Origin of the sequence: Gordonia prachuapensis, assembly GCF_036350515.1 — a bacterium.
Classification (GTDB): domain Bacteria; phylum Actinomycetota; class Actinomycetes; order Mycobacteriales; family Mycobacteriaceae; genus Gordonia; species Gordonia prachuapensis.
Genome location: NZ_JAZDUE010000018.1, coordinates 55,561 through 113,018 on the forward strand (window position 1 = coordinate 55,561; position 57,458 = coordinate 113,018).

Consider the following 57,458-nt stretch of genomic DNA (forward strand, 5'->3'; position numbering starts at 1 on the left):
GTCAGGCCGGGCCGGTTGGTCGGCGCCGCGACGACGTTCGCGAAGTAGGGGCCGGGTACCACGAGTCCGCTGGTCGCCAGGGCTGTCGCGGGAATCTGAAAGACGGTGTGCGGTGGAGCCGCCTGGGCAGTCCCGGCCCCGACGGTCGCCGACGCTGCAGCGGCGGCCAATCCGAGTGATACAGCGCATCGTTTGAGGGCCTTGCGCATGGTGCTCCGATCTCATGTGGAGGGATGTCGGTGTCGTTCACATGTTGATAGATACATACCGCAGGGTGTGCTCTGCGTTACACATTTCGGTGAGTTGTCCGGTGAACGGGGGACGACGTCGATCGGCAGCACATCCCCTCGGACAGCTGCGGGGGGGGGGCCCCCCACCGGTGACACCCATCGGTGTCACCGCCCCGCAGGAGTCAGTCAGAACGATGCGTCGTCGGCATAGCCGGTGTCGGTCGGCCCTCCGGGGGCCTCGAGATTGTCCGGTCCACCGTAGACATAACTGATCTCGTCGGTGGTGCCGTCCCCGTCGTGGTCGGTCAGAACGGTGTCGGGAATGGTGTCCCCGTCGACGTCGAGGACCGTGGAGTCCAGGGTGCCGTCGTTGTCGGTGTCGATGAGAACCTCATCGGGGGTGCCGTCGAGGTCGACATCGGTGCTGACGCTGGTCACCTCGCCCTCTGCGTCCAGGGTCGCCACGCGGTGCAGGTCGCCGTCCTCGGTGTATTGGGCTGCGAGATCAGGGATCCCGTCGTCGTCGGTGTCGACCTCGGCGATCACCGTGCCGTTGTCGCCCGCGTACATCGCGGTCTCGAAGGTGCCGTTGTGGTCGGTGTCCGCCTCCACCAGGATGGCGTTGCCGTCGCTGTCGAGATATGCGGTGATCGGGGTGCCGTCCACGTCGCCGCGCGCAACATCGGCGTCGCCGTCACGATCGACGTCGACGGTCGAGTCGATCGTCACATCGCCCTCGGCGGCAGGGGCTCCGGGACCCGCGGGGTCGGTCGACTCGGGTCGGGCCGCACCGGCTGCCGCGGCCGGCTCACCGGGCGCGGCATCGGTGGTGCGCTCGTCGGTGTTCGGCGCGTGCGCCGATGCAGGCGGCGCCGACTCGGACTCGGTCGACAGTCCGGACTCTGGCGACGGTGCGGACTCGGCGGTCGGTGTCGGCGAGGACTCGGGCTCGGACTCTGGCGACGGTGCACTTTCCGGTCCGGGGGCACTGGCCTCCTCCGGCGCCGGCGCCGGCGCAGGATTTGCGCCCGGCCCGGTGACCGTGCCGTCGGGGCTGACCGTGACCGGTCCGTCGGGACCGCCCTCGACGGTCACCGAGCCGTCGTCGGCGACATGGCCGGTGTACTCGTTGCCGTGCTCATCGCGCATGTGCACGGTGTCCGGCTGCCCGTCGCCGTCGCTGTCGGTGACGGCTTCGGTGGTCAGGTCGGGGCTGGTGGGATCAGACATCGGGTCGGCCTTTCAGTTCGGTCCACGGACTATCCATCGGTGGCTCATTGCGCTGTCGGAGGTAGGACGGCCGGTGCGGGCCGGAATGTTCCCGCAATCCACAGATGAGTCCGAGTGAGAAACGGGCGGGCATCTGCCGGTTACTCGAGGCGTGTATTACCCTGCACAGCGACACAAGCATCGTGAATGTGCCCGGTCGGGGAACTTTCACGCGTTCCGCTGCAACCAATCTCTGACCAGGGAACGTCTGCCGCGGAAGCACACCAGGGGGTGCACGCGCCGCTGCGTGCAGTGAGAGGGAAACACAGCCATGTCTCGATCCGTCTTGTCTCTTTCGGCTCTTCGCGTCCTCGGAGTCGTGGTCGCCGCGACTGCCGTGGCGACCGGATGTACCACCAACGGCAGTCCCCAGCCCAGTCCGTCGGCGGCCGGTGAGGCGCAGGCAGCGGTCGATCTGGCCGCGTTGGACACCGGCAGCTACCCGACCGAACCGCGAGAACCGTTCGGCCGTGCCACCGACGCCGAGATCGTTCAGGTCGAGGCCCAACGAATGGCCCAGTTCATCGTGGTGCCGTTCGAGGTGGACGGGGACCTCACCAACCAGAAGATGCCCACCCAGACCATCGCCTCGCGCAAGAACCTCACGATGATCCTCGGTCCGGAGGCCGTCGACGTGCCCGCCAACGAGTTCTTGCTCGGTGGCTACACGACGACCGCCTCCACACCGGATTCCCACCTTCGCGCGGGCACCGCACGCAGTCTCAACAACATGGTGGTGCGCTATGCGGACGCGAATCACGCGCGTGCCGCCGCCCGCCAGATGGCCGATGCGCTCGCCACCCGTGACAAGACGGAGCTGACCGGGCTGCCCGGTGAGCCGACAGCGATCGTGAAGCGATCCAGTATCGGCGGCAACGAGCAGATGCTCGCGTTCACGCCGCACAACTCGTACGTCCTGTACCAGTGGGTGGAGACCACTCCCGAACAGCAAGATCTTCTCGACCCGACGCTGCGCACGGCGTTGGGCCTCCAACGTGCCTTGATCGACCAGTTCCCCGCCACGCCGACCAAGGCCGAGGCTGCCGAACGTGGGATCACCGACTCCGTCCGACCGTACGTCGACCAGGACCGCGTGTTGATCTACGCACTGCCGATGACCGACGAGGAGCTCGAGACCGGCGGCACCTTCGGCCCCGGTCACCAGCTGCGCGCGGTGTACGGTCCGCGGGGACGGGCCCACACGAGTACCGACCCGAAGACCACGTTCACGGTGCTCACCGAGACCGGGTCTACCGCCAACGCCGTCGAACGGTCGATCGTGTATCGCGCCGCCACCCCGGACGGGGCGACAGCCATCATGGAAGCCGACGGCGGAGCCGGGGATGCCAGTACTCCCATCGACCCACCGCCCGGACTCCCCGCCGCTGCATGCACCAAGAGCATCGGCCAAGGCACCTTGTACTCCTGCCACGTGCAGGAGGGCCGCTACGTCGGATACGTGCGGTCGGACGACGTCACCGATGCCTACCAGCAGATCTCGGCACAGTACGTCATCCTGACCAAGGCCGATCAGAACGCTTGATGACAGTGCCGGGAGTCGGCGCGGGTGACACCGTCGGCTAACGCCGGGGGGTGGAGTCCCGTGACGGCGGGGCCGAGCCACCCCGGGGTTCACCACTCACCAGACGGATGATCTCGTCGCGGTCCGCTGCCGAAGGCAGTCCCATCCCCGGTGTGTAGCCGTACACCTCGTGCAACGGGGTCGCCGTCGACCTGCCCGACAGAATGTCGATCGAGTCGGTGGAGATCAGGCCGGGGTGCTCCACACCGCACGCCTGCGCCACCTTCAGCAGATCTCGGCGCAGGGTCTTGATGTAGTTGGCTGCCCGTTCGGCCTTGACCTCGGGTACCAATCCCCGTGCGAGCCAATTGTTCTGTGTGGCGACCCCGGTGGGGCACGTGTCGGTGTGGCATTTCTGGGCTTGGATACATCCGATGGCCAGCATCGCCTCACGGGCGACATTGATCATGTCGCAGCCGAGGGCGAAGGCGACGACCGCATTGTCCGGCAGTCCGAGTTTGCCGCCGCCGATGAAGGTGACCTGCTCGTGCAGGTCGCGCTCGGCGAAGATCCGATAGACCTGGGTGAATCCGAGCAGCAGCGGCAACGACACCGTGTCGGTGAAGATCAGCGGTGCCGCCCCGGTTCCCCCTTCCCCACCGTCGATCGTGACGAAGTCCGGGCCACGTCCGGTTGTCTTCATGAGATCGGTCAGCTCGTACCAGAAGTCGAGATCTCCCACGGCAGCCTTGATTCCCACCGGCAGTCCGGTCTCGGCGGCGAGCAGTTCGATCCAGTCGAGAAGACCGTCGGTGTCGGTGAACTCGGCGTGCCGCGACGGACTGACACAGTCCTGACCTTGGGGCACTCCCCGTGCGGCAGCGATCTCCGCAGAGACCTTGGCGGCGGGCAGTAGTCCGCCGAGGCTCGGTTTGGCGCCCTGACTGAGTTTGATCTCCAGAGCGCGCACCGGCGCGTGGCCGACCACCTCTTTGAGAGCGGGGAGGCTGAACCGTCCCTGGGTGTCTCGGCAACCGAAGTAGGCGGTGCCGATCTGGAAGATCAGCTCGCCGCCGTGGCGGTGATAGCGCGAGATGCCACCCTCACCCGCATTGTGCAGACAGTCGGCCAGCGCGGCGCCCCGGTTGAGCGCCTCGACCGCGTTTCCCGACAGCGAACCGAAGCTCATCGCGGAGATGTTGACAACCGACGCCGGCCGGAAGGCATCCCGCCGATCGCGCGCCGCCCCGATGACCTTGGCGCTCGGCAGGTCGACATCGTGGCCGGCGCTCGGCGTCGATGCCGGCACCGCACGACTGAAGGTTCGGTGCTTGATCACCGGATACCCGGTGGTGAACTCCAGGTCGTTGTCGGTGCCGAATCCGAAGTAGTTGTTCTCCTTCTTCGCTGACGCATAGATCCATCGGCGTTGGTCCCGCGTGAAGGGTCGTTCCTCGTCGTTGGCGGCGACGATGTACTGGCGCAACTCCGGACCGACCGATTCGAGCCAGTACCTCGCGTGACCGACCAGCGGGAAGTTGCGCAGCAGGGCGTGGCGACGCTGCGTGAGGTCGCGGACCACGACCGCAGCAGCGGCGGTGGCGGCTCCGACAGCGACGGCAGAAACCGACCGGCTCATGCATGACGGATTGCCCGCGGACCGCGGTTCGAAACGTCCACCGAGAAGGTCAGCGCTCGCCGCCGGGGGTCGCGCTCGCAGCGAGTTCGCTCAACCGGGCGAGACCTGGTTGCGCGACTTCCGAAAGGCGTTGCTGCGCCGCCCGCACCGCGGGGCTGTCGCGGAGCGTGGGTCCGATCCGCGCAGGGTTGAGCGCACAGGCGTTCGCCCAGGCCGCGATATCGGGTTCGGCGCCGAACGTCCGGGTCGCGTGGGCACTACGCGCCTGCATGTGCAGCCAGTCGCGAGGTGTGTCCGACAGCCGGTTGGGCGGGCAGAGGCGATTGCGTTCACGGTCGTCGTCGCGGGTGGCTTCCACATATCCGGCCAGCGCTGCATTGAAGCAGGGAAAGCCCGCCCGGATGGTCTGCAGGCGGATGGGCCCGTCGCCCCAGATCGGCACGAGCGGTGGGTAGCGCAGCCCGGATGCGGCGCAGTGGACGACAAGCGCTCCCGGCGGTAGGGCGACCCTCCCCCGTTGCAGGACGATCTCGCGGCGGTCGATCCGTTCGATGTGGCCCAGGCGGACAACTCGGTCGATCGTCCGGAGATGTTCGAGTTCCCAAGCGCCGAGGGTCGGTGCCTTCGCCATCGTCGGGAGCGCGGCCGGGTCGATCCGCATCATCACCCCGGACTCCTCGAGGGATTCGAACACGTCATCGACGGTTCCGGCCTGTGCGGCCGATGCCATCGTGTCGGTGGCGAGCTGAAGGGCCACCAGCGGATCAGGTTGTACCACAGCCCGATTCAACATCCAGGGTTCGCGTGGCCGAACCCAGAGGATGCGGTCGGGGTGCACGTCGCGGGCCAGCAGCCAGATGATCGCGTCGGTGGCGGTCTTTCCGGCACCGACGATGACGAAATGGTCGGGTGCCTCACGCAGTGATGCGAGTTCGTGCACCGGAATCACCGGGACCTCGTCGGCGACCGCGAACGGAGCCGGGGTCGTCGCGGGGATGGTCGGCGACAGGTAGGTGGCGTCGACGACGTTGCGTCTCACCGTGACCGGTCGGATCCTACCGGACACCCGCGATTCAACCAGGTGGTTCTCGCCGTCGAACCGGTACTCGCTGGTGCCCAGAAAGGTGACACGTCCGGAGCCCACGAAGCGGCGCCAGAGGATGTCGTCGAAGTAGGCCGCGATCTCGGGCCGGCGAGCGCGCTCCCCGAATCCTTGCTCGGGACCGGTTCGCTGAACGGTCCCGTCGCCGAGCACCGTCGAGCCGACGCCGTAGAACACCGACGCCTGGTGTAGTTGGACGAATGGATACGCATCCAGCCAGTGACCACCCGCGGTTGGCCGACGGTCCACGAGCGTCACGTGGACGTCGGCGTGGTCGATCAGGGTGTCGGTGAATGCCATGCCCATCGCGCCCGCGCCCACGACGAGATAGTCGGTGGTCAGCGGGTCGGACGCCATGATTCGCTCTTCTGTCGAAAGAGCGGATGACATGGGTCGAATGGTATCCGCACCTCGCGCGCGTTGGGCCGCACTTGACCTTGTCATCGTGACAAGCTGTTCCATGGTCGGTGAGGAGGTGATCGTCATGACCGACAACGATCACAACAGGACACTGATCGATGCCCTCGGGGCCGACGATGCGTCGCAGCGGCTGCGGGCCGCGCTCGCCGCGGGAACCGCCGCGGACGAGCGGCTTGTCCCGGTGCTCATCGAGAGGTGTGGCACGGAACCGGATTTCTTCGTGCGCGACATGTTGACCTGGGCGTTGTGCCGGGCGTCTGCCGACATCACCGTGCCTGCCCTGCTCACCGAGCTGGAGTCGGCCCAGCCACAGGCCCGCAGCCAGGCGCTGCACACGCTGTCCAAGATCGGGGAACGACGAGCGTTCTCGCGCGTGGCGATGTCGATCCATGACCCCGACGACGATGTGGCACGTGCCGCATGGCGTGCTGCGGTGGCTCTCGTCGATCCCGCCGACGCATCGGATCTGGCGGCCGACCTCGCCGCGGAGTTCGGCCGCGGTGATGCGCAGGTGCAGCTCAGTCTGGCACGCGCGATGGTCGAGCTCGGTGAGTCGGCCCATCCGGTGGTGGACGCATATGTGCGCCACGCGGATCCCCGGGTCCGGGCACACGCGGCTGCCACCGAGAGGTTGTTGGGCGATCCGGATGCCGCGTTCGATCTCTCGGTCGAGATGGCGCGTCGTGCCTCGGTCGGTGTCGATGTGTGAGTGCGGCCGATGCTGATCGGTGAGGTGGCCCGACGGTGCGGCGTCAGTGCCCGCATGCTGCGGCACTACGACCGGCTCGGGTTGGTGACGCCCACCGGCCGGACATCCGGCGGATACCGGGAATATTCGGCGGACGACGTTCGGAGGCTCTTCCATGTGGAGAGTCTCCGAACGCTCGGGCTGTCCCTCGAGGAGGTCGCCGAAGCCCTCGCGCAACCACAGTTCTCGCCCGATGCGCTGGTGACCGAGGTGATCCGGCGGACGCGTGAGCGCATTGCATCCGAGCAGGAGCTGCTGCGCCGTCTCGAGTGGGTGGAGCATGCCGCGCCGGCGGACTGGACCGACGTCGTCCGGGTGGTCACGCAGGCCCGCGCGTTGGAATCCGAGTCGGGAGCGCGCCGGCAACAGGCGGTGCTCTCCCCGACCAGTGGCACCAGCCCGGCGATCGAGGAACTCGTGAGAGCGGTGCTGTCGGAGGATGATCCGAATGTCGCCGGCGCCTTGCGCTGGGCGATCACACGGGCCGGAGGTCAGGGATTGTCGGGTCTCGCACGGGGGCTCGTCGACGACGACGTCGCGATCCGCCGTCGCGCGCTTGCCGCGATCGTCGCCGTCGACCATCCGGATGTGGTGGCGCTGCTGCGGCGAGCGCTCGATGACCCCGATGACGAGGTGAGTGACCGATCGGCGGTGGCACTCGCGCACACCGCTGAGGTGGACGCGATCACCCGGCTGGTGGCGATGGTGGTCGACGGGCGCCGCGACGTCGAGGCCGCCGAGGCCCTCGGCCGGTTGGCCGAGCAGACCTCGGCGGACATCGTCGCGACGCTGCAGGAGCAGTACGACATGACCCCTGATCCCGCAGCACGACTACGCATCACCCAGGCGCTCGCCGAGATCCCGGTCCCGCGGGCCGACCCCATGCTGAGCCGGCTGCTCGCGGACACCGACCCGACTGTGGCCGCGACGGCCGGGGTCATCCTCGACGGGCGACCAACGTCGACCTGACGCGTCGTGCGCGGGTCAACGGGCCACCAGCCCGTCGATCTGGTTGATCGATTCGGACGCACCTTCCTCGACGCCCATCTCCAGCACCTTCTGCAGACCTTCGGCGGTCTCGTAGATGCTCACATAGGTCGCGATCGTGCGGCCGCCTTCCTCGCGGAAGCTGTAGGTGTTTGTTGACACCGGTAGCGACTCAACAGGTTTGAAGTCCTCGTCGGCGAAACCGTCACGGAAGGTGAACTCGTTCGGCTCGTCGACGGTGTCCACCTCCCAGTATCCGGCGTACTTCTCTCCCTCGGGTCCGGTCATGTAGTAGGTGACCCGGCCGCCGGGCTTGAGGCTGTGTTCGACCACGGTCGCGGGAAACGTCGGCGGGCCCCAGACCTTCTCGAGCTGGCGCGGATCCGCGTACACCTGCCAGATCCGGTCGACCGGGGCGGCGAACTCGGCGGCGATGGTGATGGTGCGGGCGTCGATGTCGTGGGAAACATTGGTGACAGGCATGGCTCAGTCCTCTGGTGACGGTTCGGTTGCTATAAGTTCGTCGATACGTGCGATGCGGCCGCGCCAGACCTGCTCGAACTCCGCCAGCAGATCCGATACCGCTTGCACCGCGGCCACGTCGCCCGAGGCCAACTGCTCACGGCCACTACGCCTCTTGATCAGCAGGCCGGCTCGTTCGAGCACGGCGACGTGCTTCTGCACCGCGGCAAAGCTCATCTCGTACTTCGCCGCGAGCACCGAGACCGAATGCTCACCGGCAAGCACACGACGCAGGATGTCGCGCCGCGTGCGGTCGGAGAGCGCGTGGAAGAGGGCGTCTGCTCTGTCCTCGTCCGCGTCGGCCACACCTTAAACATACAACCAATCGGTTGTATGTCAATACTTTCGTGTCGGTGGAGCGAAAAACGTCTGCCGGGCCGGAGGACGAATCCTCTGGCCCGGCAGACGGTGTGGTGTCAGGACCCCGGTATGCGGGGAGTTTTCCGAACGTCAGGACATGGCAGCCTGTGCCCCGCGGTCCGACCAGTTGGAGCTGCTCTCGATCGCGCCGATGATGCGGGGACGGAGTTCGGCGGCCTGGATCACCGCATCCACCGAGCCGACCTCGACCGCACGCCGGATGCTGTGCACCGAGTCGAACTCGGCGGCGATCTCACTGATCTTCTCGGCGCGGACGGACTGGCGGACGTCGGCCAGCTCGGCATTGAGCGCAGACCGGTCGGTGCCCGAGGCCCCCGCGGCGCGGGTCTCCAGTTCCCGGACCCTTGGGTCTCCGCCCACGCGCTTGGCGACCTCACCGGCGAAGACGACCGCCGCGGCCGGTGCACCACCGAGCACGGAGGCGAACGATCCGTCGATCGCGAGCACCGTCATGTTGGGGTTCAGCGCCTTGGAGAACACCACGAACGCCCCGCCGTGGTAGCGAGAGATCACGCAGAACACGATGGGCCCGCGGAAGTTGACGATGGCGCGGCCGATCTCCGCGCCGTACTCCAACTGCAGTTTGCGCATCGATTCGGGTGAACCGTCGAACCCGGACAGGTTCGCGAGCACCACCAGCGGGCGGTTGCCGCTGGCCACGTTGATCGCGCGCGCCGCCTTCTTCGACGACTGCGGGAAAAGCGTTCCCGCGGTGTAGGTGTCCGGACCGTCTGTCGGCTTGTAGCCACGACGCGCGACCTCGCGCGACTCGATACCCAGCAGGCAGACCGGGATACCGCCGAGATGGACGTCGCAGACGACGGCCGTCTCCGCGTCGGCCATGCCTGCCCACCGCTCGAGCACCGTGTGGTCCTGGTCGGCCAGCGCACGCATCACCGTGCGGATGTCGAAGGGCTTCTTTCGATCCGGGTTGCTCGCCGAGGAGAAGATGTCGCCCACGGTGCTGAAGTCGCTGCCCGCCAACACGTGCGGGAAATCGGAGACGTCTCGGTCGGAGGGATCGCTGGTCGCGGCCCGACGCGGGGACTGCTCCCCCGGCGCCACATACGTGTGGTCGTAGTGCGACATCAGGACATCACGCGCCGCGCCGAGATTCGGTGCCCAGTACTGCGCTTGGCCGTTGGGGCCCATCACGCGGTCGTAGCCGCCGATGCCGAAGTTGTCCTCGGCGGACACTCCGCCGGAGAAGTCCAGCGACTGCTTACCGGTCAGAACCATCGCGGAATCGGGCGTCATCACGAGGATGCCCTTGGTGTGCATCAGCATCGTTGCCTCGGCGTTCCAGTACGGCTGCGCGCCGACGTTGATGCCGGCCACGACGATGTTGATCTCACCACCTGCCTGCGTGTACTCGACCACGCGTTTCAGTGCCCTGGCCACCCAGTCCATGTTCTCCGTACCGGAGTCCATCGAGATCCGGGCACCCGACGAGAGCGCGTACCACTCGAGCGGCACCTGCATCTGCTCGGCGAGGTCGAGGGCGGCGATCACCCGCGCGCACTCGGGTTCCGACAGCGCACCGAGGGACTTGGTCGGGTCACCGAGCAGCACGACCCGCGTCAGGCCTTCCGGGTACTTCTCGGTCGGAGTGGTCACCACGCCGGCGACCATCGCCGCCGTGTTGCGGCCACGGGCTCGGTTCACCGGCACCAGACGCTGTTCCGCGTCGAGGTCGTACTCGGAGAACTCGCCGAGTAGCGCGGCCAGCTCGTACGGGTACACGGTGTTGCGGCGGGCGGCGCGGAGCACCTTCTGCCGGTACTCGTCGACGGGTTCGATGGGCTCGTCGGACGGTTCGCCCACGGCGACGTCGAAGCCGCCCGTGGCGTTGACCGAGAAGCGCACCGCGACCTTGGTCAGCTCGCGGCTGCCGGGTTCGCGTCGCCGCGCGATGAGCAGGACCTCCTCGAGGCCCACGCCGGTCGCTGCGCCCCGGAAGTAGTCGGCGATGGTGTTGAGGTCGTCGTCGAGGGCATCGATCGGTGGCCACACGTACATGACGATGCGGTTGGTCGACGACGTCCGGTTCGAGCTGCGCTGCGCGCGACGGATCGAATCGACACACGACGCCAGCGTTGTCTCCGCGGTCGGCAGGGTGAGCAGCCGGCCGTCGTGCTCACGCATCGCGCTGAGGTCGCGGACCTGTGCGAACGCGATGAGCCGCTCGTCGGACGGATTCTCCTTGGCGACACAACGGAAGAGGTAGACCTCCTCGTCGTCGGACGACGGCAGCTGGGTGAGGTCGAACTTGCGCAGTCGTTCCATCTGCATGCGCTGGGCGATGTAGGGATGCAATCCGCGGATCAGACGTTCCTCGGACATACCCGTCGCCGACGGTCGGAACGTGAAGTGATTGTGCATGCGCGCGTCACCGCTGCCGGCAACGGTCACGGTGATCCGGTGCACCTGTCCGGGCATCGACGTCGCGGTGATGATCTCGTGCAGTTTGCCGGCCATCGCATCGAAGTCCGCGGGCTGCTGCTCCCAGCTGAGGTAGATGTCCGCATCCACCGATGCGGTCTCCTGCGCGAGTTCGGCGAGTCCGCCCATGGTTGCGGGCAGATCGTCGAAGCTCACCGCGGCCGACACCAGGTTCGCGCCGCTGCGTTCGGCGACGACGAAGCTCGCGCCGCCGGCGGGCTGGATGCGGATGTCGCTGAGCCCCTTGTTCCCGTAGTAGCGGCGGGTCAGCACCTCCAGCATCACCGAGTTGTCGAGGTTGCCGCGCACGATGCGTTGACCGAGCAGACGCACCAGCGGTTCGGTACTGCGGACCATCTCCGCGATCCGGTCGGAACGGTCGGACGCGTCGGGAGTCTCGTCGAGGTAGCGCAGCTGCTTGCGAACGTTGTTGTAGACGCGGGCGCGGTCACGCCGCAACAGGGGCTGGCCGTACCAGGCGTAGATGACGCCGCGTGCGAGGTCGGCGATGGCCGGGAAACGGACCTGGGTCGCGGCCACCAGGCGGTCGAGGGAGCTGCCGACGATGTCGCGCAGCTCCTCCCGCGGTGTCGGCTCGCGCAACCACTCGCGCAGCAGCGTGCTGATCACGCTGACCGAGTCGACCGGATTCTGCAGGGCCAAGAAGATCCGGAAGACGGCCGCTTCCAGCTCGGGGCTGCGGTCCAGGTCGGCAACGCCGTAGTGGCCGAGCGCACGACCCAGCTGCGTGTGGAAGGTCTCGGGAAGACCGTCCCGCTCGACATCGAGGCTCTGCAGGTACGTGTGGAAGTTCTCGCGGGCACTGTGCACGTGCTCGACCCCGAGGACCTCCCCCGACGGCCGGTTCTGGCTGAGCTCGGCGATGTCGGCGAACACGGTGATCAATTCCAGCTCGTCGGCGAGCGGTCGGCGTCCACTCTCGAGAGCGGCGTGCCGCACGGCGAGGTAGTCGTCGAGCAGGCGGGTGCGGTCGTGCAGATCCACGTCATAGCCCAGGAGTTGGCTGCGCAGATCCTCCTGGGTCCGGGTGGTGCGCTCGTGCGCCTCCACATCGGTCCGCTCGGCAGGCAACTCGAGGTCGACGGTCTCCGCCACCTCCTCGGTGGCGTCGGCGTCCGCGTCGTCGGCGAGGGGTTCCAGCCGCAACAACGGTGCACCCGTCTCGACCTGCGTGCCGACCGATACCGAGCACTCCTTCAGACGAGAGCGGACCGGGGCTCGCAGCACCGTCTCCATCTTCATGCTCTCCAGGACGAGGACGGGTGCTCCGGCCTCGACCTCGGCGCCCACCTCGAGCGGTGTCGCGACGACCAGCGCGGGTGCCGGCGACCGCAGCACGCCGCCTTCGTCGCGGCTCACGCGATGCGTCACGCCGTCGACGTCGACGAGGTGGATCGGCCCGTGGGTGTCGGTGACCAGGCGGTAGCGGACGTGGTTGACCACCATCTGCGCGCTGTGGGTGTCGAACCGTTCGAGGTCGACGTCGGCGGTGTGGGTCTCGGCACCGGCTTCGATGGCTACGCGGAAGCGGTGCGCGCCGATACGGGCCACGCGGACCCGGTAGCCCGCACCGCGGAGCTTGAGATCGAGTGGGCGGCCACTCTGGTGCTGGACCTGCGGGCGACCACCGGATGCGGTGGACAGCAGCCGCTGCCGTTCGACGTGCTCCTCTTCCTCGTAGGCGTCGATGGCGGCGGCGGCCAGGGCGATCGCGGAATGCCGATTGGCGACGAGACCACCCTCGGCGCGGACGCGGTCGATCCAGCCGGTGTCGGCGCTGCCGTCGATGACCTCGGGCCTGCTCAGCAGTTCCAGGACGAAGCTCTTGTTGGTGGCGCCGCCGGCGATGATCACCCGCGTCTCACGCATCGCGCGGCGCAGTCGGCCGAGTGCCTCGTCGCGGTCGCGGCCGTAGGCGATGATCTTGGCGATCATCGAATCGAAGTCGGCCGGGATGGTGTCGCCCTCGCTGACACCCGTGTCGACCCGGATGCCGGGTCCGGCGGGCAGTTCCAGGAGCGCGATTCGGCCCGGTGCCGGGGCGAAGTCGCGGTCGGGGTCCTCGGCGTTGAGGCGGGCCTCGATGGCGTGGCCACGTTCCTGTGGCGGCTCACCTTCGAGTCGGCCGCCGGCTGCGACGTGCAGCTGCGCGCGTACCAGGTCGAATCCGGTCGTGGTCTCGGTGATGGGGTGCTCGACCTGCAGGCGGGTGTTGACCTCGAGGAAGGCCAAGAGGTTTTCACCGGGGTGGTACAGGAACTCCACGGTGGCCGCGCCCCGGTAACCCACCGCGACGGCAAGACGTTCGGCAGATGCCTTCAGGTTGGCGACCTGATCGGCCGGAAGAACCGGCGACGCCGACTCTTCGATGATCTTCTGGTTGCGGCGCTGCACCGAGCAATCGCGCACACCCAATGCCCACGCGGTGCCCTGACCGTCGGCGATCACCTGCACCTCGACGTGACGTGCCCCCGTGACCAGACGTTCCAGGAAGACCACGCCGCTGCCGAAGGCGCGCTCGGCCTCGTCGCGCGTGCGGGTGTAGGCGTCGCGCAGATCGGCGTCGCTCGCGACCTTCCGGATACCTCGACCACCACCGCCTGCGGTCGCCTTGAGCATCAGCGGGTAGCCGATCTCGGCCGCCGCGGCCACGGCCTCGTCGAGGGTGTCGACCCCGCCGCGGCTCCACGCGGCCACCGGGACCCCGACCTCCTCGGCGATCAGTTTCGCGCCGATCTTGTCACCGAGTTTGCGCATGGCCTCCGGCGACGGACCCACGAAGGTGACGCCGATGCGTTCACAGAGTTCGGCGAACAGCGGATCCTCGGCGACGAAGCCCCACCCCACCCAGGCGGCCTCGGCGCCGGTCTCGAGCAGTGCGCGCTCGAGGACCTTGAGGTTCAGGTAGGGACGGGACGCGGCCGGCCCCAGGTCGTAGGTGATGTCGGCCGCGCGGACGAACGTGGCGTTACGGTCGACGTCGGTGTGCAGCGCGATCACCTCGATCGGCCGTCCCGTCTCGGCGGACAGGTCCCGGACGGCGTGGATGAGTCGCATCGCGGACTCGCCTCGGTTCACGATGGCAATGCGTGTGAACATCACCGACTCCCTTCTCGTTGTCATGCTCGCCGGTGGGCGCATAGAGGTCGACTCGCATGATTGTTGCGAATCGATTCCCTACGCGCGAGTACGGTCGCGCTACTGGCGCGTAAGAGATATTTCCCACAGTGCACCCCGGAATCGCGCCGTCGCGGGATATCGGCCGGAGTCCGCGCCTTCTCCCAGATCGGTCTCGGCGGGTTCGACCCATGGGAAGACGACCCATAAGCTTGAGCCTATGAATGGGACGAGTACACCGCTGCCCGGGTGCGACAACCCGAACTGCACGTGCGGGGAGAACTGCACGTGCGGCGCGAATTGCACCTGCGGTTCTGAGGACAAGTAGCCGGAGCCGGCCGGCCCGGGGCGTGCCGGGTCGACCCACCGACGGGATCGCCCGATCGCCGATCGGGCGGATGACGCCGCCCGTCTATCCTGGCCACGACCCATCCTCGAGATCTGGAGAGAATGCATGACACAGCTGGGAGTGGTCGGCGGCGGCACCATGGGAGCCGGAATCGCCGAGGTAGCGATTCGCGCCGGTGACGACGTCCTCGTCCTCGAACGCGACGATGCCGCGGCCGACGCCGCACGTCAGCGGATCGAGAAGTCGCTGGCACGCGGCGTATCGAAGGCGAAGATCACCGAGGATGATGCGCAGCAGGCACTGTCCCGTCTTCACCTGACGACCGCGGTCAAGGACTTCGGTGAGCGCGAACTGGTCATCGAGGCGCTGCCCGAGATCGAATCGCTGAAGGTCGGGTTCTTCGCCGAGCTCGACAAGGTCACCGCACCGGACGCGATTCTGGCGACCAACACGTCGTCGATCCCGATCATCAGGGTCGCCAAGGATGTTGCCGACCCCTCCCGGGTGGTGGGTGTCCACTTCTTCAACCCGGTCCCGGTGATGCCGCTGGTCGAGATCATCGCCAGTCTCGCGAGTTCACCGCAGGCCATCGAGACCGTCACCACCTACGCCCGCGATCATCTCGGCAAGAAGACCATCCAGGCGGGTGACCGTGGCGGTTTCGTCGTCAACGCCCTGCTTGTCCCCTACCTGGTGAGCGCCATCCGCATGTACGAGAGCGGCTACGCATCCAAAGAGGACATCGACACCGGCATGATCAACGGCTGTGCCCACCCGATGGGACCGCTGACGCTGACCGACACCATCGGCCTCGACGTCATCCTCGACGTCACCGAGTCGCTGTATCAGGAATTTCGGGAGCCGCACCTGGCGCCGCCGCCCCTGTTGCAGCGGATGGTCGAGGCCGGATACCTCGGCAAGAAGGCCGGCAAGGGGTTCTACGACTACTGAGCCGGCACCCGACACGGCCGCCCGACACGGCCGCCGATCCTCAAGCCGCACAAGCGAGTTCGGGATTCGTCGTCCTGGTGTTCCGAACGGTGTTAGATTCACCGCGCATGGGGCATGGGACCGGGGGCGGCCACCGCCGGAAGTGGACACGACCGTTGGTGGTGTCCCTGGCGGTGGCGCTCGGGTTCGCGGGTCTCGACGTGGTCGCAGGAGCCGCACCGAACCGGACCGAACGTGCGGTGTCCTCATCGTCGCCGGTGACCGACGTCGTGGCGTCGGTGGTCTCGGTGTCCGCGCCGCTGCCGCCCGGCGCCAAAAGTCATCCGCCCGAGTGTGATCGGCTCTCGTATCTGCGGTACCGCGCGGCCGACGGACCGGCGGATTCGGTCGACGCGGACCGGATCCTGGTCGCGCAGCCGGGCATTTTCGAAGGCGCCTCCGCATTCGAATCCGTCGCCCGCAACACCGTTTCGGCTGCCGCCGGCAAAGGTCACCACATCGAATTCTGGGCCCTGGACCGACGGTCCAACTGCCTCGAGGACCACACCGGAACCCAGGCGGCGCTCCGCGCACGCGACCTCGACATCGCCACGGACTACTACTTCCACGGCGGCACCGCCGATGGTCGGCGTTTCGCCGGATTCGCCGACGGCGCGCGCACCGCATGGCTCGGTGACGTCCGCCTGACGCAGACACTGCGCGACCAGTACGACCTCCTCCGCCGTGAACTGCCGGATCAGCGCATGCGCCAGCGCAAGGTGCTGTGCGGCGGCCACTCGCTCGGCGGTTTCCTCACCGGATACTTCGCGAACTGGGACTTCGATGGCAACCGCGCGACGACCGACGACACCGGCTTCAATCAGTGCGCCGGCTGGTTCGCACTGGACACCGTCATCCGGGCCGGCTCGCCGAATCCGTTCCCGGGTGCTCCGACACCGGAGATACCGCCCCTGCTCGCCGAGCCCGTCGCCGCAGCCACAGGTGCGTTGACCGGGGTGTATCCGGTGTTGCAGCTGCCTGCGGTGATCAACCCCGAGACGACGAATCTGCTCGCGATGGCCGGACTCGCGGCCCGCCTCGACCCGACGGGGGTCAACGACATCGTCGAGAGGTTGCCCCGCAGCCTGAACTTCGATGCGACGTTGCGCGCGTTGCTGTCGAAGGACGCGGCGATGGCGGCCACCGGGACACCCGACATCCGTACCCTGTACGCGACCAACGACGCCGTCGTCGGCGCGTTGCTCGACGACAACTCCCAGCCGCTCGGCTTCCTGCAGACGAGCGTCGGATTCATCGGTCAGGGACCGGTGCAGGACAAGACCTTTCCGCTGCCCGGTGATGTGGTGCGGGCGGTCCCGGCATTGGGCGCGGCCTTCGGCGACGACCGCAAGGCCGCACCGACGAGCTACGGCGACCCCCGCGTCGTGTACACCTGGGCCGACTACGACGCCATGGCGGCGAACGAGTACACCGACCCCAGCGAGGAGGTGACATCGATCCGGCAACTCGTGCGCAGTCTGACCGAACCCCCGCTGGATTTCACCGAGTGGTACTTCCCCACGGCGATCACCGTCGACCTCGCCCAGCCCACGGCACCCTCGATCGCGCGCCACCACATCTATCGCGACGGCGCCGCCCGACGTCCGGTACTGACCGTGCAAGGGGTGAGCGGAACCAACACGGGTCTCGAGGGCTCGGGAATCCCGGGCGACGTCCCGATCCGGTTGCACGGATACAACCACCTCGACGTCCTCACGGCCGCGCAGCAGCAGAACAATGGACGGCCCGAACAGGTGTCGGCGCTGCTGGCGGACTTCGCGATCCGCACCCCCTGATCCGCACGCCTGACCCGACCCGACCATTGGTTGGCAACCACGTGGGCGACCGAGCCGGTGCGGGGATCGGTCAGTGCGCGAGCCCCGCGTCCTTGCTGCCGTAGGCGTCACGCAACTTGGGCTTGACCACCTTGCCGCCGGCGTTGCGGGGCAGTTCGTCGACGATGACGAGGTCCTTGGGCTGCTTGAACCGGGCGAGATTCTCGTTCAGATACTGCTCGAGGTCGGCCAGCGTCAAATCATCGACGCCTTCGGCGAGAACGACCACGGCGACCGGGATCTCGCCCCACTTGTCGTCGGCGCGGCCGATGACCGCGGCCTCGGTGATCTTGTCGTGCCCGAACAACACGTTCTCCACCTCGGCGCAATAGATGTTCTCACCGCCGGAGATGATCATGTCCTTGGCGCGATCCACCACATAGAGGAAACCCTCCTCGTCCTCGCGGACCAGGTCGCCGGAGTGGAACCACCCGCCGCGGAAGGCGTCCGCGGTGCCCTGCGGATTCTGCCAGTAGCCCTTCATCAGATTCGGCCCGCGGTAGACGATCTCGCCGACCTCTCCGCGCTTCACGTCGTTCATCATCGGGTCGACGATGCGGGCGGTCACGGCCGGAACCACCTTGCCGACCGACCCGATCTTGCGGATCGCGTCCTTGCCTTCGAGGATGCAGGTGACCGGCGACATCTCGGTCTGCCCGAACGCGGTCATGTTGAGGGCGGCGGGAAAGCTCTCGCTCATCGCATTGAGCACACTGTCCGAGGCCGGTGCCGCCCCCCAGCTGATCGTCCGCAGTTTCAGTTCGCGTTGCCGCGCCTTCTGCGCGGCGCACACTGCCTGCCATTGCGCCGGCACCATGAACACCGATGTGGTGCCCTCGCGTTCGAGGGTGTCGAGCATGTCGTCGGCGTCGAAGGCGCCGAGCGGATGGATCACCGACCGCACGCCGCGGTAGAAGACAGGCGCGAAGGCCGCGACACCCGCGATATGGAAGATCGGCGGCACGATCGAGGCGACGTCGTCCTCGCTGCTCTCCCCGGCGGTGGCGATCACGGTCATCGCCTGCGCCTGCAGGTTCTGATGGGTCAGCATGGCGCCCTTGGGCTTTCCGGTGGTGCCCGACGTGTACATGATGAGCGCCACGGTGTCCTCGGGGACATCGATCTCGGGAAGGTCGGACGGATCCTCGGCGAGGAGGGTTTCGTAGTCGAGGTGATGGGAGTCGTCGCCGGCGCGGTCGACCACGATCGTCGACTCCACCCCCGAGGTCGACGCCGCGGCCGCATCCACCAACGGAGCGAGCATCGACTCGGTGACGATCGCCGTGGCCCCGCTGTCATCGAGCAGGAAGGCGACCTCTGCCGGACTCATCCTGATGTTGACCGGAACCGGGATGGCCCCGATCAAGTTGGCGCCGAGGACTGCCTCGATGTACTCCGTACGGTTGAGCATTGCCATCAGGACTCGATCGCCGAAACGGACACCTCGGCGATACAGCGCGGCGGCGAACGCATGGGTTCGTTCGTCGAGTTCGCGCCAGGTCGTCGCCGTGTCCAGGTACTTCACCGCGACCGCGTCGGGCGTCATGAATGCGTGCCGACGGATCTGATTGTTCCAATGGTTGCGGCGAGAACGCATCGGCTCGGTGGTCAGCTCGGTGGTCGCTCCGTCCGCGGTCGTGGTCATCGCGTCTGCTCCCCTGTCGTCGTCAGAAATGTCCGGGCCGTCGGACGCCGGAGAATGTGGCCTCGACCACACAGTAGGTCGCGGTGCCTGTCCCCCGGAGACGAATCGCCTATTCGCGGCTTCCGACGGCCGGTCTCAGCCCTGGATGGATTTGACCTCGAGGAACTCTTCGAGGCCGAATTGTCCTGCTTCCCGGCCGATCCCGGATTGCTTGTAACCGCCGAACGGCGCATCGAGATTCATCCCGGCGTCATTGACGGCGATCTGGCCGGCCCGGATCCTGCGCGCGACCTGTTGCGCGCGCTCGGTCGAGCCCGACCACACGCCGCCCGCGAGGCCGTAGATGGTGTCGTTGGCGATCTCGATCGCCTCGTCCTCGGTGTCATAGGGCTCGATGGCGAGCACGGGACCGAAGATCTCCTCGCGGTGGATGGTCATCTCGCGCGTCACGTCGGAGAAGATCGTCGGCTGCACGAACGCGCCGTCACCCTCGCCGGGCTCGGTCTGTCCGCCGGTGACGACCCGCGCCCCTTCGTCGATGCCCTTGCGGATGTATCCGAGCACCCGCTCCTGCTGCGTGCGCGACGACAACGGTCCGAGCACGGTGGTCTCGTCGGTCGGGTCGCCGACGGGGATCGACTCGATGACCGCCTTGGCGATGTTCTCCACCTCGGTGAGCTTCGACCGCGGCACCAGCAGACGGGTCAGCGCCGAACAGGTCTGGCCGGAGTTGAGCATCGCGGCCTGGACCGCGGCGGGCACCGCGGCCGTCAGGTCGGCGTCGTCGAGCAGGACGTTGGGGCTCTTGCCCCCGAGTTCGAGACTGACGCGTTTGATCGTCCCGGAGGCGAGCTCACTCACCCGACGGCCGGCGCGGGTGGACCCGGTGAAGCTGACCAGATCGATGTCGGGATGGGATGCGATGGCCTCACCGACCTCGGGCCCGGTCCCGAACACCACGTTGAACACACCCGCCGGAAGGCCTGCGGCCTCGACGATCTCGGCCAACACGATGGCATTCAGCGGCGTGTTCTCGCTCGGCTTGACCACGACGGTGTTACCCGCCGCCATGCCGTACGCCGCCTTGAGGGCGATCTGGTGCAGTGGATAGTTCCACGGGGTGATCGCCCCGACGACGCCGTAGGGTTCCCGAACGATCCTCGAACCCCGGTACTCCTGTTCGAACTCGAACTCGGAAAGGATGGCCGAGGCCTTGGCGAAGCTGTTGATCGGCAGCGGGACCTGCGCCGCGCGGGCGAACGACAGCGGCGAGCCCATCTCACTGGAGATCAGTTCTGCCAGCTCCTCGGCGCGTTCGGTGAGGGCCTGTGCGATGGCGCCGAGGTAGCGTGCACGCTCGGAAACCGGTGTCGCCGACCAGTCGTCGAATGCGCCTCGCGCGGCGGCGACCGCTCGGTCGACGTCGTCGGGAGAGCCGGCGGCCACCTCGGCGATGACCTCGTCGGTGGCCGGATTGGTCACCGGCAGGAGCGAACTGCCGGTGGACGGCACCCACTGGCCGTTGATGTAGTGATCCTTGTGTGTGCGCATGATGAGCTCCTCAGCAGTCCTCGTGGGTCACGCGTGCTCAGAACACTCGGTGCCCGGCGACCCCGTGTGACCTCAACGATCCCGTTGGCCGTATGTGATACCTATCACTACGGTCATGAATGAGCGTAGGGTCGGTCGTCGGGACGGCGACATGCCATCCGGGGCCAGAAGCCAGACAATTGCGGCCACCGACGACTGGGTCGCCCGTCCCATATCTGCAGGTGAGCACGCCGGGTCATTGCCCTCGGGGTAGATCGTCGTGATACTGATCACACGGCAGGGCTAAGGTGGAGGAAGGGATCGCAGCGTGACGATGACCGTCGAGGCGGACGGGGGACGGTATGACTCCGAACCCGACGACATCGTGTTCGCGCGGATGCCGGACCCCTGGGACCACCCCCGGACGACTGCCGGCGTGGCCATCATCTGCGAATGGGCGCAGGAGGGCGGATGCGCGCCCGAGCAGTTGCTGCGCGGCAGCGGCTTGACCTCCGAGTCGCTGCGGGATTCGACGATTCTGATCGAGGCGCAGCAGGAGATCGTGGTCATCCGCAATCTGCTCGCCGCCTTCGCAGGCCATCCGGCGGCCGGCGCCGAGATCGGTCGTGAGTACCACCTGACGTCGTACGGCTACTACGGGTATCTGTTGCAGGCCTGCGAGGTGGTCTCCGACATGGTGCGGTGCGGCCTGAGGTATTCGCCGTTGACGTTCGCCTTCGCCACCATGACGGGAGAACTCGTCGGCGACGACCGCTGGTCGCTCGTCGCCCGCACCGACGGCGTCCCCGACGATCTCGCGCCCTTCGTCATCGAGCGGGACCTGGCCGCAAGTGTGCAGATGCAGCGCGAACTGTTCGCCGGCACCGGCGTGGCGCCGCTACGCGAAGTGCGCTTCGGCCACCGTGTCGACGGCGCGGCCGCACGGATGGCCTACCAGGACGTCTTCGAGGTCCCGGTCAGATTCGGCTGCGAGCGCAGCGAACTGATCTTCGATCGCTCGTACCTGGATCTTCCGCTCCCGATGGCCAACCCGCACACCGCTGCCGTCTTCATCGAGCAATGCGAGCGCCTACGCGCGGAACGGTTGCACGCCAACGGAATCGCCGGCCGCGTGCGCGCCTACCTGGTCGACCGGCCGTCGCTGGACTGCACCCTGGAGGCGTGTGCGGCCGACCTGCACTACTCGGCGCGTACGCTGCGCCGGGCGCTTACCCGGGAGGGCACCTCCTACCGTGCGATCCACGACGACGTGCGTCGTGGCCTCGCCCACGATCTGATGCGGGACACGACACTGCCACGCACACAGATCGCCGAGCGTCTCGGCTACCGGGACTGGTCGAGCTTCTCGCGGGCGATGCGGCGCTGGGCGGGGTCGTCGCAGGGCCGATGACCGGCAGCGTCCGATCCCCGCCACGTTGTCGCAGGGATCGGACGCCGAATGATGGTGCCTCTCAAACCAGCTCGAAGCCGTGGTATCCGGTGACCGCCACGCCGTCGAGGATCTGCTGGTAGGTGCCCACACCTCCCACGAACGGCAGTGCGGCACGCGGTTTGCCGGGCACGTTGGCTCCCATGTACCAGGAGGGCGCCTGGCCGAGCAGCGTGAGATCGGCGGCATCGTTGGTGGTGTTGACCCAGTTGTCCTCGGCGGCCACATCCGGTTCGATGCGCGTGAGTCCGTTCTCGCGCAGGAACTCGAGCGCGGCGCTGATCCACTCCACGTGCGTCTCGATCGACGTGACCATGTTCGACAGGACCGAGGGGCTCTGCGGTCCGGTGACCGTGAACAGGTTCGGGAAGCCTGCCGACATGAGGCCCAGGTACGTGCGCGGACCGTCGGACCACTTGTCGCGCAGCGTCTGTGCGCCGTGCCGGATGTCGATCGACTCGAGCGCCCCGGTCATCGCGTCGAATCCGGTGGCCAGGATGATCACGTCGAACTCGTGCTCGGTGTCGCCGGCGAGGATGCCCCGGGAGGTGATGCGCCGTATCGGCTGCTCGTTGACGTCGATCAGCGCCACGTTGTCCTGGTTGTAGACCTCGTAGTAGCCGGTGTCCACGCACATCCGCTTGGCGGCGATCGGATAGGTCCGCGGTGTCAACTTCTCGGCCACCGCCGGATCGTCGACCTTCTCGCTGATGCGGTTGCGTACGTACTCGGCGGCGCGGGCGTTGGCCTCCTCGTTCTGCAGCAGGTCGCGGAACGACTGCTGAAAACACAAGCCGCCGTTGTCATATCGCACCTCGAGTTCCGTCCGGATACGTGCGTCGTCGAGATCCTCGAAGAACGGCGGCAGTTCGTCACCGCAGGGAAATCCGCCAACCGACAGCCGACTCTCGGCTCTGAAGTCGTCGTAGTGCGTCTTCAGCGCTGCCAGTTCTTCGTCGATCCGGCGGTTCTGCGCCGGTACGGCATAGGTCGGCGTCCGCTGGAACACCGTCAACGACCCGACGGTGGGTGCGATCGCCGTGATGGTCTGCACCCCCGACGATCCCGTCCCCACGACCGCGACCCGTTTGCCGGCGAGATCAGCGCCCCCGGCGGGCCAATCCCACGTCCAGTGGACATCGCCGGTGAAGTCGTCGAGCCCGTCGAACGTGGGCGTCAACGGCTTCGACAGGCATCCGGTGGCCGCGACCACGAATCGTGCGGTGATCGTCGATCCGTTGTCGGTGGTGGCGGTCCAGCAGTCGTCGGCGTCGTCGAACACCAGGGACTGCACCCGGGTGTCGAAGGTGATGTCCTTGCGCAGATCGAGCCGCTCGGCGACATGTTCGAGGTAGGCCAGGATCTCGGGTTGGGCGGCATACCGTTCGGACCAGTTCCATTCCTGCTGTAGCTCGGGATCGAACGAGTAGGAGTAGCCGATGGATTCGATGTCGCACCGCGCCCCCGGGTAACGATTCCAGTACCACGTACCGCCCACCTGTGGCCCGGTCTCGACGACGTGCGCGTCGAAACCGAGCTGCCGGAGCTTGTGCAGCTGATAGAGACCGGAGAACCCGGCGCCGATGATGAGTACGTCGCGGTCAGGCATCGCTGGTTGCCTCCTTCTGCGCTGATGTCGCGCCCGGTGCGGTGGAAGAGTGGTGGTCGATGAAGGCGCGGATGTGCTCGGAAACGAGCCGCATCCCGGTCTCGTAGCCGGGCAGAATGTTCGCCATCTGGAAGTAGATGTGCATCTGCCCCTCGGCCTCGGCCAACGTGACCGGGACACCGGCCCCCTCGAGCGCACGGGCGTATGCCACGCCTTCGTCGTGCAGCGGATCGTATTGGCACACATACACCAGCGCGGGTGGCAGACCGGAGAGATCGGGAGCTCGCAGCGGGGAGGCGTCGGGATGGGTACGGACATCGCGATCGGGCAGATAGTGGTCCCAGAACCAGATCATGGTGTCCCGGCTCAACATCAGCTGGTTCTCCGGGTCGACGTAGGAGGGCGTGTCGACGTCGCAGTCGGTGACCGGATAGACCAAGGCCTGATAGTCGATACGAGGGCCCTCGCGATCACGCGCCCACAGCGTCATGACCGCGGCTATGTTGCCGCCCGCGCTGTCGCCCGCGACGATCAGGGGCGCGCCGGGTTCGGCGAACTCCGACGCGTGCTCGGCCGCCCAGCACAAACCGATGTAGCTGTCATCGATGGCCGTCGGGAACCGGTGTTCCGGGGCCTTGCGGTAGTTGACGAGCACGACCGTCGACTGCGTCCGGTTCGCCAGGTCGCGGCCCAGGTGGTCGTACTGCAGGTCGATGTCGCCGAGGACCCAGCCGCCACCGTGGAAATAGACGATGACCGACTGTGGCTCCCCTTCCGGGATCAGCGCCCGGACGCGGAACCGTTCGCCGTCGACGCCCTCGAGTTTGACGTTGCGTACCGCAGCCACCTCGGGGCCGCGCCCACTCATGCCGGCGAAGATCGGCCCGGTCATTCGGGCCAGTGCCGGTGTCTGTTCACTGATCGGGGGTTGTCGCTCCTCGGCGAGTTGTTGCAGTAGACCCTGCGATACCGGTTCGAGTGGCATGCGTTCTTCTCTCCCTCGTCGATCGGGCGCCCCGGACCTCCGCAACGCCTGTGACCTCGGTCACGTACCCAAGGTATGGGTTCGCGGTCACGTGCCGACAGCACAGAAACGGCCAAAAGTCGGTAGTTCGGGCCACGTTGCGATGGCTATGTAGGGTCGAGGCATGAATCTCAACGGGGTAGGAATCTGGAGTTCGCCACTGCGCTATGGGGATCCGGGCGAGGCGGCCGAGGCGGCCGCCGAGCTCGACGAGCTGGGCTTCACCGCGCTGTGGATTCCGGACGTCGGCGGTCCGGTCCTCGACTCGGTCGCCAACCTGTTGGGGGCGACGAAGAAGTCGGTGATCGCCACCGGCATCCTCAACATGTGGATGCACGAACCGGGCGACGTCGCCGCCGCCCATGCACGCCTCACCGGCGAACACGGTGACCGTTTCCTCCTCGGGCTCGGCATCAGTCACGCCCCGCTGATCGACGCTCAGGAGGCGGGCCGATACCGCAAGCCGCTGGCGACCACCAAGGCGTTCCTGGACGGACTCGACGACGCAGCTCAGCCGGTCCCGGCCGACAGCCGCGTGCTCGCCGCGCTGGGGCCGAAGATGCTCGACCTCGCCGCGGAACGCAGCCGTGGCGCCCACCCGTATCTCGTGACACCGTCACACACCGCCATCGCCCGCGAGGCGCTGGGAACCGGGCCGCTACTCGCCCCGGAGCAGACCGCCATCTTGACCACCGATCGCGAGGAAGCACGCTCGATCGGCACCAAATGGCTGCGCGGCTACCTCGCCATGCCGAACTATGCCAACAATCTCCGGCGACTCGGATTCACCGACGAGGACCTCGAAACGGTCAGCGACAAGCTGTTCGACGCGATCATCGTGTGGGGCGACGAGTCGGCGGTCCTGGGTCGTATCACCGAACATCGTGACGCCGGCGCCGACCATGTGTGCGTGCAGGTACTGGCCGACGATCTGCGTGCGCTGCCGCGCGAGCAGTGGCGGCGGTTGGCCGACGCGTTGCGCTAGCGGCCAGCGAAAGCCGGTGCGCCGAACGCGCGGCCACCTGACATCCGCGCAGGTTGCAGCCTGAGCGGATGTCAGAAAGCTGCGCGTTCGCGATGGCGTCGGGAATATCCCCGAGATACATGCATTGAACCGGGCATGAGCACACGTGAGATAACACTCGACAACCTGCAGGACACCATCGGCCAGGAGGGCATCGTCATGCTCGACTTCTGGGCGGGATGGTGCGGTCCATGCAAGATGTTCGCGCCGGTGTTCGAGAAGGCAGCCGAGGCCAACACCGACATCGTGTTCGGCAAGGTCGACACGGAGGCCGAGCAGCAACTCGCCTCGGGTTTCGGGATCCGGTCGATCCCCACGCTGATGGCGTTCCGCGACGGCGTGCTGGTCTTCAATCAGGCAGGTGCGCTCCCGGCAGCCCAGCTCGACGAACTGATCGGTGCGGTGCGCGGCCTCGACATGGATCAGGTGCGGGCCGAGATCGCCGCAGCAGAGCAGGATCAGTCCGGCAGTTAGTGTCCCGGTGTCGTCAGGCACCCGACGAGTGGCGTAGCCGGGCGGCCTCCCGCGTCAGATGGTCGCGCTCGGCGACGCTCTGGGCAGCGCGGGCGGCCTCCGCGTAGAGTTCGGCCGCCGCGCTGATGTTTCCGGCTCGTTCGTGCAGGTAGGCGGATGCGGCGACGCGACGCGGCAGGTCGCGCGGCACCTCGGCCAGCGCCGCGAGACCTGCCGCCGCGCCGTCGGCCTCCCCCACGGCCACAGCTCGGTTGAGCCGCACCACCGGACTGTCGGTGAGTGCGAGCAACTCGTCGTACCACTCCACGATCTGCACCCAGTCCGTTTCCGCGGTGCTCGGGGCGTCGGCGTGGAGCGCGGCGATCGCAGCCTGCGCCTGATACTCGCCGAGGCGGTCGCGGGCCAGTGCGGTCTGCAGAATCGTCACCCCCTCGGCGATCTCGGTGGTGTCCCACAGCGATCGGTCCTGATGCGCGAGGGGTACGAGACGGTCGCCATCGACGACGCGTGATGCGCGCCGTGAATGGTGCAGCAGCATCAGGGCGAGCAGGCCGGCGATCTCGGGGTGGTCGGCTACTGCGAAGAGTTGACGGGTCAGGCGGATCGCCTCCGATGCGAGGTCGACGTCACCGCCGTATCCCTCATTGAACACCAGGTAGAGCACTGTCAGGACGGTTCGCAGATCGCCGGGGGTGTCGAGGGGCAACCCGGAGAGCTTGCGTTTGGCGCGGCTGATCCGTTGTGCCATGGTCGATTCGGGGACGAGATACGCTTCGGCGATCTGCCGCGTGGTCAGTCCACCCACCGCCCGGAGGGTCAATGCGGTGGCCGATTGCGGCGGCAAGGTCGGATGCGCACAGAGGAAGTACAGGTGCAGGGTGTCGTCGGCGGTGGGCACCGGGCCCGCCGCAGGTTCCATGTCGACGACGAACTCCCGGTTCAGCCTGGCTGTCTCGCTTCGCGTCGCGTCGAGAAACTTCCGCCAGGCCACCGAGATCAGCCACGCCTTCTCGTCGCGCGGCGGATCCTGCGGCCAGGTCTGCAGTGCCCGGATCAGTGCGTCCTGAACGGCGTCCTCGGCCGACGCGAAATCTGCGCCGCGCCGGACGAGGACACCGATCACCGCGGGCACCAGGTCCCGCAGCAGGGACTCGTTCACTCGGTCACCGTCGGCGGTGCCGAGAGGAACGGCCGCACCTCCAACCACTCGTGAATCGGTTCGCCACCGGGGCCCGGTGCTGCCGACAGCTCGCCGGCCAGTTCGAGCGCACGATCCCATGAGTCGACGTCGATCACCATCCAGCCGGCGATGAGGTCCTTGGTCTCGGCGAAAGGCCCGTCGGTGACCGGCGGACGGCCTTCTCCGTCGTAGCGCACGAAAGCGCCATCCGGTGCCAACGCCTGCGCATCGACCATCTCTCCGGACTTCTCCAGACGGTCCGAGAAGTCGCGCATGAACTGGATGTGCGCGTTCACCTCGTCGGGTGCCCACTGGTCCATCGGCGGGAAATCGACGGTCGGTGTCGGCCCGCCACGATAGTGCTTGAGCAGTAGGTACTTCATGGTCGCTTCTCCTTCTGGTCGTACGGCCCGGGTGACCGCTCGTACCCCTGGGACGGAGCCATCACCACATTCTCGACAGGATCGTCGGCAAGAGTCGAGATCTTCCGAATCGCATCGCCCAAAACCACAACCGCCGCAGCCCCGAATCCGGGACTGCGGCGGCAGAGGTTGCGCGACTATTGGAGATCAGCGGGTGCTGTACGTCAGGCAGTTGGCGGTGTCTGAACTCTCACCGGCACCGATCCGAACGGCGGCTGCGGTGCACTCGAGATTCTCGTTGTGAACGCAGTCGGCACGCTGACACGCGCCCACCTGTGGCGACACGACGTCGAGTCCACCCCGGGTGGACAAGGGTATGAACGTCGCGCAGTCGGCGGTGCCGTTGTGGCCGGCGACATTGATCGCGAAGGCGTGGCAACCGTCGTGATTGTAGGAACACGCAGTGACCGTGCATTCGGTGACATGCGGCATTTCGAGGGTGGCCATACTCACTCCTGGGCTGAAGGTGCTGGGCCGGCGCCACGTGGACGCCTACCGATCAGCCTAGGGTCGTACAGCACCCTGCGCCAGCAAGTTGAGCCTGCCCTCATCCATCGGATAGTTAACTGAGGCAACCCTTTTCGTTCCCATTCACGGCGACGATCTGGCGGACGCGGTCAACTGCCGCGGTTCTCGCCGAGCTCGTCGACGATCGGATTCACCGGAACCTCGCGTTCGCCGGCAGCGAGCCCGTCCATGGTGTGGTGCCGGTGCTGCTGAGCCTTGTCGGACGCGGATTGCTCGGCGGTGGTGTCGTCCACCGGAACTGCGGCCGACACCTCGGCGAAGTTCTGATAGGTCTCGAGCGGAATGCTGCGCAGGGCGCGAATCGTGTGGGGGCCGGCGCCTGCACGCTCGGCCTCGGCGAGCAGTTGCTCCTTGTCTGCCGGGTAATCGACGGCGTCGAGGGCTTCCTTGAGCACTCGTGTCCGGGTCGTCGTGGTCATCGATCTCCCTCACTTCCCGCGCCCGAAGGCGCCCGGTGACATTCACGTACCCCACCGAGCTACCACGTCCGACGGCGCCCGAAACCTCAACGAGGTCGACGGAACGCGCCCGTACTGTGGGAGGGGTGAACGACACGCGACGGTGCCTCGTCACGGGCGCCACCGGTTACGTCGGCGGGCGACTCGTCCCACGACTGCTCGCTCGCGGGCATCGCGTGCGGGCCCTCGCCAGGACCCCGTCGAAGGTTGCCGGCGCACCGTGGACGGACAACCCCCACGTCGACGTCGTGCGCGGCGACCTCTCCGACCGTGCCTCGCTCGAAGCGGCATTCGCGGACGTCGATGTCGTCTATCACCTGGTGCATTCGATGAGCACCGATGCCGATTTCGCCGCGGAGGAACGTCGCTCCGCCGAGAACGTGGTCGCCGCCGCCCGGGCATGCGGCGTGTCGCGCATCGTGTACCTCGGTGGGTTGCATCCCGAGGGCGTCGAGTTGTCCGAGCACCTCGCGTCGCGTGCCGAGGTCGGTCAGATCCTCATCGACTCGGCGGTCGAGACCATCGCGTTGCAGGCCGGGACGCTGATCGGGTCGGGTTCCGCCTCGTTCGAGTTGATCCGGCATCTCACCGAACGTCTACCCGCGATGACCACCCCCAGGTGGGTGCACAACACCATCCAACCGATCGCCGTCGAAGACGCGTTGCACTATCTCGTCGAGGCGGCCACCGCCCGCGTACCCGAGTCGCGGACCTGGGACATCGGTGGCCCGGACGTTCTCGAGTACGGCGACATGATGCAGATCTACGCCGAGGTGGCGGGACTGCCCCGCCGTCAGATGATCGTCCTGCCGTTCCTCACACCGACAATCGCGAGCCGGTGGGTCCGCTTCGTCACACCCATCCGCGGCAAGATCGCCCGACCACTGATCGAGTCCCTCGAATGTGACGCGGTCTGCCGCGACCACGACATCGACGACGTGATACCCGCGCCGACCGGAGGCTTGATGTCGTACCGCACCGCACTCGAGTCCACCCTCGACCGGGTGGCCCGTGGGTGCGGCGCGGTCGATTGGTCGAACGCCACCGCCGCCACCCCCGCGGCCGAACCGCTGCCAACCGATCCGCCCTGGGCCGGGGAGGAGAGGTTCGAGTTGGTCGAGCGCGAGGTGGTGAAGCGTCCGATCGATGACGAGTGGCAGCGAATCCGACGGTCGGTGGGGGCCGGATGGGACCTCGTCGAAGCAGACCGACCCACCCGGCTCCGCGTCCGTAAGGACGACGGACTCCCCGGCCTCGCCTTCGTCGACCACACGCTGACCGGACAGAGCACCGCCGACGACGACGTGGTCGAGATCACCTCCACGTCCACGTTCTTCCCGCGGGGGCTCGGTGGTTTGCTGTATTGGCGGCTCGGCACGCCCCTGCGCAGGCTGGGGATCGGCCGGGCAGACCCGTTCCGATGACGCCCAGACCCGAGGGCGAAAGGATTTCTCTGAACCGGTCGGTGCACACAACGCCACCACCGACGTGATACTGGTAACGCCGGGACAAAATCTCGCACACACCGCAGACGCGACCAAGAACTGGAGTTGAGAAGAGAATCATGAGCGCGGAGAAGCCGACAATCATCTACACGCTGACCGACGAGGCGCCGATGCTCGCGACCTATGCCTTCTTGCCGGTGATCCGCGCGTTTGCCGACGCCGCCGACATCAACGTCGAGACCAGCGACATCTCTGTGGCCGCGCGTATCCTCGCCGAGTTCCCGGATTACCTGACCGAGGAGCAGCGCCTCCCCGACAACCTGGGTGAACTCGGCAAGCTGACGCAGCGGCCCGAGACGAACATCATCAAACTGCCCAACATCTCCGCCTCGGTGCCCCAGTTGCTGGCCGCGATCAAAGAGCTGAAGGAGAAGGGCTACGACCTGCCCGACTTCCCCGGTAGCCCGAAGACCGATGAGGAGCAGGAGATCCGCGACCGGTACACCAAGTGCCTGGGCAGCGCGGTGAACCCGGTGCTGCGTGAGGGCAACTCCGATCGACGCGCCCCCAAGGCCGTCAAGGAGTACGCCCGCAAGCACCCGCACAGCATGGGTGAATGGTCGATGGCCTCACGCACGCACGTCGCACACATGACCGAGGGCGATTTCTACCACGGTGAGAAGTCGATGACCGTCGAGGGCGACCGTGAGGTCAAGATGGAGTTGATCACCGACTCCGGTGAGACGCTCGTCCTCAAGCCCAAGGTGACCCTCACCGACGGCGATGTCATCGACAGCATGTTCATGAGCAAGAAGGCGCTCGTCAAGTTCTACGAGGAACAGATCGAGGATGCCTACAAGACGGGGGTGATGTTCTCGCTCCACGTGAAGGCGACCATGATGCGGGTCTCGCATCCGATCGTCTTCGGCCACGCGGTCAAGGTGTTCTACAAGGATGCTTTCGCCAAGCACGGAGACCTGTTCGACGACCTGGGTGTGAACGTCAACAACGGTCTGTCCGATCTGTACAGCAAGATCGAGTCGCTGCCGAGTGCGCAGCGCGAAGAGATCATCGACGACCTGCACAAGTGCCACGAGCACCGGCCGGAGCTCGCGATGGTCGATTCGGCGCGTGGCATCTCCAACTTCCACTCACCCAGCGACGTGATCGTCGACGCGTCGATGCCGGCCATGATCCGCGCCGGCGGCAAGATGTACGGCGCCGACGGACGTATGAAGGACACCAAGGCGGTCAACCCGGAGTCGACGTTCTCCCGGATCTATCAGGAGATGATCAACTTCTGCAAGACCAACGGCGCGTTCGACCCGACGACGATGGGCACGGTGCCGAACGTCGGGCTGATGGCGCAGAAGGCCGAGGAATACGGCTCCCACGACAAGACCTTCGAGGTCCCACAGGGCGGCACGGCCAACATCACCGACCTCGAGACCGGCGAGGTGCTGCTGACGCAGACGGTCGAAGAGGGCGACATCTGGCGTCTGTGCATCGTCAAGGACGCGCCGATCCAGGACTGGGTGAAACTCGCCGTCACGCGGTGCCGCGACTCGGGAATGCCGGTGCTGTTCTGGCTGGACCCGTACCGTCCGCACGAGAACGAGTTGATCAAGAAGGTGCACAAGTACCTCCCCGACCACGACACCGAGGGCCTCGACATCCAGATCATGTCGCAGGTCCGCGCGATGCGGTACACCCTCGAGCGGGTCATCCGTGGCCTGGACACGATCTCGGCGACCGGCAACATCCTGCGCGACTATCTCACCGACCTCTTCCCCATCCTCGAACTCGGCACCAGCGCCAAGATGCTGTCGATCGTTCCGCTGATGGCCGGCGGGGGTCTGTACGAGACGGGCGCGGGAGGCTCGGCACCCAAGCACGTCAAGCAGCTGCTCGAGGAGAATCATCTCCGCTGGGATTCGCTCGGTGAGTTCCTCGCACTCGCCGTCAGCCTGGAGGATCTGGGCAAGAAGGCCGACGACAAGCGGGCCACGATCCTGGCCAAGACGTTGGACACCGCGACCGGCAAACTGCTCGAGAACGACAAGGGGCCCTCGCGTACCACCGGTGAGCTCGACAACCGGGGAAGCCAGTTCTACCTCGCCATGTACTGGGCGCAGGAACTCGCGGCGCAGACCGAGGACGAGGAACTGCGTGACCGGTTCACCACCCTCGCGCAGGCCCTCGCCGACAACGAGGACACCATCGTCAAGGAACTCAACGGTGCGCAGGGAGAAGCGGCCGACATCGGCGGCTACTACTTCCCGGTCCCGGACAAGGCCGCGGCGGTGATGCGGCCGAGCAAGACCTTCAACGACGCTCTGTCAGCGGCACGCGACTGAGATCGAACGTGACGTGGGGCGTATCGGAGTTCCGATACGCCCCACGTTGTTTCGGTCTTGATCAGCGTCTGCGTGCGATGACCTTCGCGCGGGCGGCCTCGGCGGCAGCGAGTTCGCGCTGATACAGCATGCCGTAGGTGAATCCGTTCTCCCCGCGGCGTACGCCGGCTCGGGCTCCCAGCTTCCGCAGCGATTCGGCGGCGACCGCGGCATCCTGGTGCTCGCCCAGGATTGTCTGGATCTTCTTGTACTTCTTGACCTGCGCCTTCCCCTGCTTCTTGCCCAACACCGGGCGTCCGAGTTCGCTGGCGTAGCGGGCGCGTTTGGCTGCTTTCCGGGCCCGGTGGAGGTCCTCGGGGATGCCGGTGGCGACCGCCTCGGTCAGTCGTTTGTCGGCCTTGCGATCGGCGCGCGCGACGATCTTCCGTAGCTGCTTCGTCCGTACCTCGGTATCGACGAACGGCAACGCGCGATCCCATGCGACCAACATCTCCAGCATGTCCCGGTAGCGGTCCGACACCATCGCCTCGGTCACCTTCGCCCGATGCTCGTCCTGCTCGGCGGCGAGCTCGTCGTCGATCTTCTTCCCCACCGGACCGAGCACCATTTCGGCCGGGATGGCGTCGAGTGCCCGGACGAACCGCGCCCGTTGTACTTGCCGGTCGCGTACCTCGCCGAGTAGACCCGCGAACCACTTGAGTTCGTCGTCGGCACCGGCGATCAGCTCCGCGTCGAACAGCTTCGCCGACGTACGCAGGGTGCTGCGCAGACGACGGATCGCCACGCGCGTGTCGTGGATCGGGTCCTCGCCCAACCTCAGTGCGACGTCGCCGGCGAAGATCGCCGCGAGCTGTGTCCGCATGTATCGGGCAACCGCATCGGACGCGGCTGATCCGCGTCGCGGGGTGTCGAGCGGGGTATATCCCACTGCGCGAGCCAACTTGGTGGCGGCGTCCGCCGGGCGTGCGCCCACGTCGAGCAACCGTTTGCGGACCGACTTGGGAATGTCGCGTGACTGCGGTCCGAGTTCCACCTCGATCTCGCGCCATGTCGTCGCCGTGGCGACGGGGCCGGGTACGGTCGCCGACACCGTGTCGTCGGCGATCTCGTAGCGCAGCCGGCCCTTGGCGTCGAGGTGGCGATGTCGGGTGCGACGGGTGTGGATGATGGCGGCGACGCCCAGGTCTCTGCCCAGACGCAGACCCCACAGCATGTCAGCCACCTCGGTCGGTACCGTCGTCGAGTCGCCGTCGAACGTCGACTCGATCCGGCCCTCGTCCGTGGGCACCTTGACCTGCCATCCGTGATCACTCTCGTCACCCTCGCGGTAGCGCAGCGTGACTCCGTGGTTCAACAGATCGAGATCATCGGTGTCGTAATAGGTGTTCGTCAGTTCGACCGTCTCCACGCCCTGGTCGGCGCCGGTCTTCACGTCGAAGGTCAACGGGACATCCGGTTCGACATCCCACTTCGTCTCGCGTTCCACGTGACTCTGCATCGCACATCAACTCCTCTCCCCTTCATACGGAGTTCACCGGGAGTCGGCAATCCAAACATTCGAGATGGGTTGTCACACTTGGGATCGGCATCTGCTGGACATCTCGCGGAACACCAACCGTGAACCGCGACACAAACGGTCCGCGCATTCTGCGTCGCGGCGGCGAAGCCAGTGCAGGCCCACAGGTAAGCCATACCTAACTCACAGGGTAGTGTCATCGTCTGTTGGCCCACAGGAGGGCAACCGCCGGGCCGGTCCCACCGGCCGCCACGGAACGGAAATGACGATGACGATTCTGCAACGCAGCCGGACCACGGTCGCCCGCGCTGTCCTCGGTGACGACGGGTATCGACGCGCATTGCGCATCCTCAACGACAGACGACAGCGGCCTCGCGTCGGCAAGGTCCGGTTCGGTGACCTCCGGCGCGTCGAGCCGATCTGCCGCGAGTACGGGTACGCCCGCGGTCGGCCCGTCGACCGATACTACGTGGAGAGTTTCCTTGCGGCGCATGGTGACCTGATCACCGGGAATGTGCTGGAGATCGGCGAACGAACCTACACCGAGACCTTCGGAAACAGCGTGACGCGATCGGACATGCTGCACGTCGATGACGTCACGGATGCCACCTACGTCGCGGATCTGACCGATGCGCCGCAGGTGCCGAGCAACACCTACGACTGCATCATCATGACGCAGACGCTGCAGTTCATCTACGACACCAAAGCCGCGCTGCGCACCATCTACCGAATCCTCAAGCCGGGCGGGGTACTACTGTGCACCGCCCCTGGAATCAGCCAGATCGGCGACCCGGTGTGGAACTCCACCTGGTACTGGTCGTTCACCGAGTTGTCGGCGAGGCGGCTGTTCGGCTCGGTGTTCCCGCCGGGCGCCGTCGACGTCCGCACGTTCGGCAACGTACTGGCCGCCACCTCGTTCCTCCAGGGCATCTCCGACCGGGAACTGCGTCGTAGCGAACTGGATGTGATCGACCCCGAATACCCCGTCATCGTCACGATGGTGGCCCGGACGGCCGATGCCGGACAGCGCCGGTCCGTAGCCGGAGGCAATGGCACTTCGCCTGTCTCACAGGAGCTTCCGAGCGAACAACCCGGAATGGACTTCCTCCGCGACGTCAGTGACGACATCGCGATCTGGGATAGCCGGGCCGGGGTACTACCGGACGGCGAGGTCGACGCGGATTGCCTGTACGTGAGCAAGGTGCTCGAACACCATTGGGACTGGCGCCGGATCCTCGGTGATGCGGTGCGCTCATTCGGCAAACGCATGGTGCTCGTGATCTCGATTCCCCTCGGCGACAGCGAGTTGCGACTCGATGACGAGCAGCCGACGCCGGTCTTGCAGCTTCCGCGGGAAGAACTCCTGAGCCATCTCGCCGGGATGACCGTGCATGAAGAACTCGTCGACACTCCCGGCGGCACGGGAACGACGACCGTTCTCCATGTGGAGAAGTAGCGACATACGGTGGGCGCTCAAGGTGCGGGCCCGCCGATGGCGGCGACGCGGTGGGGTGCTGATGTATCACCGCATCTGCGCGGAGGTCTGCGACCCGTGGGCCATCTGCGTGACCCCGGAAGCGTTTGCCGAACAGATGGCCGTGCTCGCCGACGCACGTGCAGCGGTCGATCTCGGTGCGTTTGCCGACGAAACGGCGTACACGCGGGCAGGCCGGCAGATCGCGGTCACCTTCGACGACGGGTACGTCGACAACATGACCGCCGCTTTGCCGGTGCTGGAACGGTACGAGATCCCCGCCACCTTGTTCCTCGTCGGCCGGGCCGTGGGCCGCACCCGTGAATTCTGGTGGGACGCGGTGGATCGTGCCGTGCTGCACGACGCGGCTCTCCCCGAGGTTCTCCACTTCCCTTTCGGCAGCGGACCGCAGACGTACACCCTGCACGAGGCAGCCGGCGCCACCGTCGCGAATGCTGGGTGGCGGGCCGACGGGCACGACCGACCGACCCCGCGCCAACAGCTCTTCCGGACGCTCTGGGACGCCATCGTCGTCTTGGAGCCCGCCGAGCAGGACGCGGCGGTCGATCACCTCCTGGCGTGGGCGGGACGGCCCGTCGAGGCGCCCGCGGCACGTCGGCCGATGGACCCCGAACAGTTCGCACGATTCGCCGCGCACCCGCTGATCACCGTCGGCAGTCACACGCTTGACCATGCGTCGCTGACCGATCTGGCTCCGGAGATGCAGACCGAGCAGATCGTGGAGGGTCATCGGCGGGTGGCGGAACTCGCCGACAGTCAGGTCACCCGGTTCTCCTACCCGTTCGGTCGCTTCGATCGCAGCGCGATCCGCACCGTCGGCGAACTCGGAGTCGAACTGGCCTGCACCAGCGTTCCCCTGCCCGCCACCCTTGCCGACGACCGGCGGGTCCTACCGCGACTGCACGCGACCGACATGGACGGCGACCGATTCGCGAGGTGGTTGCGCGACGACCACCGCCTGCTCGCCGCGCCGTAGCTCAACGCCACCGTCGCGACAGCGGGTCAGACCGGCAGTCGTCCGCCGCTGGACCGACGGAGGTCAGCGAACGCCCGGATCGATGTCGAGGTGGCGGTCGCGACCGGTCGGGTCTCCGCGCTCCCGTCCGAGGCCACTTCCGACTTCGACACCATCACCACGTTGTCGATGTAGGGCTGGATCGTGCTCGTGTTCTGCACCGTGGCCACGATGACGAGTTGGAAACCGAACTTGCGGAACGCCGACAGCGCCTGCTGGGCGAACTGGGGGTCCGATTTCGAGAACGCCTCGTCCAGCATCAGTTGTGCGAAGATCGGCCGATTGTCGGAGCCGTCCGGACTCGCCAGGTTGAAGCTCAACGCGCCCGCCAGGCAGAACGCCATCAGCTTCTCCTGCTCGCCGCCCGAGTTGTCGCCGGCGTTGCTGTAGGTGCGGATCGTCGCCCCCGTGACAGCGTCGTGTTCCTCGCAGTAGAAGTCGAAACGGTTGCGCACGTCGAGGGCGTCGCGCGTCCATTGGCGATCCTCCGGGGTCACCCCGGCCAGTCGCTCCCGCAACTGCAGGATGTCGGTGTACTGCTCCAGGATCGCCTGCTCGTCGCCGAAGCTGACCGCGGTTGTGCGCTGCGAGATCTGGCGTGCGCGCTCGGTGAGGTCGGCGACCGCGGAGAGATTCTTGCGCCCGGGATGCAACCGGAGCCGTGTCCCGCTGTTGAAGGCCACCGCACCCAAACCGGTGTTGACGCGCTCGATCTGTTCGACGATGCGTCGTTCCTCTGCGTCGGCGGCCATGTGCAGGTTGAGAATCGCGCCGGGCGCCTGCTCGGTGATCAACCGTCGCATGCGCTCGTAGGCCGCCGGTAGTTCCCGCTCGTCGATCCGGCGACTCACCGCGACGTAGTCGTGGACCCGCTCGTCGAGGTCATCGCTGTCGTTGGGGACGGCGTCCGGGAACTCCTCGTCGTAGGAGTCGAGGATCCGGGCCAGTTCGTCGCGGGAGCGCCGCGCGTCGGCGCGCATCCGATCGCGATCCTTGGCCACCAGCTTGAGCAGCTCCTGCCGATACGGTTCGGGAGCGAGCACATCCAGCGTCGCACCGGACTCCTCACGAAACGCGTCCAGCGACTGCTGCGCCTGCTCGGCGATGTCCTCGGGCGCAAGACGGTCGACCAGCTCGAGCAGCTCGGTGCGCCTGCGGTCATGTCCGGCGATCTTGTCGCGCACGAGCGCGGCCTGGGAGATCGCGGCTCGCACCTGATCCCAGAGATCGTCGGCCTTACGCTGCAACGCGTCGGCGTCGGGATGCTCGTCCATCAGCAGCTCGTACTGTTGGGTGAGCTGGTCGACGCGGTCGTCGGCGGAGTCGGTGTCGATCTCACTCCACTGGGTGAACTGTTCACACACCCGCCGATAGGCATCGCGCCGCCGCTGTTTGTCGGTCCGGTCGAGCTCCAGGGTGGTGCTCGCCTCACGGGCGGCATCATGGGCTCGCTGCTCGTCGTCGAGTTCCGCCTGCAGTGCCTCGATCTTGGCTGCCACGTCCCCGACGAAGATGTGCTGGGACGGTCGCAGCGACTGCCGGTCATCCTTCACCGCCAGCTTCGCCGAGTCCTTCCGCAAGCCGCGATCCGTGACCGCCTTGGCGTGATCGGCGAAGTCCGTCGGCGAATCGACGCAGACATAATTGCCCAGTCGGGCGAGGATGGCCATCGCCTCCGCCGAGCACGGGTGCGCCGGATCGACTTCCTGCAGCGTCGCGCCGAGCGTCCCCGCGTCGGCGATGGGTGCCGCCCGGTTCTCCGCCCGGTGCAACTGGATTCGGCCCCGCATGTCGTGCGAGTTGACGAATCGGAGAGCGGCGCGAAAATGGGTGTCCGGCACAAGGAGCCGGAGTCCTGCTGTGCGCAGCACCTTCTCCACCGCGAGTCGCCATCGTTCCTGCCCCGGGCGCAGTTCGACGAGTTCGGCGACGTACCGGAGTTCGGACTCGTCGACCTGCAATCCACGCGCTACGGCCCGGCGCATCTCGTGCTCGGCTCGGGGCAGGGCCGAACCGGCCTGCCGCACCCGGTCGAGCTCGTCGCGCGCCGCGTCGCGTTGGGTGCGTGCGGCAACCTCGCGCGCCAGCGCGTCGGCGTAGTGCGCCTTGCCGGCCTCGAGTTGCCCGTCGATCCGGGTCGCCTCCTCCATCAGGTGCTCACGCAGCGACCAGAACTGTTCGGCATCGTCGGGGAGATCGAAGTCCAGCGCGGCGATCTTGTCTTCGTACGTACTGCGTCGGGTGGCGACGTCGCCGGCCGACCGGCGCGCGGTCGAGAGCTGTTCCTGCAGCGGCGCGAGGTCGCCGGTGGAGGTGGCGATTCGCGACAGCAGATGGCTGTGATCCTGCCGGAGCTGATCGTGCTGCGCGGTGAGGGCGGCGAGATCGGTGTCGAGCCTGGCGATCTGATCGTCGAGGTCGGCGATCTCGGGCTCGGCGGTGTGTCGACGGAGATTGTTGAGATACGCGCGAACGGCTGCGGTGTCGATCGTGTCGAGCACCGAGAACGTCGCCGACTCCGCGGCGTAGCGTTCCTGTATCTCCTCGATGTTGCCGAGGAGGGTCCGTTTGCGACGCGCCACATCGAGCAGCTCCCGCGCCTCGACCAGCGGATCGATCTGTTCGAGTGCGTCCTTGATGCCCACCACGCTGCTCGGTTCGTCCAGCATGAACTCCCGCACGAACTGGGCCAGCCCGCCAACGCTCTTGAGGGACTTGGCCTTTCCCAGAAGCTGTTGTGCCGCATCGGAACCACGGATACCGATGAGTGAGTACAGGGAAGCCAGGTACTTGCCCTCCCCCGGTCCGCCCCGCCATCCCAGATCGCGGAAGACAGCGGAGTTGTGGTTGGTCCGTGCCCACTCGTTGCACACGTCGACGATGTCGGTGTCACCGTCACGGATGTAGTACGCGCTGTGCGCGTCGGTCATCTTGCCGGCCGCGAGCCACTTGAGAACCAATCCGGTGATCGCCGCGCCCGATGTGGACGTGTACGTGACCGCGATCGCCGCCCACGCCGGACCCGTCCCCCGCAGGTACATGATCTCGCGCTGCGTGCCGGCACTGTCGCGACGCTCACCCCATGCGCCGCGCACATACTTTCCGACAGTCCTTTTTCCACTGGCCGACCCGGCCGCGGTGGCGTCGCCGGATGCGTTGAAGTTCCGACGGTGATCGGGCAGGAATGCCAGCGAAATGGCATCCAGCAGTGACGACTTCCCGCTTCCGGACGATCCCGTGATGAGCGATCCGCTCGCGCTGAACGGGATCGAGTGATACCCGTCGAACACGCCCCAGTTGATCAGCTGCAGCCGTGAGAGGTGGTACTGGTCGACCGGAGCGTTCACCAATCGTCTCCTTCATCGTCGATGCCGTCGTGGTCCTCGTCGCGGCCCGCGGCCGACTCCCTTCCGGCGGGATCGGGGGGCACGTCGCCGGACCCGACGAATTGTTCGAACTGTCGTTGTAGATCGGTGATCACGGAGGCGGTCATGACTGCGGAGATGACGGGGCTGACCGTGAAGGTGTCGGGATCGTCGCGGTGCTTGCGGAGGAACTCGATCTCTTCGAGCTTGTCGATGGCGCGGCCGATGCGTTTGTCGAACAGGGCCAGGTCGCGGTCGATGGTGTTGGTGACGCCGGCGAAGAGCTCGTGGATCTCCTCGCGGGTGATGATGACGTGCTCGTCGCGGGAGGCTCGCACGTGTTTTGCGAGGTGGAGCGCCAGGATTGCATCGTAGGTGTGGACCGTTTCACGTCTGAGGATCCTTCGGCCCCAACGCGAGTCGTATCCCGCCTGTTCCACATAGGCGACCTCGACTTCATCGACGATCCGGAGCCGTAGGTCGAGTTCGGAGAGACGTACGCGAAGGGCGTCCTGATATTCCAGGACCCAGGCCCAGAGCTGCGGTTGGCGGTCCCCGCTCACGTAGCGCCGGGTGAGGAGGTTCTGCAGCGCCCAGCACGCCCGATCGGGCAGGGCGCTGACATCGCCGTCGAATCGCGGTGCGTCTGCGGACTGTTCGAGTCCGGCCTTCTCGACCGCCGGAAGCGCGTCGAAGCCGGCGTAGTCCTCGGAAGGTCGGGCATCGCCGGGGTCATGGCCCTTGTCGGAGTCGGTTTCGGTGTTCACAGCGTGTCGACCTCCGCCGTCGGAATCGGTTCGGTGAATGTCAATGCGGGTACCTCGATGGCTCGGTCCTCCCCTTCCAGCGACCGGAACCGCACCGTCGTGAGGGCGCGATCTGCCGTCGTGTTCTCGTGGTCCGATCCGCCGGGTTGGGCCACCGCCCACGACCACAGCACGATCACATGGGCCAGATACGGCTCATCGAGTCGACCGACCAGCTCCGGCAGCGTCACCGGCCCCGTCTGAACGGCGGTGTTGACGGTCTCGGTGAGTTCGACCGTGTCGACCTGTCCGGCCAGCGATGCGAACGATCTCAGGTCGGCATTGCCGGTGGCGGGTACTGCCTGCGCCGCGGGTGCCCGATCGCGAATCTCGAAGGCCAGTCGGCCGATCGAGGTCACCTCCGGCGTGGCCAGGGGCAACTCGTAGGAGATCCGCCGGTCGGACAACGACGACTTGAGCAACTCGTGCGCGGTGGCGAGGGCCTCGTTGAGCTGCCGTGCGACCCCCCGGCTCTGTTCGAGTGTCCCGGACGCGACGAAGCGTCGGATGCGGCGTGCGCATCGTTGGCGGGTGCGGCCGACCTCGGCGATCTGCTGGGTGACCAGCTCGACGAAATTGTCCATCACCGCCCTCAGCCCGCCATCGATACCGGGCAACTGCGCGGTGACGGTGGCGATGTCGGTGACGAGGCGTTCGCGTTTGACGGGGTCCTGGATCATGTTGGTGAAGGCGTGATAGGACGCGCTCTGCGACGACTCGAGCAACGCCTCGTAGTCGTCGAACATCTGCCGCTGACGATCGCGATAGGCCAGATCGGAGTCGTGAGGATCGTCGAGCAGCGCTGTGGTGATCCGGTCGAGCATCGCGCCGTACTGTCCGATGTCGGACACGATCTGTTCCATCTGATAGGCGATCGCTCGGGCTTCGTCCTCGGCGAATCGCAGGTCGGGAGGGCGCCGCAGCCCCGCGTCCAGCTCGGCGAGTTCGGCGTCGAGCTCCGTGATCTGGTGCTCGATCTCGTCCCGGATCTGCCCGGGGTCGTCGGAGACCTGGCCGGCCACCCGTCGCAGCCCGGCAGCGATGCCGACGATGGAGCCTCCGGTGGCGACACTGTCAGCACGGCGCAGGCGCCGGACATAGTCGAGGACAGAGCGTGCCTCGGCGGTGAGCAGGCAGACATTGCGGCCGGTGGTGGTGTTCGGATCGGTGATCCGGTGCAGCCATCCCTGCTTGGCCCACAGTTTGATCAGCTCGAGTCCGCCGGCCTGGTCGCCGACGCCGAGTTCGGCGAGATCTCGTTCGAGCCGCACCGCGAGATCTGTCTCCGACCGTCGGGTCCCGAAGTCCAGATGGCGCTCCATCAGCGTCACGTACAGCGACGAGTTCGTCGCCGCGAACAGGCGGACGGCTGCCGAGCGCTGGATCGATCGGTTGGCCTCCCACGCCTGCGTCAGCGTGGACTGCTCTGTGTTCTCCATCGCCGCCTCACCGTGTGTTCGTCATCGCCGCCTGGGGTCACAGGGACAAGAGGACCCGAGGTAGTCTGCCATGCCCGCGGAGGACCACCACGGCCGTGTCGTCTGCCGGGGTCGCCGGTCGGGCTCGGGGCAGGTCGCCCGGCCCGGTGGTCACCACCGGTCGTTCAGAGCGGCAGGCGTCCAGACCGGCCACCGGGCGTCACCGACGAGGATGCCACCGGTGAACTCGGCCACCACCGTGGGTGCGACGGCTGATGCGTTGTCGTACACGGTGGCCTCGTCGACACGTCCGATGGCGTCGACGACCAGCGGCCACAATCGCCGGTACCGCGACCGGATCTTGGTCTCGGGTACCCGATGACCGCCCGCGGCGACTCGGTGCCGCACGCGCAGCACCGAGATGTCCTCGGGTACGAGCAGGACATGCAGGACGACGACGAATCCACGGTCGTGTGCGCGGTCGATGAGATCGAGTTTCGACGGATGGGAGAACACCGTCTCGGCGATGAACGACCGGCCGTCGGCGATCAGACGGTCCCGTGTGGCGGCCGCCGCCCTCGCCGCGTCGTACGACCGTGACTCGGCCTCCCCGGGCCAGCGTTGCCGAGCGATCAGGTCGGCGTTGACGAACACGCTGCGCGGGAGCAGTGGCCCCAGGGTCAGCTCGACGAACGTCGACTTTCCCGCCCCGTTGGGGCCGATCACCAGGTCGAGTCGCCTCACTCGGGCTCGACGACGCGCGTCGTGCCGTCGGGGCGATACTCGACGACGCGACCCTCGTCGTCGAGGGCGACCGTGGTGACGCCCCGTGCGGCGAGAGTGCCGCGATAGTCGGCGTCGGCCAGACTCTCCGAGATCCGCGCCCGCATCTCGGCGTTGAACGCGCGGCCCTCGTCATCGCTGAGATCCGCCACCGAACGGGTTCCGCCGAGGGCGGCCTGTACCTTCGCCACTCCGGCGGTCTCGTAGCCGGTCACGGCTCGGCCGACCCGCGCCCAGTGCTCGAGTTGCTGGCGCCCGGTGCGCTGTTGTCGACGGCCCTCGGTGATCGCGCTGTCGACCAGGTCGGCGTCGAACCGGGTCACCTTGTCGGTGGAACGTGGCATCACGGACTCCTCGTGTAGCAATCTGCTACCAGGGTAGCTCCTTGCTACGGCAGGTCGCCAGCCGCGGCATCCGGGGCCGGCGAAGTCGCGGCCTCAGGTTTCACCTCGACGATCTGCACGAGGTTCCCGCACGTATCGTCGAAGACGGCCATGACGGCAGTTCCGATGTCGGTCGGCGCCTGGGTGAACACGACACCGAGTTCGGTCAGACGCGCATGCTCCGCAGCTGCGTCGTCGACGGCGAGTTGGATCAACGGAATCCCGTCCGCCACCAGCGCATCGCGATAGGGGCCCACGGCGGGATGGCCGGCTGGTTCGAGGAGCAGTTCGGGTCCGCCGGGCGACTCCGGGGAGACCACAGTCAGCCATGCGGCGTCCCCGAGGGGGATGTCGTGGTGCTTCTGGAAGCCCAGCACCTCGGTGTAGAACTCCAACGCCTTGCGCTGATCGTCCACGAAGACACTGGTCAGTTCGATTCGCATGGGCTCATTCCTTTCTGTTGGTCTCGCCGCTTGATGGCGCGTCGTCGGGTGGCCACCGCCGCGTGATCTCCCGGAGTGGGCCCGGGGTGAAGTAGTGGAATTTGGTGCGGCCGCGTCGCTCGGTCGCGATGAGGCCGGCTGCCTCGAGGGTGGCGAGGTGCTGCGAGATGGCTTGTCGGGTGAGCGTTACACCGTGGTGCATCGCAAGCGACGAGCAGATCTCGAACAGGCTCTGGCCGTCGCGCGCCGCCAACTCGTCGAGGACGAGGCGCCTCGTCTCGTCGTCCAGCGCGCGGAACACATCGGCCACCCGCTGACTATATGCAAGTAAGTACTTGCATATCAAGCACGGGCACCCACGTCGTCTCTACGATGGGCCACGTGGTGATGGCAGATCGTCCCGAGGTGCAGACGGCGTCTGGTCCAATGACCGCCCTGACCGTGGTGGGGCTGGCCGAAAGCCTGGTGAACGGACTCGCACGCGTGCCGCTGCGGCGACCGTGGGAGGGTCCGGGCGGGTTGCTGGACAATCTCGGCCAATCTGTGACGCGCCAGGTCGTCCGGTCCTTCATGGGCTATTCGATGGGTCTGCCCATCGAGGAGTTCCGGTCGATGGAGAAGGTCCTCGACGACATCTGCCAGGCCGTGATGCCGCCGTTCATCGCATTGAGTGACGGCGTCGAGATCACCAGCGACACGGTCGGTGGTGTGCCCGGTCTCTGGTGCCGCGCCAAGGCGAGTTCCGATGCGTACGTCGACGACGCCGACGACAAGCAGGCCATCGGCGCCACCATCCTGTACCTGCACGGCGGTGGCTACATCGGCACCTCCCCGATCATGTACACCGCCTTCGCAGCAGCGTTGGTGAAGCACACGGGATACGAAGTGTTCATCGCGGACTACCGGATGGCCCCGGAGTTCCCGTTCCCGGCGGGTGTACTCGATGCTGCAGCCGTCTACCGCGGGTTGCTCGAACGGGGTGTTGCACCGTCGCACCTGGTGGTGGCCGGCGACTCCGGCGGGGGCGGGCTGGCCACCTCACTGATGTCCCAACTGCAGGCCGAGGCTATGCCGAAACCGGCTGCGGTGGCGTTGTTCTCGCCGGAGGTCGACCTCGACCTGGACCGCCCGTCGATCACCGACAACGCGCAGCTCGACATCCTGCCGTGGAACGTGCCGGTGGCGCCGTACCTGCACGGGGTGCAACCGAACGACTCCCGTGTGTCAGCGGTGTACGCCGAGCTCGACCCGGACTGGTTTCCGCCGACGTTCGTGTGCTGGGGTGCCGACGAGATGTTCCGCGACGGCATCCAGGCGTTCGCCGCCGCGCTCGAGGTGGCCGGCGTGCGCGTCTACGCCATGGAGGAGTACGGGATGTTCCACGTGTTCCCCATCCTGATGCCCTGGGCCGAACCCTCCCGACGGGTGTTCCGGGCACTCCATGAGTTGGCAGGCCGGCACATCACCGCCGATCCCGATGCCGAACAGACACACTGATCTCCATCCGGGTGAATGAATTCCGGGCTCCCGATGCTCGCACGGGCACTTCTCCCTGGTGCTTCGTCGTAGCCTCACCACATGTCGATGAGTCGCCTGCTGATCCTCGCCGTGAGTGCCGTCGCGACGACGGCGTTGATCACCGGATGCGCCGACGACACCGATGACGGGGCGTCGGAGACGGTTCCGATCTCGGGCCCGACCAGCGCGACCCAGACGAGTGCGTCCCAGCCGAGTCCCGCGGCCACCGCGACCCCGGTGGGCACGGCAATCATCGAGGTCACCGGGGAAGGCGCAGTGGACCTGACCTATCGCATCAACGGTGGCGCCGAGCAGACCGAGCAGGGCGTGATATTGCCCTGGGAGAAGACATATTCCGTATATCCGGAATTGGAGACGTCGGTGACGGTCGAGTCGGGCGCCCGGACCGTCGGCTGCACGATCACGATGGGTCAGCATCTCGTGGCCTTCGAGAACGAGCCCAGTCCGACATGTGGGTTCGCCTAACGGGGTTGACCCCTGGGCCGCGCGGGATGATGCCGCACCCACGGCGCGGACTGTGGCGGTTACCCCACCGTTACCGACATCCCGAAGGGGTTGCGATCACGAGCCGAGGGCACAGGGACTCCGACAACCGGATAGCGTCGGTTTCCGGAGGTGGTCAGGGTGGCTCGTCATCCATCGTCAGACCCGTTGTGGCTCTTCGGTGATCAGCTCGGGCGGCACATCCACTCGGCGCCCGGCAATGAGGAGCGGGAGGTCGTCCTCATCGAGTCGTCGGCAGCGTTCGGACGGCGCGGAGGGCATCGTCAGAAGGCGCACCTGCTGCTCTCCGGGATTCGTCATCTGGCTTTCGAGCTCGGTGACCGCGCCGAGTTGTGGCAAGCCGCCGGGTACCGCGACGCCCTGGTCGAACTCGGGCGACCGGTCGTGGTGCACGAACCGTCGTCCCGGGCTGCATCGGAGTTCGTCCATCGGCTCGCCGACGAGGGGCTGGTGTCGGAGATACTTCCGAATCCGTCGTTCGCGCTGTCTCGAGACGACTTCACCGCGTGGGCGGGTGATGCCGAACGGTTCCGGATGGAGGACTTCTACCGCTTTCAGCGCCGACGGTTCGGCATCCTGATGGACGGTGACCGCCCGACCGGCGGAGCGTGGAACTTCGACCGCGACAACCGGGAACCCCCGCCCCGACGCGATACGTTGGGGGTACCCGACCCATGGTGGCCCAGCGAGGACGACATCGACGAGCAGGTGCGCGCCGACCTCGATGACCTGGATGTCGCGTTCGTCGGCGAGGACGGCCCCCGGCTGTTCGCGGTCACCCACGACGAGGCCCAGAACGCATTGCGGCACTTCATCGATCATCGACTCGCCACCTTCGGCCGTTGGGAGGACGCGATTCTTGGTGCGGACTGGGCGATGTCACATTCGCTGCTGTCGGTGCCGTTGAATCTGTCACTGCTGAGCCCCATCGACGTGGTCGAGGCGGCCGAGGACGCGGTTCGCGCCGATGCCGTCGACCTCGCCGCCGCGGAGGGATTCATCCGGCAGATTCTGGGATGGCGCGAGTTCGTCTGGCACCTGTACTGGCACTTCGGCCCGGACTACACCACGCAGAACCGTCTCGACGCCCATGTGCCGCTACCCCGCTGGTTTCGGGAGCTGGACGCAGACGCTGTGGACGCCCGGTGTCTGTCCGACGCGCTCGGCGGCGTACGCGACCGTGGCTGGGTGCACCACATCCCTCGCCTGATGGTATTGGGCAGCCACGCCCTACAGCGCGGATACGACCCGGCAGAACTGACCGAGTGGTTCCGAGCGACCTTCGTCGACGGATTCGACTGGGTGATGCCTGTCAACGTGATCGGGATGAGTCAGCACGCTGACGGCGGCGCGATGGCCACCAAGCCGTACACCTCGGGCGGCGCGTACATCTCGAAGATGTCGGACCTGTGCCGGTCGTGCGCGTTCGACCCGAAAAAGCGCCTGGGTGAGGACGCGTGCCCGTTCACCGCGGGGTACTGGGCGTTCACCTACCGCCACCGGGAGCTGCTCCGGTCCAATCACCGCACCGCGCGGGCGGTCTCGTCGATGTCCCGGCTCGAGGACCTCGACGCCGTCGTGGAGCAGGAGCGTCACCGCGAGTCGTTCTGACGGGTGGTCACACCAGTGGCCGCCCGAGTCGGCATCGCAACCGGACATCCCACAGCAGTGCCCGGAATCCCATCTGCGACAGCCATAGTGGTTGGCGCCGTTCGCGATCGACGTATCGCTGGACGTAGCCGTCGAACCATTCCTGGTCGGCGTCGGTCCACTCCACGCGCAAGGCGTCCCGGAATGCCTGGGGCAGATAACCGATGGTGCGCCGATACTTGACGGGTCCATAGCGCTTCTGGATCTCGGGGTGGGCATACCCGAAGTTCGCGATGTCGAGCAGGAAGTCTCGGACCTCGTCGCTGATCTGGATCTTCGCGACCTGCTCGTCCCAGTAGCCCTGGAACTTGTCGCGGTCGGCCGGCCACATCTCGGCCGGCATCTGCAAGGTCGTACCGCAGACCTTGCCCTGTTGGTAGAAGGTCTCCCGGTCCGGCCCGGTCAGGGGGCCGTGCACGCGTTCGTAGATGTCCTCCCAGCCGTAGTAGAGGCAGGCGGCGACCCACAGCTGCAGGCGCGGATCCATCGCGTTGTACTCAACCGGACTCTCGGCGTCCGATCGCACCTGGACGTGTTGGCGGTTGACCGCCTGACGGAAGCGTCGCCGGTCGTCGGCGGTGCCCATGGCGGCCACCGCCAGATACGACGCCGTGGTGCGGGCGCGTTTCACCGGGTGTCGGTCGAGCCGTCCGCTCTCGACGGTGCTGCGCGCCACCCCGTATCCCACGGCCGGATTGGCCAGCTGCATGATCACGTTGGCCGTGCTCATCGTCTGCCCCATGGACAGCAGGGACTGGGCGAAAAGGCTGCTGTCGATGGCGTCCATCTCCGCCCGCGACATCCGTTCGGTGTGGGTGCTCATTGTCCCACCTCATTCTGACTACGCATGTCGTCAGAATAGCGGACCGACGTTCCCGGGTCCACCGCCTGCTGCGCGCGATGGTCGAGGTGTGGAGACGAAGAACACCATTCACCTGCTGTTTGCGTGGGTAGCCTGGACGTGTCGATGAGGACAACCGGACGAGGTGCGCCGTACCCGGACTGCGACAAGACGGCGCCTGGAGGTTCGGAAAGGTCATGTCGTGGATCGTCTTGGTGGTATCCGGTGTGTTGGAGGCCGTGTGGGCCACCGCATTGGGTAGATCCGAGGGTTTCAGCAAACTCACACCGACCGTGGTGTTCGGTGTGGCCCTGGTGTTGTCGATGGCGGGGCTCGCGTATGCGATGCGCGACCTGCCGACCGGTACCGCATACGCGGTCTGGGTGGGCATCGGCGCTTCGCTGACGGTCATCTTCGCGATGGTCTCGGGCGCCGAGACCGCATCTCTGCTCAAGGTCGGCCTGATTCTGACGATCGTCGCATCGGTGGTCGGCCTGAAGCTGGCGCACTGACGCCCGGGAAGCGGCGACACATCGGCAACAATGGTCGGTGTGACCACGCGACGACAGATCGCCGATGTCAGGGTGCGCTTTCGCGCGACCTCTCACGCGGCATTCGATTATCTCAGCGATCCACGCAACCGCCCACACTGGCAGTCGTCGCTGCGTGCCATCGACGAGCTCTGCGAACCCGGCGATCGTCGCGGAGACGTGGGGACGAGCTGGATTGATCGCACCGTGGTACCGGGGGTCTCGCCGCGACTGGAAGTGGTCGACTGTCAACCCGGCGTTCGTTGGAGCGAGGTCGGTGGCTGGAACGTCGTCGATGCCCTGCTGACGCTGTCGTTCACCGACGTCGACGGGGACACGGAGGTCCGCGCTCAGGCATACCTCACGGTTCCGAGCGTTGTCGGTCCCGCCGTTCTCGCACTACGGCTGCTCACGCCCGGCGCGTTGCGGCACGATCTGCGTCGGGCCGCGGCACTGCTCGCAGCCGACGCCCCGAGCGCATGATCAGCGCACGGGATCCGGTTCGAAGCAGATCCGGATCGGTCGGATGACCGCGCGGTGTGTGATCCCGTCGTCGTCGAGTATCCACACGGTCGCGTTGATGTGCCCGGGTGAGATCTGTTGACCCGTCAAGTGCAAGACGGCCGGCCGCTCCCCGACGTACACCGGCCGGACGAACCGGGTGTCGCAGGCGGTGATTCGGTTGCCGTTGTGGTGCGCCCAACGCTGGGCGTACTTCAGGACCAGGGCGATCAGCAGAAAGCCGTGGGCCACCGGCGCGGCGAGGCCCGCGGCGTGGGCCGCCGCCGGGTCGATGTGGATCGCATTGGTGTCGCCGGATGCGCGCGCATACCGCCGGACCCGGTCGAGCGTGAGAATCTCTTCGACATCCCAGAGCGGTGCCGAACCGAGCCGGTGGCCCAGAACGTCACTCATGGCGAGGCCCCCGTCGAGCGGAAGACGAGCGTCGACGTGGTGTCGGCGATCGGAGGCCCTTCGCCCTCGGCGAAGATGTCGCTTCGGATGTCGACCTGGGTGGCCCCGGCCCGATGGCGGACGTGCGTCACGGTCAGCACCCCGGAGAGCCGGTCACCCCGCCGGGGTGGCCGGTGCAGGTGCACCGACTCCGCGGTGTGGACGAGTCCGTCGCGCGGCACGACACCGGAATCCATTGCCTGATGGGCGAGTTCGACACTGATGCGGAAGATGACGGAGAGTGGGCATGGGTCCTGACCGTCATCGACGACGTCGACGAACGATGCGATGAGCTCGTCGTCGACCGCAACCGCGCCGGGTGTCCGGAACGCCATACCCGCGACCAGCTCTGTTGCCATGATTCACGTTAGCGAATCGGCGTAATGTTGCCAACAAAGACTGTCGGCGCGCAGTGGGTGATCGTTCAGCCGTCCTGACCGTTGGGCACGACCAGGGAGTGGTCGAAGGCGTACACGATCGCCGCGGCACGGTCCCGCAGGTCGAGTTTGGTGAAGATGTGGTTGACGTGACTCTTCACCGTGACCTCCGAGATGAACAGCCGGCCACCGATCTCGGCATTCGTGTGCCCGCGGGCCATGAGTTTCAGCACCTCGATCTCGCGTTCGGTGAGCGGATGGTCCGTACCATCCGGCGTCGGCGGCGCGGAGCGCCGAAAGCCGTGCAGCACACGGGCGGTCACCGCCGGATCGAGGAACGCACCGTCGGCGACGACGGCGCGTACCGCCCAGATCAACGACTCGGCGGGCGAATCCTTCAGGATGAAGCCCGCCGCACCGGCGCGCAGCGCGCCCGACAGCAACTGATCGTCGTCGAAGGTGGTCAGCACCAGCACGGGTGGTGGTTCCGCGAGGCGGCGCACCGACGCCGTGGCAGTGATGCCGTCCACGTGTCGCATCCGCAGGTCCATCAGCACGATGTCGGGCGAACAACTTGCCACCGCGGTCACGACCTCACCTCCGTCGCCGCACTCCCCCACGATCTCGAATCCGTCTCGCACCCGGAGGATTCGACGCAGACCGGTTCTCACCAGTTCCTGGTCGTCGACCAGCAGCACCCGGATCGGTGATGCGCTGAGCGGCAGAGGGTGGGTCGATGTCATCAGACCGCCGCCTCCGCGTGTCGCGGGTCCGGTGGGAAGCTGGCACGGACCACCCACGAATCGCTGTTGCCGGTGGCATCCACCACCCCGCCGAGCAATCGCGCCCGCTGCTTCATCCCTTCGATTCCGGAGCCGTCGGTGCCCAGGCGAACGCTGGGCGTGTAGGGATTCCGCACGGAGAGGGTGACCGCATCCTCTGCGCGCAGGGTGACCGAGGCTTCCGGGTTCGGCGCATGCTTGACGACATTGGCCAGGGACTCCTGTGCGATCCGATAGAGTGCCGTCCCCACCGGTGCCGGGACGGCGGCGACGTCACCGATGATGTCGAGGGTGACGATCAGCCCCGCCCGGCGGTACTCCTCGACCAGCTTCTCGACATCACACACCCCCGGCGTGGGCGCTGCGTCCGCGTCGTCGGTGCCGAGGACCTTGACGATATAGCGGATCTCGGTCATCGCCTGTCGGCCCAGCCGCTCGGCGTCTTCCAGGGCTTCGAGGGCGTCGCCGCGGTCGCCGTCCTCGAGCGCCCGGCGCGCACCGGTCACGTTGAGCATGGTGATCGACAAGGAGTGGGCGATCACGTCGTGGACCTCACGTGCGATCCGTCGTCGTTCATCGAGCGCCGCGCGATCCGCACGGACCCTTTGGTCGCGGACTTCGTTCTGCGACAGCAACTTCTGATAGAGCATCATGTAACCGACGAGCCAGCCACACAGGACGGCCAGCAGCGCGGCGGCCGGCGACTCCAGATGATCGGTCGCGGCCGCGACGACGATCACGCAGATCGACAGCGCAGCCACGCCCAGGCTTGCGCGCAGCGACTCCATTGCTGCCGCGATGGCGGTGGTCAGTGCGAGAAACAGCGGGGCGATATCGAGCGGGACCGGATCCATCAGCATGAGCCCGGTCGACACCGAGGCCAGAATGGTGCACGGTAACTTGCTCTGCAACTTGAGATCGAGCAGCAACGACAGCAGCGCGACCGCTGCGCCCCACAAGACCCACCAGGGTGGCGCGATCGGCAGCCGCTGAATCACCGCTACGACGATGATCACGAACGAACCGGACACCGTCACCACCGGATAGAGCAGCGGATATCCGTCACCCGCCAGTTCCATCCGGCTGCGCAACCACCTGATCGCCGACCTCACCGGTACAACGATAGGCGGTTCACGTGGCCGTTCATCGCATTCTGGGTGGATGCCGACCTCCACCCGGGGGTGGAGGCGGATTCCGTCCTCGGCACGGAGATCGGAGTGGGGTCGCCCGCCTAGCGTCGTCTGTGTGATCAGCAGTTCCGGCTACTCGAGGTGAGGGTTACGACGATGAACGGACTTGCGCTTTCAGGCAGATGGTATCCCGTGCCCGTGGACGACTTGCCGCACGGCATCGTCGTGGTGGGCTACAGCGGTACGTCGTCCTCGCGTGATGCTGCTCTGGCACAGGCTGATTCAGCCGACCCGAGCTGCCGCATCGCGCTGGTCATGGCGATCGAGCCACCGCGTTCACCGCGCTCGGACACATTCTTGCACGATGAGCTGAAGTCGGAGGCGTACCTGCTCTCCGACGGCGCGATCGTCGACGAGCAGCTGCGGCACGCAAGAGAATTGGTGGCACGGCGAACGACCGCGGCGGTGACGGGTGAGGCCATCGTCGCGGACCCGGTTCGGGCGCTCGTCGGTGCGGTGGCGCGTCATCGGGCGACCGCGGTTGTCGTCGGCATGCGCAAGTCCCGCCCGACCGGTCAGGTGCGACGGATCGCGCGTGAGCTTCCCGACGGGGTCGACCTCTTCGCCACCGATGGTCTGCACCATGTCCGGCTGGCAACGCGGTCGGCGGTATCGGAGCGGAGGCGTAGCCCGATCCTGCGACCAGTTGCCGGACCGGCAGGCGCATGACCACACCATCGGGTCACGGGTTGGTCATCCGCCACGCCGTGGGGCTCACCCCGAACCGATCATGGAAGCGGTGGGCGAAATGGGTGGGGTCGGCGAAACAGAATCTGCGGGCGACGGCAGCGACCGAGAGGTGACGCTCGGTCAGCAGCGTCTGGGCGGCAGTTTCGAGGCGCAGTGTGATGATGTGATCCTGCAATCGGATACCGGTCGCCTCCCAGTGTTTGTACAACGACCGCACGGAGACATTGTGGGCCCGTGCGATCGTCGCGGCGGACAACTCGGGGTCGGTGAGGTGCACCTCGATGTGGCGCCGGACGCGAGGTATGAGGGCGGTGGGATCTGAGTCGGGTACGGCAGCCGTCGGGTTCCCCGCGGTCGTGTCTGCGGCGTCGATGATCAGTGCACGGGTCAGTTGATTGGCGGTCGCATTCAGTTCGGTCAGAAGAGCAGGCTCACGGAGGGCCACCGTTCGTAGTTCGCCGAGGAACGACCGGTAGAGCCGATAGTGCGCATGCGTCGGACGTAGGGTCATCGCCGCCCTCCGGATCGACGACGGTGGAAGATTCAGCTGGTTCGCCTCCACGAAGATCACCACAGCCGATCCACGGTCCGATCGACGAAAGTCGAACGGGCACGCCGGATCGACGATGATCAGGGAGGCCTCGTCCGACGTCGACTCGATGGTCACTCCGTGGTGCCGGTGCGTCCACGCACCCGCTGATATCGCGGCCACGGCCACCCGGTCGTAAGGCTGTTGCGCGAGGCGTGCCGCGCTGGTCGACACCGCAACCGGATCGGATGCGACGTCCATGAGGGACGTGCCGTCGCCGATCTGCCAACTGCTGACCGTCGCATGGAATCCGCGATGCCGCATCAACGGTGTCACGGTCGCGGTGGGCGCTCCGCCGGCAGTGATCAACGCGGTGCGCAGGTCGTCGGACAGGCCCGGGGACACACGCCCTTCGGTGTCGAGCAGCAACCCCATCGTCGTCCCGCCGTGTCACTCGGCCCCGGGCGTCGAACCGAGACGCCGGGTGTTCAACTGGCGCCAGGTTCGCGGCGACAGACCGTACATGAGCCGGAAGCGCCGACTGAAATGAGAGTCGTTGGCGAAGCCGCAGCGCCGGGCGATGGCTCTGATCGGGAAGGCGAGCATGTCGGGGTGTGCGAGTTCGTCGCGGGCGCGTTCGAGGCGTTCGGCGATGATCCATTGTTCGAGGCTGAAATCGGCGGCGGAGCACAGCTTGAACAGGTGGCGCTGCGAGATCCCATGGGCCGCGGCGACCGACGCCGGTCCGAGCCGGGGGTCCGAGAGGTGCCGTCGGACATAGGACCGGATTCTCGGTAGGAGCATCTCCGCCATCGCGCCGCGCGCATAGTCGACGTCGTAGGCCGACGCCAGCAGGGTGCGGACCAGATCGATGTTGGCCTCCCCCAACGTCTGCGCCGCGTCGGAGACGCTCAGGGCGTCCGCACGGACGGTGAGCTCGTTGATGTGGGTGACGACCATCTGATGGATCGGACTGGCGGCGAGTCGATCTGCCGCGGTGCGGATGACCTCGTGTGGCAAGCCGACCGCCTCCACGGGCACGTGGAGACATCGGGAGGCACCGGGGAGCGTGCCCTTCAACTCGTAGTCGTAGGTCGAGTTCAGGTCCATGAGCATGAGTTCGTTCGGACGCGCGTAGCGTTGGGTCCCGAACTGCTCTTGCTTGCCGATGCGGTTCTCGTGCACCGCGATCGCCAGCATCTCCCCTGGCCCCGACCGGATCTGATTCGTCGTCCGGACGAGCCTGAACCCGGTCATCTCGGCGCGGAAGATCCTGGTGTCGCCGTAGGTCCACACGTCCATCCGCGAGGCCACCTGTTCGGCGTTCTCCAGTTCGACCGTCGACGGCACCGATTGCTCCTGCATCGCGGCGCAGGTCGCCTCGACCCGGTCCGATGGATGGAGCACGTCGGTATTGAAGACCATGACCATGTCAGTACGCCATCTCGTCAGTCCACCTCAGCGCCGCTCGTCGGATGGTCGATCTGCGCGCCGTTCCTCCGCGGAGATCCGCTGCCAATCACGTGGTGATACCCCATAGGCTGCCGTGAACTCCTCGATGAAGTCGGACGTGTTCCCGAAGCCCCATCGTCGCGACTGTTCGGGATGCCACCCGGATGCCTGACGCGCCAGTGTGTGGTGCGCCAGCCGGAGACGCTCCGCGACGATCCACCTGTCGAGGTCGAACTGGGTGGACGACGAGAGATCCCGGATCTGGGCCGTGGACACACCCAGATTATCCGCGATCATCCTCGCCGACAGGTCGAGATCGCGCAGATGGCTGCGGACGAAGTCCATGACCATTCGTGTCAGTGCTTCCGGGGGCGGGGCGCTCTCGGTCATCACGTGGGTGTGATCGGCCCGACCGCCCCGAGCGGATCACTCAGGCGCCGGCGGCGGCCAGCACGATCGCCGACACGGCGTCGGGTCGCGAGACGAGCGACGCGTGCCCCGCATCGATCTGGGCAGTGCGGCCGGGTGCGGCTCGCGATGCCATGAAGCGCTGCAAAGCAGGCGGGATGACCCGGTCCTGGCCGGAGATCAGGTACCAACTAGGAACTTTCCGCCATGACGGGTCACCCGAGGGCTCGAGATTCGCCACCAGCGCGGCCGACTTCTGATGGGCGTACATGTCCGCGGCCGTGGCGGCGTCGACATCCTGCGCGAAGATCTCGTGGAAGTAGGGTTCGGCGATGTAGCCGTCGACGTTCTTGCCGCCGGGTACGGTCGCGTCGTCGACGATCTTCAGTTGCAGCGCCGGCGGAAGTAGCCGACTACCGGGGTAGGTCAACGGATTCAGCAAGCCCTGGACGAACTCTCCGCGCTCCGGCGCGAAGGCGGCGATGTAGACGTTCGCGACCACATCGGGGTCGTGCGTATTGGTGATGACCGCGCCACCGTAGGAGTGTCCGACCAGCACGATCGGACCGGTGATGGTCGCGAGCTGCTTCTCCAGCAAGGCCGAATCGTGAGCCGGTCCACGCAGAGGGTTGTCGAAGGTCTGGACCGGATAGCCGGCGGCGGTGAGTGTCGCAGCGACGTCCCGCCATCCCGACGAGTCGGCGAACGCCCCATGGACGAGGACAATCGTCGGCCTTGGTTCGACGGCACCCGCAGGCGCGGACACGCCGAAGAGACCGAGCACGATGCCGACGACGATGAACGCTCCGAGTAGAACACTGCGGCCCGGGCGGTTTCGCGAGAAGGAGGACATCACCGAATCCCTTTCATGTGTGCGGGACTCAACGTTATGGTGCGGACATCGTCCCGACCTGGTGCACGGTGCACGAGACTGTTCTGTGCGTGCACCATTCGTGACTGTCGATTTACGAATGCGACGCGTGGTGCCACCGTGCTCTGTGAGGACAGAACTGTGCACGCTGGGCCAGCGTGCCGGACGGCGGCGCCACTAGGGTGCGATCCCACAGACCATGCGCCGAGACGGTCTCGGAGCCTGCGCACCCGCCCGCCGCGGGGATCGGAGCACAACATGACACCCTCGCCGCCGGACACGGTCGTACTCGTCCATGGCCTCTGGATGACCCCGCGAAGCTGGGAGAACTGGGTCGCCTACTACGAGAGCAAAAAATTGCGCGTCCTCACTCCCGCCTATCCGGGATTCGAGGTGGAGGTCGAGGCCCTTCGCGCCGATCCGCAAGTGATCGCCGACGCCACCGTCGACGACACGGTGGACCATCTCGCCGGAATCATCGACGAACTGCCGTCGCCGCCCATCATCATCGGCCACTCGTTCGGCGGCACGCTGACCCAACTACTCGTCGACCGCGGACTGGGTGCGGCCGCGGTCGTGGTCGACTCGGCCCCGACAGAAGGGGTGCTGGTCAATCCGCCCTCGCAGCTCAAGTCGCTCTTCCCGATCCTCAAGAATCCCGGCAACAGACACAAGGCCGCGGGTTTCACTGCCGAGGAGTTCCACTACTCGTTCACGAACACCCTCACCGCCGAGGAATCGCTCGCCGTCTACGAGCGCTACGCCATCCCGGCGCCGGGATCGTGGGTGTGGCGATACGGGGTGTTCGCCAATCTGACCCCACGCCATCTGGAGACCGCCGTCGACTACTCGCGTGACGATCGCGCGCCATTGCTGTTCATCGCCGGCGGAGCCGATCACATCATGCCGCCGTCGGTCAACAAGTCGAACGCCCGGAAGTATCGGAAATCGAAGGCGGTCACGGACTATCACGAGTTCCCGGGTAGGTCGCACTGGACATGTGCCGAGCCCGGTTGGGAGCAGGTCGCCGACTACGCGCTGGACTGGGCGATGGAACAGGTGACCGGCGCAGCCCCGACGGGTCCGACCCGCCTGGTCGAATAGCTTCCCGTCGCCGGCCGAGTCCGCCTGCCGCTGGCCGAGTCCCCCAACCGCTGGTCGAGTCCCCCCGCCGCTGGTCGAGTAGCTGCGAGCCGC

51 protein-coding genes and 1 riboswitch (1 of these 52 running past the window's edge) are annotated in these 57,458 nt (G+C 66.7%); of the genes, 19 read left to right on the plus strand and 32 right to left on the minus strand.

What is annotated here, in order from left to right; all coding sequences use genetic code 11:
- Both V1Y59_RS19595 and V1Y59_RS19600 read right to left on the minus strand, forming a co-directional pair.
- Positions 1–209, minus strand: the 5' portion of a protein-coding gene (locus V1Y59_RS19595; protein ID WP_330506725.1) for a hypothetical protein. The gene continues 271 nt to the left of window position 1, outside the view; the window shows 209 of its 480 coding nt (coding positions 1–209); the start codon lies at positions 207–209; its stop codon lies off the left edge, out of view.
- A 207-nt stretch (positions 210–416) separates the two neighbouring features.
- Complete coding sequence (locus V1Y59_RS19600; RefSeq protein WP_330506726.1) at positions 417–1,460, minus strand: hypothetical protein; 1,044 nt, start codon at positions 1,458–1,460, stop codon at positions 417–419.
- 310 nt (positions 1,461–1,770) lie between these two features.
- On the opposite strand from V1Y59_RS19600, the gene V1Y59_RS19605 reads away from it, so the two are divergent.
- The gene (locus V1Y59_RS19605; RefSeq protein ID WP_330506727.1) at positions 1,771–3,042 is read left to right on the plus strand and encodes a DUF7373 family lipoprotein; all 1,272 of its coding nucleotides are present in this window, start codon (positions 1,771–1,773) and stop codon (positions 3,040–3,042) included.
- A 37-nt stretch (positions 3,043–3,079) separates the two neighbouring features.
- Here the strand turns inward: V1Y59_RS19605 and V1Y59_RS19610 are convergent, their stop codons facing one another.
- Positions 3,080–4,660, minus strand: coding sequence for an FMN-binding glutamate synthase family protein (locus tag V1Y59_RS19610; RefSeq protein WP_330506728.1), 1,581 nt, complete (start codon positions 4,658–4,660; stop codon positions 3,080–3,082).
- Positions 4,661–4,709: 49 nt separating this feature from the next.
- Positions 4,710–6,152 carry an NAD(P)-binding protein gene (locus V1Y59_RS19615; RefSeq protein ID WP_330506729.1) on the minus strand — a complete coding sequence of 481 codons (1,443 nt, stop codon included), beginning with the start codon at positions 6,150–6,152 and terminating at the stop codon, positions 4,710–4,712.
- A gap of 94 nt (positions 6,153–6,246) precedes the next feature.
- On the opposite strand from V1Y59_RS19615, the gene V1Y59_RS19620 reads away from it, so the two are divergent.
- A complete protein-coding gene (locus tag V1Y59_RS19620) occupies positions 6,247–6,891 on the plus strand; it encodes a HEAT repeat domain-containing protein (protein WP_330506730.1) in 645 nt (214 codons plus the stop codon).
- Positions 6,892–6,900: 9 nt separating this feature from the next.
- Positions 6,901–7,899, plus strand: coding sequence for a MerR family transcriptional regulator (locus V1Y59_RS19625; protein ID WP_330506731.1), 999 nt, complete (start codon positions 6,901–6,903; stop codon positions 7,897–7,899).
- Positions 7,900–7,914: 15 nt separating this feature from the next.
- Here V1Y59_RS19625 and V1Y59_RS19630 read toward each other — a convergent pair whose 3' ends face one another.
- The 3 genes from V1Y59_RS19630 to V1Y59_RS19640 all read right to left on the minus strand — a co-directional run bounded on the left by V1Y59_RS19630 (position 7,915) and on the right by V1Y59_RS19640 (position 14,382).
- The gene (locus V1Y59_RS19630; protein WP_330506732.1) at positions 7,915–8,400 is read right to left on the minus strand and encodes an SRPBCC family protein; all 486 of its coding nucleotides are present in this window, start codon (positions 8,398–8,400) and stop codon (positions 7,915–7,917) included.
- Positions 8,401–8,403: 3 nt separating this feature from the next.
- A complete protein-coding gene (locus V1Y59_RS19635) occupies positions 8,404–8,745 on the minus strand; it encodes an ArsR/SmtB family transcription factor (protein ID WP_330431887.1) in 342 nt (113 codons plus the stop codon).
- Between the two features lie 144 nt (positions 8,746–8,889).
- Positions 8,890–14,382, minus strand: coding sequence for an ATP-binding protein (locus tag V1Y59_RS19640; protein WP_330506733.1), 5,493 nt, complete (start codon positions 14,380–14,382; stop codon positions 8,890–8,892).
- A 472-nt stretch (positions 14,383–14,854) separates the two neighbouring features.
- Between V1Y59_RS19640 and V1Y59_RS19645 the strand changes: the two genes are divergently transcribed.
- Together V1Y59_RS19645 and V1Y59_RS19650 are read left to right on the plus strand one after the other, a co-directional pair.
- The gene (locus V1Y59_RS19645) at positions 14,855–15,700 is read left to right on the plus strand and encodes a 3-hydroxybutyryl-CoA dehydrogenase (RefSeq protein ID WP_330506734.1); all 846 of its coding nucleotides are present in this window, start codon (positions 14,855–14,857) and stop codon (positions 15,698–15,700) included.
- Positions 15,701–15,807: 107 nt separating this feature from the next.
- Entirely contained in the window at positions 15,808–17,535 is a 1,728-nt protein-coding gene (locus tag V1Y59_RS19650; protein ID WP_330506735.1) for a hypothetical protein, read from the plus strand.
- Positions 17,536–17,605: 70 nt separating this feature from the next.
- On the opposite strand, the gene fadD5 is transcribed toward V1Y59_RS19650, so the two are convergent.
- Entirely contained in the window at positions 17,606–19,219 is a 1,614-nt protein-coding gene (gene fadD5 / locus V1Y59_RS19655; protein WP_330506736.1) for a fatty-acid--CoA ligase FadD5, read from the minus strand.
- A gap of 135 nt (positions 19,220–19,354) precedes the next feature.
- Positions 19,355–20,770, minus strand: a complete 1,416-nt coding sequence (locus V1Y59_RS19660; RefSeq protein WP_330506737.1) for an aldehyde dehydrogenase family protein — start codon at positions 20,768–20,770, stop codon at positions 19,355–19,357.
- A 313-nt stretch (positions 20,771–21,083) separates the two neighbouring features.
- On the opposite strand from V1Y59_RS19660, the gene V1Y59_RS19665 reads away from it, so the two are divergent.
- Positions 21,084–22,160: an AraC family transcriptional regulator gene (locus tag V1Y59_RS19665; protein ID WP_330506774.1), complete on the plus strand. Its 1,077-nt coding sequence runs from the start codon at positions 21,084–21,086 to the stop codon at positions 22,158–22,160.
- Positions 22,161–22,221: 61 nt separating this feature from the next.
- Here the strand turns inward: V1Y59_RS19665 and V1Y59_RS19670 are convergent, their stop codons facing one another.
- The gene (locus V1Y59_RS19670) at positions 22,222–23,808 is read right to left on the minus strand and encodes a flavin-containing monooxygenase (protein WP_330506738.1); all 1,587 of its coding nucleotides are present in this window, start codon (positions 23,806–23,808) and stop codon (positions 22,222–22,224) included.
- A complete protein-coding gene (locus tag V1Y59_RS19675; RefSeq protein ID WP_330506739.1) occupies positions 23,801–24,793 on the minus strand; it encodes an alpha/beta hydrolase in 993 nt (330 codons plus the stop codon). Before V1Y59_RS19675 ends, V1Y59_RS19670 begins: the two co-directional genes overlap by 8 nt.
- A gap of 163 nt (positions 24,794–24,956) precedes the next feature.
- On the opposite strand from V1Y59_RS19675, the gene V1Y59_RS19680 reads away from it, so the two are divergent.
- Both V1Y59_RS19680 and trxA read left to right on the plus strand, forming a co-directional pair.
- The gene (locus tag V1Y59_RS19680) at positions 24,957–25,817 is read left to right on the plus strand and encodes an LLM class F420-dependent oxidoreductase (protein WP_330506740.1); all 861 of its coding nucleotides are present in this window, start codon (positions 24,957–24,959) and stop codon (positions 25,815–25,817) included.
- A gap of 135 nt (positions 25,818–25,952) precedes the next feature.
- Positions 25,953–26,330, plus strand: a complete 378-nt coding sequence (gene trxA, locus V1Y59_RS19685) for a thioredoxin (protein WP_330506741.1) — start codon at positions 25,953–25,955, stop codon at positions 26,328–26,330.
- A 13-nt stretch (positions 26,331–26,343) separates the two neighbouring features.
- Here the strand turns inward: trxA and V1Y59_RS19690 are convergent, their stop codons facing one another.
- The 4 genes from V1Y59_RS19690 to V1Y59_RS19705 form a co-directional block, all read right to left on the minus strand.
- Positions 26,344–27,489, minus strand: coding sequence for an RNA polymerase sigma factor (locus V1Y59_RS19690; protein WP_330506742.1), 1,146 nt, complete (start codon positions 27,487–27,489; stop codon positions 26,344–26,346).
- Positions 27,486–27,893 carry a YciI family protein gene (locus V1Y59_RS19695; RefSeq protein WP_330506743.1) on the minus strand — a complete coding sequence of 136 codons (408 nt, stop codon included), beginning with the start codon at positions 27,891–27,893 and terminating at the stop codon, positions 27,486–27,488. The genes V1Y59_RS19690 and V1Y59_RS19695 overlap by 4 nt, the downstream gene beginning before the upstream one ends.
- Before the next feature lie 186 nt (positions 27,894–28,079).
- Positions 28,080–28,379, minus strand: a complete 300-nt coding sequence (locus V1Y59_RS19700) for a DUF1540 domain-containing protein (protein WP_330431898.1) — start codon at positions 28,377–28,379, stop codon at positions 28,080–28,082.
- A 170-nt stretch (positions 28,380–28,549) separates the two neighbouring features.
- Complete coding sequence (locus tag V1Y59_RS19705) at positions 28,550–28,879, minus strand: DUF2795 domain-containing protein (protein ID WP_330506744.1); 330 nt, start codon at positions 28,877–28,879, stop codon at positions 28,550–28,552.
- A 125-nt stretch (positions 28,880–29,004) separates the two neighbouring features.
- Between V1Y59_RS19705 and V1Y59_RS19710 the strand changes: the two genes are divergently transcribed.
- Positions 29,005–30,342, plus strand: a complete 1,338-nt coding sequence (locus tag V1Y59_RS19710) for an NAD(P)H-binding protein (protein ID WP_330506745.1) — start codon at positions 29,005–29,007, stop codon at positions 30,340–30,342.
- Positions 30,343–30,482: 140 nt separating this feature from the next.
- Positions 30,483–32,720 (plus strand): NADP-dependent isocitrate dehydrogenase, encoded by a 2,238-nt coding sequence (locus tag V1Y59_RS19715; RefSeq protein ID WP_330506746.1) that lies wholly within the window; start codon positions 30,483–30,485, stop codon positions 32,718–32,720.
- 61 nt (positions 32,721–32,781) lie between these two features.
- Here the strand turns inward: V1Y59_RS19715 and V1Y59_RS19720 are convergent, their stop codons facing one another.
- On the minus strand, positions 32,782–34,218 hold the full coding sequence (locus V1Y59_RS19720; protein ID WP_330506747.1) for a CYTH and CHAD domain-containing protein: 1,437 nt from the start codon (positions 34,216–34,218) through the stop codon (positions 32,782–32,784).
- 286 nt (positions 34,219–34,504) lie between these two features.
- Here V1Y59_RS19720 and V1Y59_RS19725 point away from each other — a divergent pair, with 286 nt between their 5' ends.
- Positions 34,505–35,692 carry a methyltransferase domain-containing protein gene (locus V1Y59_RS19725; protein WP_330506748.1) on the plus strand — a complete coding sequence of 396 codons (1,188 nt, stop codon included), beginning with the start codon at positions 34,505–34,507 and terminating at the stop codon, positions 35,690–35,692.
- Entirely contained in the window at positions 35,679–36,707 is a 1,029-nt protein-coding gene (locus V1Y59_RS19730) for a polysaccharide deacetylase family protein (protein WP_330506749.1), read from the plus strand. The genes V1Y59_RS19725 and V1Y59_RS19730 overlap by 14 nt, the downstream gene beginning before the upstream one ends.
- Before the next feature lie 26 nt (positions 36,708–36,733).
- Here V1Y59_RS19730 and V1Y59_RS19735 read toward each other — a convergent pair whose 3' ends face one another.
- The 7 genes from V1Y59_RS19735 to V1Y59_RS19765 all read right to left on the minus strand — a co-directional run bounded on the left by V1Y59_RS19735 (position 36,734) and on the right by V1Y59_RS19765 (position 44,254).
- Positions 36,734–40,093 (minus strand): ATP-binding protein, encoded by a 3,360-nt coding sequence (locus tag V1Y59_RS19735; protein ID WP_330506750.1) that lies wholly within the window; start codon positions 40,091–40,093, stop codon positions 36,734–36,736.
- Positions 40,090–40,878, minus strand: coding sequence for a DUF4194 domain-containing protein (locus tag V1Y59_RS19740; RefSeq protein WP_330506751.1), 789 nt, complete (start codon positions 40,876–40,878; stop codon positions 40,090–40,092). Before V1Y59_RS19740 ends, V1Y59_RS19735 begins: the two co-directional genes overlap by 4 nt.
- On the minus strand, positions 40,875–42,356 hold the full coding sequence (locus V1Y59_RS19745) for a DUF3375 domain-containing protein (protein WP_330506752.1): 1,482 nt from the start codon (positions 42,354–42,356) through the stop codon (positions 40,875–40,877). The genes V1Y59_RS19740 and V1Y59_RS19745 overlap by 4 nt, the downstream gene beginning before the upstream one ends.
- 150 nt (positions 42,357–42,506) lie before the next feature.
- Positions 42,507–43,079: an ATPase gene (locus V1Y59_RS19750; protein ID WP_330506753.1), complete on the minus strand. Its 573-nt coding sequence runs from the start codon at positions 43,077–43,079 to the stop codon at positions 42,507–42,509.
- On the minus strand, positions 43,076–43,462 hold the full coding sequence (locus V1Y59_RS19755; RefSeq protein WP_330506754.1) for a TA system antitoxin ParD family protein: 387 nt from the start codon (positions 43,460–43,462) through the stop codon (positions 43,076–43,078). The genes V1Y59_RS19750 and V1Y59_RS19755 overlap by 4 nt, the downstream gene beginning before the upstream one ends.
- A 44-nt stretch (positions 43,463–43,506) precedes the next feature.
- Positions 43,507–43,944: a VOC family protein gene (locus V1Y59_RS19760; protein WP_330506755.1), complete on the minus strand. Its 438-nt coding sequence runs from the start codon at positions 43,942–43,944 to the stop codon at positions 43,507–43,509.
- Between the two features lie 4 nt (positions 43,945–43,948).
- Positions 43,949–44,254 carry an ArsR/SmtB family transcription factor gene (locus V1Y59_RS19765; protein ID WP_330506756.1) on the minus strand — a complete coding sequence of 102 codons (306 nt, stop codon included), beginning with the start codon at positions 44,252–44,254 and terminating at the stop codon, positions 43,949–43,951.
- 71 nt (positions 44,255–44,325) lie between these two features.
- Here V1Y59_RS19765 and V1Y59_RS19770 point away from each other — a divergent pair, with 71 nt between their 5' ends.
- The 3 genes from V1Y59_RS19770 to V1Y59_RS19780 all read left to right on the plus strand — a co-directional run bounded on the left by V1Y59_RS19770 (position 44,326) and on the right by V1Y59_RS19780 (position 47,598).
- Positions 44,326–45,441: an alpha/beta hydrolase gene (locus V1Y59_RS19770; protein ID WP_330506757.1), complete on the plus strand. Its 1,116-nt coding sequence runs from the start codon at positions 44,326–44,328 to the stop codon at positions 45,439–45,441.
- Positions 45,442–45,522: 81 nt separating this feature from the next.
- Positions 45,523–45,948: a hypothetical protein gene (locus V1Y59_RS19775; protein WP_330506758.1), complete on the plus strand. Its 426-nt coding sequence runs from the start codon at positions 45,523–45,525 to the stop codon at positions 45,946–45,948.
- Between the two features lie 159 nt (positions 45,949–46,107).
- Positions 46,108–47,598, plus strand: a complete 1,491-nt coding sequence (locus V1Y59_RS19780) for a cryptochrome/photolyase family protein (protein WP_330506759.1) — start codon at positions 46,108–46,110, stop codon at positions 47,596–47,598.
- A gap of 7 nt (positions 47,599–47,605) precedes the next feature.
- Here the strand turns inward: V1Y59_RS19780 and V1Y59_RS19785 are convergent, their stop codons facing one another.
- Positions 47,606–48,460 carry an oxygenase MpaB family protein gene (locus V1Y59_RS19785; protein WP_330506760.1) on the minus strand — a complete coding sequence of 285 codons (855 nt, stop codon included), beginning with the start codon at positions 48,458–48,460 and terminating at the stop codon, positions 47,606–47,608.
- A 135-nt stretch (positions 48,461–48,595) separates the two neighbouring features.
- Positions 48,596–48,659: riboswitch (guanidine-III (ykkC-III) riboswitch) on the plus strand.
- A 16-nt stretch (positions 48,660–48,675) separates the two neighbouring features.
- On the opposite strand from V1Y59_RS19785, the gene V1Y59_RS19790 reads away from it, so the two are divergent.
- Positions 48,676–48,990, plus strand: coding sequence for a DMT family transporter (locus V1Y59_RS19790; RefSeq protein ID WP_330506761.1), 315 nt, complete (start codon positions 48,676–48,678; stop codon positions 48,988–48,990).
- Positions 48,991–49,029: 39 nt separating this feature from the next.
- Entirely contained in the window at positions 49,030–49,491 is a 462-nt protein-coding gene (locus V1Y59_RS19795; protein WP_431309234.1) for an SRPBCC family protein, read from the plus strand.
- Here V1Y59_RS19795 and V1Y59_RS19800 read toward each other — a convergent pair whose 3' ends face one another.
- The 4 genes from V1Y59_RS19800 to V1Y59_RS19815 all read right to left on the minus strand — a co-directional run bounded on the left by V1Y59_RS19800 (position 49,492) and on the right by V1Y59_RS19815 (position 52,233).
- Positions 49,492–49,923, minus strand: a complete 432-nt coding sequence (locus tag V1Y59_RS19800) for a MaoC family dehydratase (protein ID WP_330506763.1) — start codon at positions 49,921–49,923, stop codon at positions 49,492–49,494.
- Positions 49,920–50,321 (minus strand): hypothetical protein, encoded by a 402-nt coding sequence (locus V1Y59_RS19805; RefSeq protein WP_330506764.1) that lies wholly within the window; start codon positions 50,319–50,321, stop codon positions 49,920–49,922. The genes V1Y59_RS19800 and V1Y59_RS19805 overlap by 4 nt, the downstream gene beginning before the upstream one ends.
- Before the next feature lie 65 nt (positions 50,322–50,386).
- On the minus strand, positions 50,387–51,082 hold the full coding sequence (locus V1Y59_RS19810; RefSeq protein WP_330506765.1) for a response regulator transcription factor: 696 nt from the start codon (positions 51,080–51,082) through the stop codon (positions 50,387–50,389).
- Positions 51,082–52,233, minus strand: a complete 1,152-nt coding sequence (locus tag V1Y59_RS19815) for a sensor histidine kinase (protein WP_330506766.1) — start codon at positions 52,231–52,233, stop codon at positions 51,082–51,084. The genes V1Y59_RS19810 and V1Y59_RS19815 overlap by 1 nt, the downstream gene beginning before the upstream one ends.
- A gap of 216 nt (positions 52,234–52,449) precedes the next feature.
- Here V1Y59_RS19815 and V1Y59_RS19820 point away from each other — a divergent pair, with 216 nt between their 5' ends.
- Positions 52,450–52,980, plus strand: a complete 531-nt coding sequence (locus tag V1Y59_RS19820; protein ID WP_330506767.1) for a universal stress protein — start codon at positions 52,450–52,452, stop codon at positions 52,978–52,980.
- Between the two features lie 13 nt (positions 52,981–52,993).
- On the opposite strand, the gene V1Y59_RS19825 is transcribed toward V1Y59_RS19820, so the two are convergent.
- From V1Y59_RS19825 to V1Y59_RS19840, 4 genes are read right to left on the minus strand one after another with little or no spacing between them, the layout of a single operon-like run.
- Positions 52,994–53,965 (minus strand): AraC family transcriptional regulator, encoded by a 972-nt coding sequence (locus V1Y59_RS19825; protein WP_330506768.1) that lies wholly within the window; start codon positions 53,963–53,965, stop codon positions 52,994–52,996.
- 15 nt (positions 53,966–53,980) lie between these two features.
- Positions 53,981–54,955, minus strand: a complete 975-nt coding sequence (locus V1Y59_RS19830; RefSeq protein WP_330506769.1) for an AraC family transcriptional regulator — start codon at positions 54,953–54,955, stop codon at positions 53,981–53,983.
- Between the two features lie 33 nt (positions 54,956–54,988).
- The gene (locus V1Y59_RS19835) at positions 54,989–55,372 is read right to left on the minus strand and encodes a helix-turn-helix transcriptional regulator (protein WP_330506770.1); all 384 of its coding nucleotides are present in this window, start codon (positions 55,370–55,372) and stop codon (positions 54,989–54,991) included.
- Between the two features lie 40 nt (positions 55,373–55,412).
- Positions 55,413–56,243: an alpha/beta fold hydrolase gene (locus V1Y59_RS19840; protein ID WP_330506771.1), complete on the minus strand. Its 831-nt coding sequence runs from the start codon at positions 56,241–56,243 to the stop codon at positions 55,413–55,415.
- Positions 56,244–56,519: 276 nt separating this feature from the next.
- Here V1Y59_RS19840 and V1Y59_RS19845 point away from each other — a divergent pair, with 276 nt between their 5' ends.
- Entirely contained in the window at positions 56,520–57,365 is an 846-nt protein-coding gene (locus V1Y59_RS19845; protein WP_330506772.1) for an alpha/beta hydrolase, read from the plus strand.
- The last annotated feature ends 93 nt before the right edge of the window (positions 57,366–57,458 follow it).

Bases quoted from the DNA above. Each gene is read 5' to 3' on its own strand.
- V1Y59_RS19700 (WP_330431898.1), bottom strand. From the start codon at position 28,379: ATGGCCACCCTCGAAATGCCGCATGTCACCGAATGCACGGTCACTGCG.
- V1Y59_RS19760 (WP_330506755.1), bottom strand. From the start codon at position 43,944: ATGCGAATCGAACTGACCAGTGTCTTCGTGGACGATCAGCGCAAGGCG.
- V1Y59_RS19785 (WP_330506760.1), bottom strand. From the start codon at position 48,460: ATGAGCACCCACACCGAACGGATGTCGCGGGCGGAGATGGACGCCATC.
- V1Y59_RS19630 (WP_330506732.1), bottom strand. From the start codon at position 8,400: ATGCCTGTCACCAATGTTTCCCACGACATCGACGCCCGCACCATCACC.
- V1Y59_RS19800 (WP_330506763.1), bottom strand. From the start codon at position 49,923: ATGAGTGACGTTCTGGGCCACCGGCTCGGTTCGGCACCGCTCTGGGAT.
- V1Y59_RS19845 (WP_330506772.1), top strand. From the start codon at position 56,520: ATGACACCCTCGCCGCCGGACACGGTCGTACTCGTCCATGGCCTCTGG.
- V1Y59_RS19680 (WP_330506740.1), top strand. From the start codon at position 24,957: ATGAATCTCAACGGGGTAGGAATCTGGAGTTCGCCACTGCGCTATGGG.
- V1Y59_RS19640 (WP_330506733.1), bottom strand. From the start codon at position 14,382: ATGTTCACACGCATTGCCATCGTGAACCGAGGCGAGTCCGCGATGCGA.
- V1Y59_RS19790 (WP_330506761.1), top strand. From the start codon at position 48,676: ATGTCGTGGATCGTCTTGGTGGTATCCGGTGTGTTGGAGGCCGTGTGG.
- V1Y59_RS19805 (WP_330506764.1), bottom strand. From the start codon at position 50,321: ATGGCAACAGAGCTGGTCGCGGGTATGGCGTTCCGGACACCCGGCGCG.
- V1Y59_RS19675 (WP_330506739.1), bottom strand. From the start codon at position 24,793: ATGCCACTCGAACCGGTATCGCAGGGTCTACTGCAACAACTCGCCGAG.
- V1Y59_RS19620 (WP_330506730.1), top strand. From the start codon at position 6,247: ATGACCGACAACGATCACAACAGGACACTGATCGATGCCCTCGGGGCC.
- V1Y59_RS19725 (WP_330506748.1), top strand. From the start codon at position 34,505: ATGACGATTCTGCAACGCAGCCGGACCACGGTCGCCCGCGCTGTCCTC.
- V1Y59_RS19605 (WP_330506727.1), top strand. From the start codon at position 1,771: ATGTCTCGATCCGTCTTGTCTCTTTCGGCTCTTCGCGTCCTCGGAGTC.
- V1Y59_RS19730 (WP_330506749.1), top strand. From the start codon at position 35,679: ATGTGGAGAAGTAGCGACATACGGTGGGCGCTCAAGGTGCGGGCCCGC.
- V1Y59_RS19665 (WP_330506774.1), top strand. From the start codon at position 21,084: ATGACCGTCGAGGCGGACGGGGGACGGTATGACTCCGAACCCGACGAC.
- V1Y59_RS19755 (WP_330506754.1), bottom strand. From the start codon at position 43,462: ATGCCACGTTCCACCGACAAGGTGACCCGGTTCGACGCCGACCTGGTC.
- V1Y59_RS19610 (WP_330506728.1), bottom strand. From the start codon at position 4,660: ATGAGCCGGTCGGTTTCTGCCGTCGCTGTCGGAGCCGCCACCGCCGCT.
- V1Y59_RS19840 (WP_330506771.1), bottom strand. From the start codon at position 56,243: ATGTCCTCCTTCTCGCGAAACCGCCCGGGCCGCAGTGTTCTACTCGGA.
- V1Y59_RS19715 (WP_330506746.1), top strand. From the start codon at position 30,483: ATGAGCGCGGAGAAGCCGACAATCATCTACACGCTGACCGACGAGGCG.
- V1Y59_RS19825 (WP_330506768.1), bottom strand. From the start codon at position 53,965: ATGGGGTTGCTGCTCGACACCGAAGGGCGTGTGTCCCCGGGCCTGTCC.
- V1Y59_RS19650 (WP_330506735.1), top strand. From the start codon at position 15,808: ATGGGGCATGGGACCGGGGGCGGCCACCGCCGGAAGTGGACACGACCG.
- trxA (WP_330506741.1), top strand. From the start codon at position 25,953: ATGAGCACACGTGAGATAACACTCGACAACCTGCAGGACACCATCGGC.
- V1Y59_RS19695 (WP_330506743.1), bottom strand. From the start codon at position 27,893: ATGAAGTACCTACTGCTCAAGCACTATCGTGGCGGGCCGACACCGACC.
- V1Y59_RS19810 (WP_330506765.1), bottom strand. From the start codon at position 51,082: ATGACATCGACCCACCCTCTGCCGCTCAGCGCATCACCGATCCGGGTG.
- V1Y59_RS19720 (WP_330506747.1), bottom strand. From the start codon at position 34,218: ATGCAGAGTCACGTGGAACGCGAGACGAAGTGGGATGTCGAACCGGAT.
- V1Y59_RS19670 (WP_330506738.1), bottom strand. From the start codon at position 23,808: ATGCCTGACCGCGACGTACTCATCATCGGCGCCGGGTTCTCCGGTCTC.
- fadD5 (WP_330506736.1), bottom strand. From the start codon at position 19,219: ATGACCACGACCGCGGACGGAGCGACCACCGAGCTGACCACCGAGCCG.
- V1Y59_RS19645 (WP_330506734.1), top strand. From the start codon at position 14,855: ATGACACAGCTGGGAGTGGTCGGCGGCGGCACCATGGGAGCCGGAATC.
- V1Y59_RS19625 (WP_330506731.1), top strand. From the start codon at position 6,901: ATGCTGATCGGTGAGGTGGCCCGACGGTGCGGCGTCAGTGCCCGCATG.
- V1Y59_RS19830 (WP_330506769.1), bottom strand. From the start codon at position 54,955: ATGGTCTTCAATACCGACGTGCTCCATCCATCGGACCGGGTCGAGGCG.
- V1Y59_RS19600 (WP_330506726.1), bottom strand. From the start codon at position 1,460: ATGTCTGATCCCACCAGCCCCGACCTGACCACCGAAGCCGTCACCGAC.
- V1Y59_RS19835 (WP_330506770.1), bottom strand. From the start codon at position 55,372: ATGACCGAGAGCGCCCCGCCCCCGGAAGCACTGACACGAATGGTCATG.
- V1Y59_RS19615 (WP_330506729.1), bottom strand. From the start codon at position 6,152: ATGTCATCCGCTCTTTCGACAGAAGAGCGAATCATGGCGTCCGACCCG.
- V1Y59_RS19660 (WP_330506737.1), bottom strand. From the start codon at position 20,770: ATGCGCACACACAAGGATCACTACATCAACGGCCAGTGGGTGCCGTCC.
- V1Y59_RS19775 (WP_330506758.1), top strand. From the start codon at position 45,523: ATGTCGATGAGTCGCCTGCTGATCCTCGCCGTGAGTGCCGTCGCGACG.
- V1Y59_RS19745 (WP_330506752.1), bottom strand. From the start codon at position 42,356: ATGGAGAACACAGAGCAGTCCACGCTGACGCAGGCGTGGGAGGCCAAC.
- V1Y59_RS19705 (WP_330506744.1), bottom strand. From the start codon at position 28,879: ATGACCACGACGACCCGGACACGAGTGCTCAAGGAAGCCCTCGACGCC.